The following is a 57,671-nucleotide window of genomic DNA, read 5'->3' as shown; positions in this document are numbered from 1 at the left end:
GACATAGAACTCTCTCTTAGTTTTGAATTTCTCAATTCTATTGCGTGTTCTACCAATAACTTCTCTACTAACCATTTGTCTTCTTCTTCAATTTCTCCAAGTATTAAATTCTGATTACAAGTAAATTTAAAATCGGAAACGGCTAGTTTAGATAAATTATATAAGAACTCTTTTTGATAAGTTTGTACTACACCATTCTCAACAAATAAAGTATAATACCATTTACCATCATGAGCTTGCTGCCATCCATATCTATCATTACGCTCTGTAAATTCATACGCTCTAGCTGGTTGAAGCTGTACTCCTGCTCTATGTTCTAGTTCCTTGACAAAGTTCTCTACTCCTAATCTGTCAAGAGTATATTTTAGACGAGCAAGCTTTCTGTCTGAACGATTTCCATAATCTCGTTGTATAGTCAATACTTCATAAATCAACTTCATCGTATCTTCTTCATTGTCAGAAAAGCCTATAACAGTAGCTAATCTTGAATAGGTTTGCTCATTGCCATGTGTTGTAGATAATCCACCTCCTATAGCAATGTTAAACCCAATCAATCTATCGTCTTCAACGATAGCAATAAGCCCAATATCATTAGCAAATACATCTACATCATTCGTTGGTGGAATTGCAATGGCTATTTTAAATTTCCTTGGAAGGTACTTGTCCTGATATAAAGGATCAGCTTCAATAGATCGATCATAAATCTTTTCGTTATCTATCCATACTTCATAATAAGACTGTGTCTTAGGCAAGAGCATTTTAGATATCTTATCTGCATAATGATGAATTTGCTCAAAAACAGGTGAAACTTGTGGATGAGAACTACAGATTACATTTCTATTGACATCACCACATGCAGCAATAGCATCTAGTTTAGCAAGAAGAAAACCTTGTATTGTATCACTTAATTGGTGCTTTAATAATCCATGTAACTGTATAGTTTGTCTAGTTGTTATCTTTAATACACCTGTACCATATAGTTCTGATATTTCATGTATAGCCAGCCATTGCTTCGCAGAGATTACTCCTCCTGGTATGCGAAGTCTAATCATGAAAGAATACAGCTTATCTAGTTTCTTTTCTGCTCTCTCTTGTCGTCTATCTCTATCGTCTTGGACATACATTCCATGAAACTTAATTAAAGCTTCATCATCAGGCCTTACATTCCCTGTATAATTATCTTTTAAGCTCTGTGCTAACGTACCTCGTAAGCCGTCGCTTTTTTCTTTTATCCCTTCTATAGGAGATAGTTTATCTTGATTCATTTCGTCTTTTTTTAATACACATCTTTTCTATATTGTCCACTTAAAAACATTTCTTCTAAATACTCTTCAGCCGCTTTAAAAGAAGTGTTTTGTTGCTCCATAATGATTTCAACAAGTACACGTTCAACATCTTCACTCATAGGAGACTTCTGCCCACAAACATAAATTATAGCACCTGATTCTATCCAGTCCCACACTTCAATAGCTCTTTCTCTTAGCCTATCCTGAACATATATTTTATGCTTTTGATCTCTAGAGAAAGCAGTATCTAGGTTTGTTAAAACACCACTTTCTAACCATTGTTGTATTTCTGTCTGATAGTAAAAATCACATACAAAGTGCTGTTCTCCAAAGAATAACCAATTGCGTCCTTCTGCTCCACTTGTATCTCTATGTTCAATAAAACCTCTGAATGGTGCAATACCAGTTCCTGGTCCTATCATAATAATATCCTTATTAGAATCAGGTAAATAAAACTCACTATTTCTATGAATATAGAATGAGAGTTCTTGTCCAACCTCTAATTCAGAAAAATAAGAAGAACACAACCCTTGTTTCTTTTCTGCTCCTACCAAGAACTGATCTAAAGCTACAGTTAAGTGTACTTCATCCTCATGAGCTAAATTAGAAGACGAAATAGAATAAAGCCTTGGTACAATCGGCTGTAGAATCGCTTTTATCCCATCTAGTTCTATTGACTTTCTATTAGTATAGATTTCTAAAAGGTCCAATAAGTCAATCCTATCTTCAATAATATCTACTCCTAAATAAGTTGATAACTTATTTATTACCCCTTTTGTAAGCCCTGTAATGCTCACCCCCTCTAACTCTTCATATCTACTCTCTTCGCCCAATAACTTAGCTATACTTATCATTGTACCTAGCTTATTGGGAGGGTAAACCCCTATGGCATCTCCTGGCTGATAGTCTATAGTGATATCACTGCGAATTTCTAGGTGATAGGTTTGTTTATTAGACTCTCTATCGTTCAATAATACATTGTGACTAACTACCCCTTGATACTCCTTTTTTACATTAGGTTTTTCTACTGTAATCTGTGCATTAATGTCTTTATGATTTCCTTCTTCTACAATACTCCCTCTAGATTTCTCTATAGTATCTAAGACTGTTTTAAACCACGTAGCAGTATATTCTTTATAATCTACATCTAACTTTTTTAGAGGTAAAATAGATTGCGCTCCTTGTTGAAGTAATAATTTATCTAGATCTTCTCCTGCTTTACAGAAAAGAGGATAAGAAGAATCTCCTAACGCTAATAAACAATACCTTACGTTACTCAATTCAAGTTTTACTTTAGATAAGGAATCAAAGAATTTCTGAGCAGAAAGAGGTGGTTCTCCTTCCCCTTGTGTACTACAAATAAGAATGATAAAATCTTCTTTACTCAAATCTTCAACTTTATATGTAGCTAAGTCTAAACTCTTAGCTTGTAACTTATTCTGTTTGCAAAGCTTTAGAAGTTCTAGTGCTACTTTCTTACTATTTCCTGTTTCACTTCCATAAAGAATAAGAGGCTTCACTGATACTTTTGAACTTTGATTAACAGCAATTGGATTACTTGGCTGTATCTCATTTTGGGCTAACAAGCCTGAGAGGTAACCATTAAACCAGATTAGTTCTTCTCGCGAATAGTTTTCAACCTGCTTCTGTAAACTTGTTATTTTTTGATCAAATTGCATATTGAAACTCTTTTATATGATTATCAAAATAAGAATAGTATTCTCCTTCTTTTATTTCTTCTTTCCAAGCAAATTGCTCATGTAATTCAACTACTTTACCCACAATAAATAAAGTTGGTACATACTCAAAGGCAATCAGCTCTTTTTCCATAATATCTCTAAAAGAATATACAGTTGTCTTCTGATAGATAGTACTTGCCTGTTGAATAATAGCAATTCCTTTCTCTGACGCTATCCCTTGTGATAGCAAGGCTTGTACTAAATACTTCAGCTTTTGCCCACTCATATAGAATACTAGTGTATCCTCTGTCTTTGCCCAATCTCTCCAAGTATCTTGTTCTATACTAATCGTATCAAATAAAGTCAAGAAACGAACTGCACGACTATATCCTCTACTAGTCAAAGGAATAGCACTATAAGCTGCTGCACCTAATGCTGCAGAAATGCCTGGGATAATCTCATATTTTATTCTATTTTCTTTTAATACTCGCAATTCATCAAGAATATTAGAAAATATAGAAACATCTCCTCCCTTTAATCTAAGTACAGTCATTCCTAATTTAGCATACGAAACCATTAACTCATTAATCTCTTGCTGTGGTGTATGTATCCCTTTAGAACACTGTTTACCTACGTAAATAACCTTTGTCGTCTTATTGACATACAGTTCGATAAGCTCAGGCGAGACTAAACGATCTATCAGAATTATATCTGCCGTTTTTAAATACCGAAGTGCCTTCAGACTTATTAACTCAGGATCTCCTGGACCAGCACCTGCTAGTATAACTTTTCCACTATTCATCACAATCAAGAATTAAAATAGCCCCTCTACTGATAAGTAGCGTTCTCCATTATCATAGTTAAATGTCAATATCTTAGCACCATCTTCTATAGAAGGCAATAATTTTGTAATAGCTGCCAATGATGCTCCTGTAGAGATTCCTACTAGTAAACCTTCTTTTTTAGCAACTTCTTTTACTACTTCAAATGCTTCTTCTTTTGAAATCTTTACAACCTTATCTATTAAATTAAAATCTAATATTTCTGGAATAAAGCCTGCCCCAATCCCCTGTATAGTATGTGGTCCAGAAGGTTCTCCACTTAATACAGCAGAAGTATCAGGTTCTACAGCAATCACTTTCAGATTGGGATATTTCTCTTTTAATACTTTAGATACCCCCGTAATATGCCCTCCTGTTCCGACTCCTGTCACTAAATAATCTAATCCTTCAGGAAAATCTTGAATAATTTCTAATGCAGTTGTTCTACTGTGAATATCTACGTTCACAGGGTTATTAAATTGTCTTGGTGACCATGCATTAGGAATTTCTTGAACTAATTCGGTTGCTTTTTCAATAGCTCCTTTCATTCCTTTTTCTCGTGGAGTTAATTCAAATTTAGCTCCATATATCTCCATCAATTTTCTTCGCTCTACACTCATTGACTCGGGCATAACTAAAATAACATCATATCCCTTAACAGCTCCTACCAGAGCAAGTCCTATTCCTGTATTTCCAGATGTTGGTTCTATAATAACACTTCCTGGTTTTAACAAACCTTGCTTCTCAGCATCTTCTATCATTGCCAAGGCAATACGATCTTTAATACTTCCTCCTGGATTTGTTTTTTCAAGCTTTATCCAAGTTTGTTTTGATCCTGGAAAGAATCTATTTAATCCTATAATTGGAGTATTTCCAATTGTTCCTAAAATACTTTCTACTTTCATTTTATATTCTCTTTGGTTTTTAATTTGGTTACTTTATTATTATTTCATTTATTCTTATGCGATATTGACTATCTAATTCTACATTGGAATTAGCTTCAATAGAGCTTGGTATATGAAGATTTGGTCCTATCCTTGATCCTTTACCAATCGTTATGGCTTTTCCTGTAATAGAAACTCTTTCTCGTATTACAACATTATCTTCAATCACAATAGATTCCTTTAAACACAAATCTAATATCTGTCTATGTTCTCCTAAGATTACTCCTTGGTGTATTCTTACATTATTTCCTATAACTACTGTACTCCCTATCACAACTCCTAAACCATTGATAAGTATTAATTGTTTACCTATTTTTGCAAATGGACTAATATCTATTCCCGTAAGACGGTATCCATATCGATTAGCTATCTGAGGCAAAACAGTTATCCCTAGATCAATAAATACCTGTGAGACCCTATAGAGATACATCGCTAAAAAACCTGAGTTAAAAGCTATTATTTCTGATTTAGACTGAACAGACTTATCATAACTCATATATCCCTCTAAATCAGACTCTAATAATTTATACAACGTTTCTACTTGATTAAAAAACAGTTGTGCTTTAAGACCTGCTTTATCTTTAGTAATAACTCTTTGTAATACCACTTCCAGTTCAAGACACAAAGTCTGTTCTTCAGCTAAAAAACAAGCAAACGATTCATAGTTATAATTGGTAAACAACCAATTATAGAATCGATCTAACCAAGTTTCAAATAGCTCTTTATTAGGTACTCTATTCTTTATTGTCTTGTTATATATGTAGTCCCTCATACTTGTAAAAAGTAGTTTACAAGAACATTAAAGCCCCTACAGTATTATAAGAGGTCTCGTCTACTAGAATAGCATTCCCTGTTTTAGAATTTTCTACAAAAGGATCATAGTTTAATGCTTGATTGGTTTGTAGGCTAACTTGTGCGATATCGTTTAAGCTCACCTCTTCACCTATGTTAAACTCAAGAGTATTTATATCCCACTTTCTATCTATCGATTTGATTTTAACTCGAACACTGTGAAAACGATGTTGTAAAATATACGTTTTACCTAATTGCAGATCTTCTGTATCTAACCAACTTATCCAAGAAGTAAGCTTATTCGTTGCTAAAGGTGCTTTTTGTTCTTCTAAATAAATTGTATCTCCCCTGCTAATATCCAGATCTGCATCAAAATGCATTACAACATTATCACCTGCTATAACATTAGATACATCTCTAAGATTCTTCTCTAACTTTGTGATAGTTGTAGAAATATTACTTGGAAGTATTCTTACCCTATCTCCTACTTTATATTGACCACTTAATACTAAGCCTGCATACCCTCTATAATCTAAATACTCCTTCGTCTGAGGTCTAATAATAAATTGTACTTGAAAACGAGCTTCATTTCTCAATTGGCTTTCTATATGAATGGTCTCTAAGACCTCTAACAAGGTTTTACCCGTATACCAAGGAGTTAGTGATGAAGACTTTACAATATTATCTCCTTGTAGAGCACTAATAGGGATATAAACAACTTCTGTAAAGGTTAATTGACTTCTTAATACTTCAAAGTCTGACTTAATCTCCTCATAAATACCTTCGTTATAGTCTACTAAATCAATTTTATTGATTGCTACAACGACTTTTTTAATTCCCATCAGAGAAGCGATTGAAGCATGACGTTTGGTCTGTTCTGTAATTCCTTTTCTGATATCAATTAATAGGATAATCAAATCGGATACAGATGCCGCAGTAATCATATTTTTAGTATACTGCTGATGTCCAGGAGAATCTGCTATAATAAACTTTCTATTAACTGTAGAAAAGTATTTATATGCTACATCTATTGTAATACCTTGTTCACGTTCTGCTCTTAATCCATCAGTAATTAAAGCTAGGTCAATCGTTTCTTCTCCTATATCTGATTTACTTGCTAAAACGCCTAAATGATCTGTTGAGATACTATTAGAATCATACAGTAATCTACCAATTAAAGTACTTTTCCCATCATCTACATTCCCTGCTGTTATAAATTTTAATGTTTCCATTTTACTTTATTTACTACAATTAAAAATATCCTTTCTTCTTTCTGTCTTCCATAGCTGATTCAGATAATAAATCATCTAATCTAGTCTGTCCTCTCTCGCTTATTCTTGAGTTTTTTATATCCTCAATAATATCGTCTACTGTTATAGCATTAGAAGCTATTGCTGCTGTACAAGTCATATCTCCTACAGTGCGATAACGCACAGATGATTTGACTACTTTTTCTCCTTCAACAGCTGGAGTAAAACTAGAAAGAGCTATTAATTTATCATTGTACTCAATACATTCACGTTCATGAGCAAAGTACAATCCTGGCAATTCAATATCATTTGCTTTAATATAATTCCAGATATCTAGCTCTGTCCAATTACTAATAGGAAATACTCTGGTATTATGCCCTGTCTGCATATTCCCATTGACAATATCCCAAAGCTCAGGTCTTTGGAGCTTAGGATCCCATTGACCAAAATCGTCTCTTAGAGAAAATATCCTTTCTTTTGCCCTAGCTTTTTCCTCATCTCTTCTTGCCCCACCTATGCATGCATCAAATTCATGCTCTTGAATAGTATCTAATAAAGTATAAGCTTGTAGTGAGTTTCTAGAAGGAAAACGACCTTGTGTTTCCTTTAATTTGTACTTTCTAATACTATCTTCTACACTTCCTACTATTAGTTTTTCTCCTATTTGGTCCACTAACTTATCCCTAAATGCAATAGCCTCAGGAAAATTATGTCCTGTATCAATATGGACTAATGGAAAAGGAAATTTACCTGGTCTAAATGCTTTTAGTGCCAGGTGAACCAAGACAATAGAGTCTTTTCCTCCAGAGAACAACAAGGCTGGTTTCTCAAATTGAGCAGCTGTTTCTCTCAAAATATAAATTGCCTCTTGTTCTAAAGTTTCTAAATAATTGTTTTCTATCATATCTGTTAATACTATTTATTCTATTGTTTTAAGTGTAATCCACATTCTTTTTTTGAAGCATCTTCCCACCACCATCTTCCTGCCCTAAAATCTTCTCCTTCTCTTATCGCTCTTGTACATGGGCTACAACCAATACTGATATAACCTTGCTTATGTAGTGGATTATAGGGAATCTGATTTTGCTCTATAAACGCTGTTACTTCCTCTGTAGACCAAGATAGCAGAGGATGAAACTTGATAATTTGATTGTGTTCATCCCATTCAAAAGGAGTCAAGCTTTGTCTATTAGGAGAATGTTCTGCTCTTAAACCTGTAATCCATATTTCTTGATTCTTTAAGGCTTTCTGCAGAGGTAATACCTTTCGAATAGTACAACACTCTTTTCTCAATTCTACAGATTTGTAGAAACTATCTGGTCCATTCTTATTGACAAACTCTGCTATAAGACTACTCTCTGGAAAATAGGCTGTAATATTAATTTTATACTTTGCTAAAGTGAGACTCCATGTATCGTAAGTCTGATCGAAGAGTCTCCCTGTATCTAGTGTAAAAAAAGAAACCTCTTTTTCATCTTTTAAAAGATGGGTGATAACTTGGTCTTCATAACTGAAACTTGTTGAAAACGTTATTGATTCAAAATGTTCTTTTAAATACTTCATCTGTTCTTTAAAGGACAAGGCTTCTAACCCACCCTCAAGCAGTTTTTCATATTGATTTTTTAAACTCATATTATTCTTTTTTTCAATAAACTATAATCTCTATCATTTTAGTAGTCTTTAGGTGTAAATTTTTTTAATCTCCGTCTATAAAGCGTTGAAGCGTAGCTTCTGACATGCTCTTTCTTGTCTTATCTCTAATCTCCATAAACTGTTTTCTCAGATAACAACTTACTTCATCTTCACAGTCATCACATGGTTCATAGTAGTTTATAGATACACATGGTGTCAATGCAATAGGCCCATCAAATATTCTATACAAATCAGCTACTGATACCTCCTTAGGATCTTTAATTAAATAATACCCTCCAGCTAGTCCTTTTTTACTATTTACTAACTTTACTCTCTTAAGCTCTAGTAATATTTGCTCTAGAAACTTCTTCGGTATATTTTCTTTTTCTGCTATAGTAGCTATAGTTAAGTGCCCATTTTGATATACTCTTGCTAGACACACCATTGCTTTTAAGGCATACTTACATCGTTTTGATAACATAGTATAAATGCATAAAAAAAGCCCCTTATCGTTAAATAAGGAGCTTCTATATATTGATTTAATTTAAATACAACGTACGAATAGACTACTCCTCTTTTGAAAAGCATTTACACATACACATTACCATATTTAAATTATTTATTCTCATTTTTTGATTTTTTATTCTTGTACAAATGAAAGGATTATATTTTAATGCGCAAACATTTTTTTATAATTTTTTAAATAATAGCTGAATAATATCTCTCTTTGATTTGAATAAAAACTTCAAACATAAGACCTAACAGACTAAGTACCAACATTTATAACTTAAAATAATAAAATTGTAATAATTATAAATACTAATTATGATTATTGATGATAACCTTTAATTTTCTTGTTTAGAGCAATACTAAACAAGCTACAAAATGTGAATAAATAGAAATAATCATCAAATTTATAACTTGCACTCTTTTAAATTAGATAATAAATAAAGCAAAAATCCCAATTATTACAATTGGGATTTTCTAGAAGACTAATAACTGATATCACGAAGACATCTTACTTTAATCAGGAAAAGTTAGAATAATAACATTGTTACAAAGCCTCCAAAACTATTTTCATTTACTTTTAAAGGACCATAGAAATCTATATTAGCAGCAGCTCCAAAACTAAACTCTTTATAGCTCAGACCTACTCGCCCTTGGATATAACTTCGAGAATGTCCTTTCCACTCTGTTGCATATCCATATAATCCCTGTGCTCTTGTATAAAGTTTAAAAGTATCATTAAGCTTAGGAGTATATTCTACTAAGGCCATTCCTTCATAAGCAGGCTTTGACATAATATCTACTCTTCCATTAAGAACAATAGCCCAATCCTTTTTAACCCAACTATATAATAATCCAGCTGCAGGTTTAACTCCAAACTCTGGATCATAGTGAAACCCAGCAGTTATATCTAATCCTTTCATTACGGTATAGGTTAACTGTCCTTGAATCATCCTATCCTTTACATCTGGCTCTCCCCACTCTCCTACATAATTTACGACACTAAAGAAACCTACTTTAGGTAAACTCTGAAACTTCTTGTTAAGGAGCATATTAAAGGTAACTCCTCTACTTCCTATTAATGTCTCTACATTAATAGGCGGGTTAACTACTACACTGTCTTTATTAACCACTTCATCTTGTTGTTGAGCAACAATTGAAACACTGTAAAACAAACTACTTAAGATAAGCAACATCTTACAAATAGATCGGAATCTCATGTTTTTGATTTAAAATTTAGTTGTAAACCTAAGCTCAATACTTTACTTTTGCAAGTAGTAACACTTTTGTATAGTAATACCATAAATTACTGTATTACTCATAGCCAATCACTTATGACGAAAAATAAAATAGAAAAAGTTGAACACAAATGTACCCTACACGATGTTTTAGAAATAGTTGGGGGAAAATGGTCTATTCCTATCATATTTACACTCTTTGATGGGACTAAACGATTTAGTGAATTAGAAAGAGAAATTCCCAATATTAATACACGAATGTTAGTCAAGGAACTAAAAAAATTACAACAGACAAATATCATCACTAGAGATGCTCTCCCTACTGTTCCTCCTACGGTAAATTATACCTTGACACATAAGGGACAAATGCTAGAACCTATTCTACGAGCATTCTTAAAATGGGGAGAAGAGTTTATTGATAAATAAGCACAAAATAACCTCCTTAATAACATCAATATAGAATCAATTATCTTTGTTTAAAATATACGATATATGCAAGTATCAAAAGACCCATTACACGGAAAGAAACTAGTCGATATTCTAGAAGAATTAGTAGAATACTATAACGGATTCGAGGAATTAGGCAATCAGATTAATATCAGATGCTTCACTCATGACCCTAGCATTAACTCTTCTTTAAAATTCTTACGAAAAACACCTTGGGCAAGAGATAAAGTCGAAAGCCTTTACTTATATGTTCTACGTCAAAAAGCAAAACAACAAAAATCTGAAGAATAAATCCTATTTTATTTCTGTTTTTCAATATAGTTTAATTAAATACCAAAGGTTAGCTTGTAAGAGCTAACCTTTGATATTTAAAAGTATCTAAAAACTAATTACGTAGTATTTTTTTCTCTTTTTACGCAGAAGATAATCGTATTGATATTTAACATAAGGCTTTATTTTATAACCTTCTTCTATTAATCGACTCTGAACAGTATCAGAAAGATTATCTATCAGCAATGATTTCTGACCTTTACTAGCGCTATGGTGCAATTTCTCAATAATATCATTGTATTGTTCTAATGTAACATTAAAAGCAATTTCTTTTAGTGTTTCTGGGGTAATTGGTTTATTCATATTTTAAATTGTGAGGATAAGGTGAAATGAGATAAGAGATTTTTTTATAAATCTCTTATATTATAGACTAAATGAATATCTTAACTTAATACCGATATAATAGTCTTTTAAGTTTATGTCTTTATACTTTTCTTGTGTCCATATACTGTGATATTCTAGTGGATTATCATAATTGCTTACATGGCTAATTGGTGTATCTATTCTCTTATTATCTTTAACTAAATTAGTTAATCCTAAATCTAGAAAGACACCTACATATAAGTTTTGTTTATTTCCTAGTTCTTGCTTCACTCCTGTTTCTAACAGCCACGAATACCTTGTAGAAAGGTCTAAATTTCTCTTTTGAGTCTGATTCCCAAATGCTCCAAACCCCATATAATGTGGTCCGTGAAGTTCTGCATCCCAATCTTTATAATACCCTGATGTATGCAAATCATTCATTGTTATTTTACTCTTACTATCCCCTGTTATAATACCTATACTTACTCCAGAACGTATATACCACTTCACTATCCCTTTAGTTTCATATTGTATGGTTAATGGGATTTGAAAGGTATTAAAAGACACGCTTTCTTTTCTATATTTACTATTGTATCTAAATTCATAATCATGATTTTCTATATCTATAACAGACCAATTCTCTTTAACGTTTCGCTGTATAAAATCAAGTTTACTATACTTATAGTTTATTTCTGCTCCCAAGCTCCACTGTGAATTTAAATAATAGCGATACCCTACTCCTATTTGATACCCTAATGATGTATTTGTATCATAATCGTTGTCTGTTTTTAAACTATTTGTAAAGTATCCTCCTATAGAAAAGTCTACCTCTTGTGCAAAGCTTGTTGTACAACTTAGTACAACAAGCATAAATCCATATATATTTTTTCTTTTCACTTTACTTTTAATTAAGGTTTAACCATAAATCTGAATACTTTATTCTGTCCTTCTATCTTAATAATCATAAGATAAACACCTTCTACCAAAGTATTTGGTAATATCACTTCTGAAATCTTATTTTCAAGTGATACTTTGAATAAAAACTGTCCTGTCAAACTATATACAGAACCTATAATATTTTTCAAACTTGACTCTGGATAATCTAGTGCTATTTCCATTACCCCATTTTTCACTACAGGGTTTGGATAGAGTTTAATACTATTAGTATGTGTGTATTTTATCATAGCTGGACAGCTGTGTATTATCTCTCCCTTATCAGTAGTCAACTCTAGACTGTATAAAGCATCTATATCTAATAAATCATCTCTATGATTTCCTACTGAGTACACTTGTTCTGTACCTATCAACTTGCCATTTTTAAACCATTTATACCCCATAAAACGATACCCACCATTAGTCAATGGATTGTTGTTTACTAATAAAGTATTATCGAATTTCTGTATAACTATATCCTCAAAATTAAAAGGTCTTTCTATAGATAAAATGTATCTATTCGTTATTGTTCCACTATGAGACTTTACAACTATCTCTCTGTTATAAATACCTGCTTTAGGGGTATCAATAAAGAAATGATTTCCGATATTCACTGAAGCGCCCTCACTAGTAACCAACTCTACTTCTACTTGTTTATCTATCTCGTCACAATGAAGCATAAATAATTTATTAGAAGATAATTCACCTATTTCTCTACCGTTAATAATCAAGCTATTTATCTCAGCTTTATCACTTTTAATTATTAAGATTTGGCTCACACTCTGAGCAGGTTCATAATTATTATTCCCATCTTGATGAGCAGTTATAACAACGCTACCTGGATGCAATACTTTGACTAAACCAGTGGAAGTCACTGTCGCTACTACAGTAGTTCCAACATTCATATAGGTATAATTTATTGGCAAGTCTACACTACTGTTTGCTATCAATTGAAGCTGTAATAAATTATCATATAACACAGGTGATAAAGCATTAAACTCTATATGTTGGGGAGCCTTATTGATAATTAGTTTTGTTTTTAGAAGTAATGGTATATAATTATCACCTTCTATTAAAGCAGTTACTTCGTATTCACCTGCCTCTGTTTGCTTATTATTCTTATAGGTTACTTTCGTCCCAATAGGTAGCGTACTACTAAGTAAAACTGATTTCTCTTTAGTGTCATAAACATAAGTACCTCCTTTTAATACCATTCCTATGATAGGTGCTTTTTCAATAGTCAAATTAGCTCCTATAAAATCAACTGTATAATTACCATTCGCTTTTAAATCACCTTGAGCTATAGCATAAGTACCAACATCTTCTCCTACTGCACGAGATAAACTGCCTGATAATACAGCAGTCTCTTTATCATTATTTACTAATCCTGATACGGTATAACTTAGACTAGGATCAACTGCTCCATATACCTTAGACTGAGGATTAACTGTTACTGTCAAGACAACAGGAATAATATTCAAATCAGCCCCTGTAAAACTTAAAGCATAATTACCATTCGCTTTTAAATCACCTTGAGTAATAGCATAAGTACCAACATCTTCTCCTACTGCACGAGATAAACTGCCTGATAATACAGCAGTCTCTTTATCATTATTTACTAATCCTGATACGGTATAACTTAGACTAGGATCAACTGCTCCATATACCTTAGACTGAGGATTAACTGTTACTGTCAAGACAACAGGAATAATATTCAAATCAGCCCCTGTAAAACTTAAAGAGTAATTACTATTAGCTATTAGCGTTCCTTGAGTAATAGCATAAGTACCAACATCTTCTCCTACTGCGCGAGATATACTTCCTGATAAGACATCAATCTCTTTATCGTTATTTACTAATCCTGATACTGTATAATCAAGCGCAGGATCAACATCTCCATATACTTTAGACTGAGCAGTAGCACTTACAGTTAATAGTGCTGGAGTAATAACCAAATCAGCCCCTGTAAAACTTAAAACATAATTACTATTAGCTATTAACGTTCCTTGAGTTATAGCATAAGTGCCAACATCCTCTCCTGCTATACGATTTAAGCTACCAGATAATACAGCAGTCTCTTTATCTATAAACTGTAATCCTGATACCGCATAATCAAGTTTAGGATCAACTGCTCCATATATCTTAGACTGAGCAGTAGCACTTACAATTAATACAGCTGGAGTAATAACCAAATCAGCTCCTGTAAAACTTAAAGCGTAATTACCATTCGCTTTTAAATCACCTTGAGCTATAGCATAAGTACCAACATCTTCTCCTACTGCACGAGATAAACTACCTGATAATACAGCAGTCTCTTTATCTATAAACTGTAATCCTGATACTGTATAATCAAACTTAGGATCAACTGAACCATATACTTTAGACTGAGGATTAGCTGTTACTGTTAATGGGGCTTTTCCAATTGTCAAATCAGCTCCTTTAAAGACTAATGTATAATTACCATTCGCTTTTAAGTCACCCTGAGTTATAGCATAATTACCAACGTTCTCTCCTACCTCACGAGATAAACTACCTGATAATACATCAGTCTCTTTATCATTATTTACTAATCCTGATATTGTGTAATCAAGCTTAGGATCAACTGCTCCATATACTTTAGACTGAGGAGTAGCTGTTACTGTTAAGACAGCAGGAGTAATTGTTAAAGTTGCAGTATGAAGTACACTTTGATCACATTCACTAATTGCACGTACTGTATAAATACCAGCATTGATAGCATCAGATACTACATTATTTGAAGAATCTACTATTTCATAAGTACCTCTAAAACTATGAGGTAACTCTAATTCTAGTTTATGTGCCTTCCCATCATACACTACACTTTTATCTTTTAAAATATATTCACTACCTAATTTAATATCTCCATTTATCTTCCATCCTTTTTCTTTTATTAACTTATCTCGTTCAGTATTCGCTGTACAGTATTTTAATCCAGTAGCTCCTAAAATCATATTACTATTTATTGTAGATAAATTAGCCCATCCTTTTAATGTAGCATCATAATTATATACAGACATGCCTGAATATTCCAACATACTCAACATACCATACGGACCTATAACCCTAGAAACGTTCCATTTACTCAAATCCCTATTAAAGGAACTCGCTCCTAAAAACATCGACTGCATATCTGTCACATTAGAGACATTCCATCTACTCAAATCTCTATTAAAACTCATTGCGTAAGCAAATACTTGAATCATATTAGTAGCACTAGATACATTCCACTGACTCAAATCACCATCAAAAGCAACTGCGGCATGAAACATACTCTGCATATTTTTTAAACTAGATACATTCCATTTGCTTAGATCACCATTAAAAGAACTTGCTCCGGAAAATATATACTGCATGTCAGTCACCTTCGATACATCCCATTTACTCAAATCTCCATTAAAAGAGATTGCAAAATCAAACATCCTTGACATATCTGTCACCTGAGTAAGATTAGGAATATCTTTACCTATATGAATAAGATTAGAAGCAGACTGAAAAGTTTTATGCATACTTTTCCAAAGTTGCGTCCCCCATTGCTCTACAGTAAGTAACTGCTTTGCATTTGGATCTTCGAAATCCTTAGCTACGTTAAAATATGGAAAATCACCTGTTATCATTACCCTATATTTCCCTTTAGGTAGATTAGATATGACACAATCACCTTTGAAGTTAGGTAGAGGTTTACTTTTCTTATCGGAGTCATCTATATTCTCCCAACTCACATTATAATTATACTTATACTTATTAGTATCTGTATAGAGTTTAATACTACCGTTATCATTAGGCACTTCCCAAGTAGTGATAAATGATTGAGAGTCTGTAGTAACTATATTAGAATCCTTCACCCACGTAAATGCATCAAGGCCTAGATAGTAATAATTACCTCCTAAAGTTAGTTGTAACTCATCAATGACTATATTACTATAGTTCTGACCATTCAGATTAGTCAAATCTATTAATGTATAGCCATTAGTACTTCCTAATGAAGTAACAAAATTATTGGTCTTAGTTTGAGTAAATTTAGTTGCACCACTTAACTTACCAGTGATAGTCAATGATCCTGTTGCATTTAGATTAGTAAACTTATCCGCTACATATACCCAAAAGCGATTTACTTTAAATAAATTAGATGTGGTCTTTATAGAAAAAGAAGGGCTACTAGGACCTACACTATTTGAATTGTCTATGTACTGATTATCATTAACTGTTCCACTCCAGCCTGTCGCCGGATAGTTAACTATATTAAAAGTACTAGTATGTGAAATAATATTAAAAGTTACCCCATTATCAGTAAAACTAGTGGAACCAGCTGACTCTGTTTCAAAAGCTTCGGTACTCGTCTGCGCGAAGAGCATCGGGCTAAAAATTAGAAAGAATAAGAGTAGAAATTTCTTCATAATGTGGTGTGTTAGAATTATACGATATTCCAACCACACTTAGCAATAACAAATTGAAGACAAATACAATTTATTAAGGCGACTAGAGAAATTAAAATCTCTACAATATGCTATTCGTTGAGTGTGGTGAAATTCAGAAATTAGCTTCAGTAGGTAAAAGTATTATAAGTAGGTAAATTCTAGTGTTTAAAGGGGGTGGACAATAGGGTGGACAAAAAATAACCATCCTTAAAATGAAGCCTTTAACACATAAAAAAAAAGCATTACCTATACAGATAATGCTTTTAAAAATTGTATTTTATTTACTTCGGTTAGACTACTCTTTACTAAATAAAGCAGAGTAATCATCTTCATATTTTTTCTTTAATCGCTGTTTTGCTTTTTTAACTGCATCAATAGTTACACCTAAAATATTTGCAGTTTCTTGATTAGTCAATTCCATTTTTTGCAACAACACAATGCGTAGATTAGACTCGGTCAAGTCAGGAAACTGAGTAATAATTTCATTAAAATAGACTGCTTGTTCTTCTCTAAAGGTTTCTTTAAATAAAACCCAATTCTCCTCTGTCATCAGATGAGAACGAAGTAATTCTTCTATAGCAGGACGCTTTTCCTTGAAGATCTCCTTAGAAGAGTGAGAAGCCTTATTTAACTCATGTTCTAATTTTGCTATTTGTGCGGTTTTTTCACTTAGATATACTTGATAAGATGCTAATGATGATTTCGTCTCTTTTAACTTATTCTCTGAATTTATTTTAGATAACTGAAAATCCAATAGCTTCCCTTCATAAGCATATTTTTGAAGCTTTAGAATTCGTTTAGAAAAGAAGTACACCATACACAAGATAAGCGTCAGAAGAACAGTAGTACTCAGCAAGAGTAGTCGTTGATATCTCACTCTTTCTGAGAAGCTTTTTTCCGCCTCTAGCTCCCAGTTTACTCTCTCAAGATTAGTATTCCAATTAATTTTATTAATGACCTCTTCACCTTCCCTAGCTTCTATCACACTGTCTATTTGATCTAACTCCCTTCTATAAAAGAGCTCTTCTGTGTCTATCCTACGAGCCTTAGCGATATCGAGTAAATAAGATATAATTTCTCTTTCAAAGCCTGCTAAGTAGCTTTTAGTTTTAGTAATCTCATAAGAGTTTTTTAAAACTTCTTCTGCAAGATCATATTGCTTGCGATCTATGTATAATTTCCCCAATTGTATCTGACTATACATTAGATTCCTCTCCTCACCTAATTGTTGGCTAATTGCTATATCCTCTTTCAGGTATAACTCTGCTTTCTCTATATCTCCTTGTTTTTGATAAACTGATGCTATACCTCCTAAACTTTTGGCGTATCTAAGGGTGTCCTTATACGATAAGGACGTTTCTTTTGCCAATTCATAGTAATGCATGGATTGCTCTAGACTATCTACTTTAGCATATACTGCTCCTAAGCCCCATAAAATAGCACTGTTATTTAGCTGCTCCTTTTCCCCTTCTTCCAAAGCTTTTCTGTAATAAATGATAGCGCTCTCATTCATATTCATGGTCTCAAAGAAATAAGCTGTACGCAACAAAATATTTTTTGCTTGTACATCTAATACAACACCTTTATTCTCTAAAGTTTTAGCAATCTTGATAAAATAGGGAGAAGCTTCGTAATAATAGTTATAAGAATAATAATAGAACCCAACCTCACTATACACCCATTCCTTCAATGCTACATTAGAAGACTTTTCTACCATAGATACACTTTCTAAAAAAAGTGAAGTAGTAATATCATTAATACTATCAGTTACCTCTAAATGGGATAATCCCTTAAGAATATTTCCAATCACCTTGCGCTCTGCAATATTTCCAATATCGTCTACCTCAACAGTACCTGTCTTATAGTACTCATTGATTAAAATGTCGTATTGCTGATTATCTAAATGCTTAGTGTCTGTACAAGCAACTATAAATAGAAATAGAAAGAAAGTAAATAGTTTGGTGGTCATTACATCTCATTTTGTACAAAAATAATCCTATTTATCACAATACAAATCAATTCATTAAGATATAGTGCAAACAAATACTTTATTAATTCAAATATTTTCATTTCCTTTGTATCGTAAATTCTCGATATATAGAAATGACTGAACTATTTAAAGCTTTATCAAACGAACACAGAGTACAAATCCTAAAATGGCTTAAGACTCCACACGATTTCTTTGAACTAGAAGACATCGAACCTGAAGTACACGAGTTTGGGGTATGCATGAGTGTTATCCAAAAAAAAGCAGGTCTTTCTCAATCTACCACCTCAGCTTATTTAACGAATATGGTAAATATTGGACTACTTACTTCTACTAGAAATGGACAATGGACTTACTATAAACGCAATGAAGATAAAATTGCTGAGTTAGCCAATTATATTCAAAACACTCTATAACAATACTATACAATTCAATCATTAAAGTATTATATTACAACATATCTATAATTCTAGATATCTAAATACCTATAACAATGAATAATATTTTTAAAAACCACAAGACTTTCAATAAGGTCTTCACACCAGGAAAACTATCCTTGGGTATATTTTTACCTTTACAGGTATATAATAATAATATCGCCATTTTTAATCAACACCTAAAGTATATACAGCAGATAGACACTAGCGGTTTCGCAGCTTTATGGGTTAGAGACATACCTGTGTATGACCCCAGTTTTAGAGATGTAGGACAAGTATATGATCCTCTTTCTTATCTAGCATATATAGCAGGTCAGACTACAAATATTGCCCTTGGTACAGCGAGTATAGTATTGCCCTTACACCACCCTATTTCATTGGCAAAGACGACAGCATCTATAGATCAGTTTTCTAATGGTCGCTTATTGCTAGGTGTTGGATCTGGTGATCGCTATGCTGAGTTTCCTGCTTTTAATAAATCTTTTGAAAGAAGAGGAGAATTATTCCGAGAAGTTCTTCAGGATATGCAAACCTTACATACTACAGACTCTCCTAAAATAAACTCTAGTATTACGCAAATGCAAAACCTAGACTTAGTCCCTAAACCTCTGCATAAGCATATTCCTACATTAGTAACAGGTGCTAGTCAACAGTCATTAGATTGGATTGCTACTCATGCTGATGGTTGGATTACTTATCCAGGACCTACTACTACGAATGAGGATACCTTACACTTAGAACAAAAAATAAAAGCTTTTAGAGATTTAATTCCTAATGGAACATTTAAACCGCATATGACAAATGAATGGATAGAGTTAGATGAAGATCCTCACTATCCTAGAACCCCATTAAGAGGAGGTTTTGTTCTTAAAACAGGTAGATTAGGACTTATAGAGCTTTTACATAAATGGCAAGAAATAGGTGTAAATCATGCTGCTATAGGTATACAGTTTGGAAAACGAGATATAGGAGAAACTCTTGATGAATTGGCTAAGGAAGTACTACCTTATTTTAACTACTAGTATCGTAATTAACACCATTTACCTTTTATAATGTGTACTAAGCATAGAAATTATAAAGTAGCTACCTTCTCGTAACTACTTTATAATTCGATCTATTTCATAAATAATAAGATCGTTTTATATAAATTATTTATCTTCTTCTAGCCTATTTACTATAACCATTTCTTTCAATAAATTACTTTAACGAATCGGTTTGAGTCCGTAGTGAGTCCGTTATGAGTCCGTAGTGAGTCCGTTTTTTTGCACAAAATAACGGACTGATTATGAACTTACCCTTTAGTAAACAAACATTCATCTGCAATGAGTAGTAAAGTATTTTCAAAATTTGATAGATACTAACTAATATAGCATACAAGCTTTATAAGAAGCCACACCTATATCATCATAGCAAAAAAAGAAGTACCCTTACACTCTAAAAGCACTTCACTTTTAACCCAAATTCCGCGATAGACATATAGACGAAAAGTAATTATACAAAATAGCTCTGAATTAGTGAGTAAAGCATACTACAGTATGGTTTTAGAACTAATGAAAGAGATGTGAAGTAGAATTGCTTTGTAGTATTTGGCTAATGCGGAATCTGGGTTTAACATATCAACTACTTTTTTTTATCAAATGATAAATTATTAAATTTATAGAGATGGTAATTTTGACCTGTTAAAAAACGAGATTGATTATGACACAAGACAATGTAAACAAAGGGTTATCCTTTGCGAGTATTTTTCCAACGAAAACAAGAATTCGATTAGCTGTGGTATGGTTGATTGTCATCTTATTTATGTTATTCGGAAGTTCTATTACTGGAGATAGTCTATCCCCTCTATTAGCTACTAGTATTTTCTTGATCTTACTATTTACGATAGTAGGAGCTGCTTTTGGTGTAGTAAAAGAAGCGGATGAACTCGCTCATAAATTAGGTGAACCTTTCGGAACATTGATTCTTACTCTTTCGATTGTATCAATAGAGGTAATTTTAATTTCTGCCGTAATGTTAGGCCCTGGAGAAAACCCAACTATTGGAAAGGATTCGATCTTCTCTGTAATGATGATCATTATGAATCTAGTAATAGGGCTGTGTATTCTATTAGGTGGACTAAAGTATGGTGAACAAGAATATAATGCACAGGGAACAATGTCTTACTTAGCAATGATCATTATGCTAGGAGGTATCGGGTTAATGTTACCTAACTTCATTCAAGGTGCTGGTGGAGGGATGTTTAGTGATACACAGGCTATTGTCTTGGCTGTATTTATTATTATTCTCTATGCTGTATTCTTGTTCTTTCAGATGAAAGGATATAGACATCTCTATGTACAACCTCAAAAAGGGTCAATGGAAATTCCATATAAAGATAGAGGCATTGCAGATATTCAATCTACAGATGAGCACCAAACTTCTGCAGGGAATAAAGGAGAGATATGGATACGTTCTATTATCCTAATCGGGATGATATTACCTATCGTGCTTCTTTCTCATAATATGGCTGTAGTAGTAGACTACGGGATTAAAGCCGCTAACCTCCCTACTCTATTAGGAGGTGTGTTAGTTGCCATCATCGTGTTCACCCCAGAGTCAATGACGGCAGTAAAAGCAGCATTAAACAATGAGTTTCAACGCGCTATCAACCTGTGCCATGGTGCCTTCGTTTCTACAGTAGGATTAACTGTGCCTTCTGTACTAATCATTGGGTTAATTACAGGCAAAACAGTATTGTTTGGGATGAATAGTACAGAAACTATTCTATTCGTGATCACCCTATTATTAAGCCTAATGACTTTCTTAGGCAAACGTACTACTCCTATCATGGGTATTATGCACTTAGTATTATTTGCTGTATTTACACTGCTTATTTTCTATCCATAATAACGTATTTCTTGTCAAAAATCATTGGTGGAAAGACTAATCTAGATCCTACAGTAGCTTACTCTACAAGGAGATTCTATATAATCACTTCTGCATTAGTTCACAGACAATACTCTAGTATGTTTTTATCACTAATTCAGACCTATTGTGTATACTTACTTTTTGCTGATAAGTTTACTTACAGATTCTGGACTAAATTAAGGAAGCTAAGCTAATTGGTTCGAGCAAAGTTATTACTTATTTAAGCAACCTTAATTTAATAAAAAAACACTCCTTATGCTTATAAGGAGTGTTTTTGTTTGTGACTATACTAAAGTACTTTATAAGGTAATATCACTAATCATTAAATTATGATCTGATAATGCATTCATCTGATAAGTATCTTGACGAATGATTTTTATTGTACTATTAATTGATCTAATCATAAAATCTATTTTCTTATCGCTTTTATAAGCTGGAATAGTCATCTGATTCATAAATCGGGTCTCTAAATCAAAAGTCGTTTTAAGTTGTTCTACTGATTTAGAATTTATTTCTGCATTAAGATCCCCTGTCAGAAAATCAAAAGCAGACTCTCTTTGTAATTCTGCTATGCGTTTCGTTTGTAATACACGACTTTGTTCATTAGAGCTAGACAGATGAGTTGTTCCTATATTTATCATTTGTGCCTCACCTACATCTATTTTACATACTAATAAACTTCGTTTTTCTTCCTTGTTATCCACAAAAGGTAACTTATAGAAATGTTGTTCTACAATAGGAAATTTAGACAGGATAGCAATGCCGTAATCGCCCCCTTCATAATCTATTGTCTTACCAAAAGCATAAAACATTCCTGTTTTTTCTGCTAAAACTTTTACTTGATTTAAATATTGACCTGAGCGCATAGTATGTACATCTACTTCTTGTAAAGTAACGATATCTACTTCGTCTCTTAAGATTACAGCAGCTAATGAATTAAGATCTATCTTATGATAGCTATCATAAGCTGCTGCAAAATGATGTACATTGTAATTAAGAACTCTTACTTCACTTTTTTTTTTGATGCTTTGGTAGTTGATTCTACCCATCTAAACTCTGTGAAGACTGGATAATGGTCAGAGGCAAATAAAGGTCCTCGCTGAATATCTAGCTCTCTATACTTAATAGGAGCTAAGTCAAACCCTCTCAAGAAAATATAATCAATTCTACTTGATTTAGGAGCTTCTATTTTCCAAGCATTATGCGTATAACCTAATTCTGAACGATACATTGCTGCATCTCTAGTATCGACAAACTTTGATTCTATTATCTTCTGATAAGGTAAGTCTGTTGGAGGTAAATTAAAATCACCTGTGAATACCACTGTTTCTCCTTTAGTGATTTTAGCTAATTCCTGATTAATAACTTCAACACTTCGTTGACGAGCCTCTTTACCCCTATGATCAAAATGGGTGTTTAGATGGATAAATGTTTTTCCTGACTTTTTATCTTCAAAACGAGCCCATGTAGCTATACGAGGTAAAGAAGAATCCCAAGACTTAACTCCCTTTTCATAAGGTGTTTCTGATAACCAAAATGTTCCACTTTCTAAAACTTTAAACCTATCCTTTAGGTAAAAGATAGGACTGTACTCTCCTTTCGTTTCCCCTTCTCTTCCTTCTCCTACATAGTCATATTGTGGAAGTAAATTTTCTAAATCGACTAACTGGTTATGAAGTACTTCTTGCATACCAACAATATCCACATCATTAAAAAAGACAACTTCTGCAACCCATTCTTTTCGATTGCTCCATTGATTTATACCATCATTAGGAGTATCCATCCTAATGTTAAAAGTCATTGCCTTTAAAGTCTGAGGCTCTTTCTCTTGAGCAAAAATACTAGTCCCTATAAATAGGACGCTTAGTAATATAGATCTTACCATCCTGGATTTTGTTTTAAATTCGTATTTAACTGAAGTTCTTGTATAGGTAGAGGGTATAAATAGTCTTTATTCTCATTCCATGTTCTATTCTTATTATTAGGAAATGGATCTATACTATTATTTTGATTTAAATGAATATCAGATCCTAGTTTAGCATAATAGACTCCTTGTACGTTTTCTGTTGGTCTAGAGCCTTCGTATAGGTAAATATCTGTCTTACCATTGTTGTCCAAATCATATTTACCTGGGCCATTAAAATACATTCCTTCAATATTCTGAACTAACTTTTGTCCTTCTTTCCAACGTACAATATCATCCCATCTATGATCTTCCATAAATAACTCTATACGTCTCTCTCGTCTTAATTCTAATAGTAATCCTTTATTAGCTCCGTTTACATTTACATATTGTTTAGCTAAATAAGCATCCGGTTTTGCATTTGCTTCTGCCATTACCATATCAGGCATTCCGACACGCTTTCTAAGCATATTTATAGATAGATCTAAATCACTCTGATCAATAATTCCTAATTCTGCTTTTGCTTCCGCATATACTAATAAAACCTCTGCAAATCTAAATAGTGGCAAATCAACAATAGATGCATTATTCGTATCGTACTGTGCTTCTGCGACATATTTAATTAACTGATAACCTGTAGTAGCTGCAGAAAAATCAGGTGTTAGCTGAATAGTGCTTCCAATTCTGGTATAACCAGGAGTACGTATAGTCTGACTCAATCTCAAGTCTCTATCTTTTACTTCTTCTTGGAATAACATCTTATTATAATCTGAACGATCTGTAAAACGGCTACCATCTTTCATTAAGTAACTATTAATCAAATCTTTTGGCATAGATGGTCTACCATACGAAGCTGCTACTGTATAGTAATTCACATTATGACGAACATTCAGTTCTGTAGAAAACTCTCTAGCAAGAATAATCTCATCACCAATAGCCTTATGAGAAGCAAATAAATTCTGATAATCTTTATCTGGATTTCCTGTAGAGAAAACTTTATAACCAGATTCTTTTATTAATACTTCTGCTGCTTGATAAGCTTGTTCTAAATAAGTCTCATATCCAGGTAAGCCTCTATACTTCATATAGGTTCCTTCATATAAGCCTATACGCGCTTTTAAGGCAAGAGCAGTCCATTTAGATACTCTATATACATCTTTAGTAGAACGCATATTCTCGATTGCGTAATCCAAATCTTTCAACATATTATCTACCACTAGCTTACGTGGATCACGTGGCTTTTGTAAAGCGGCCTCATCCTCTGCCGTTAATAAATAATCATACCATGGCACATCTCCAAAACGCGTCACTTTTTCGAAGTAAAAATAAGCTCTAAAGAATCTCGCTACTCCTCCATAATGTTTAATAAGAGCCTCGTCTCCTACCTTTTCAAAATTGACTAGGAAATAGTTAATATCTCTCAAATTATTCCATGACCATCCGCCTCCAGATGGAGGTACGACTCTCCCTCCTCTCATTTCATCAGATAAAATATTTTGAATAATATTATCGGTTCTATAATCACCATTATATATAGAGGTAGTTGGAAACATTCTGTAAAAAGAATTAGTAAAAAGAATTAAGTCACTTTCTTTTTTAAAGAAGTTCTCACTTGTCACAGACGATATCGGATCTCTCTCTAAGAAATCTTCACTACAAGAACCCAAAAATCCTGCTGCCAAGAGTATGGCAAGTATTTTATATCTTTTCATATTAATTGTTTAGAAATTAAGTTGTACCCCAAAAGAGATAATTTTGGAGAATGGAAAACTTTGTGCATTAGTGCGCTTACGAGCAGAGTTTGGACTATTAAAGTCAAAAGAATTACTAGCTGCTTCAGGATCGATATAATCCGTTAAATTAGTAAATGTAAACAGGTTCTCTCCACTCACATAAATTCTTACTTTATCCATCTTTACTCTCTTTACTAGATCCTGTGGAAGAGAATATCCTAATGTAATATTCTTTAGACGTAAATAAGAAATATCTTGTAAGTAACGATCATTCTGTACACCTAACTGTCTATTACTTCCTAATGATGTATATCCTACTAGACGTGGAAAATAGGCATCTGTATTCTCTGGAGTCCAAATATCATTCGCTAAATCTTGACGAATAAATGAATTATAAGGTCTGTTATAAGGTCCCCAGAACATTCTACTATCCGTATCAGGATACCAATCTTGTTTTCCTACTCCTTGGAAGAATGCAGAAAAATCAATTCCTTTCCAATCAAATGCTAAACGGAAATTATACTGATACCTAGGAGCTGTATTTCCGATCTTACGCATATCTCCATGATTTTCTAAAGTATTTGCTCCTTCACTTACTATACCATCTCCATTTAAATCCTTAAACATAACATCTCCAGGTTGTAGTCCTCCATTAGCTATGATATGAGCAGATACACGAGATTGATCTGCATGATTAGCGATTTGCTCTGGACTAGAGAACAATCCTTCTACTGAATATCCCCAAATCTCTCCTAATTCCATACCTACATAATAATCTGTCAGTAACCCTGTAGGGTTATCAAAGCGCGTAATCTTGGTCTTAGAATCAGATAAACCTGCTGATACAGAATAATTAAAATCACTACCTGCTAATTTAAACGAATCATTATATCCCAAAGAGACTTCAAATCCTTTAGTTCTTAGATCAGCGGCATTTTCGCGTGGAGATTCTGTTCCTAATACACCTGGTAGTGTTCTACCTTTGGTTAACATCCCATCTATGTCCTTTTGAAAATAATCAAAACTAACATTCAGTTTATTTTGGAAAAAACCTAGATCAAAACCGATATCTGAAGTAGCTACTGTCTCCCAAGTAATGTCTCTCGGGTTTAAAGAAGGTGCTTGCATATACTCTAACAATGCTCCATCTAATGCATACCCCTTATCAATAGCTTTATTCAATGTTGGAATATAAGCATAAGCACCTATAGCTTGGTTACCTAACTCTCCATAAGAAGCACGTATCTTAAATTGGTTCCAAAAACCGAATGTGCGTTTAAAGAAAGGTTCATTCGCAACATTCCATCCCAAAGAAACAGAGGGAAAGAATTGCCATCTCTGTTCACTAGGGAATTTAGACGTCGCATCATATCGACCATTAAGCTCTAAAAGATACTTCCCTGCATAATCATAAGAGAATCGATAAAAATACCCTCTTAAAGCCCATTCATAAGCACTACCAACTACAGTAGGATTAGAAGATCCTAAACCTAGATTATCTAAATCATCAGAGATTAGGTTCTGAATACTCATGATTCTATTATCATTTTTAAAATATTCTTGGTTATATCCTGCCATGAAATCAAAATTATGATCTCCAAAGTCTAAACGATATTGTCCATAAATATTTAGAGCATTGTAATCCTCTATGGTCTCATTTACATTCAATTTATTCTCTCCAAAGTATTGAATCTGATTCGGAAGAATAGAATATGGAATTAAAGTAGAACGTTCGTTAATATCTCTAGTATTTTTCTTGTAAGCATAACTAGCGTGAACGTCTAAGTTTTTGAGTGGTTTAAAATGAAATGCATTAATCGTCGAAAACTCATCTCTTACAGCAGTTCTATTTGATTTACCATGTAGTAAAGACGCAAAATATCCATCTCCGATAGTGTAATTATTTAACTCAGTACGCCATAGCGCTCCTCCATCAGGATTCACTGGAACATAAGAAGGTAAAGCGTGTACCAACATTTCACTTGTCCATGGATCTCTCCATCCATACTGTGTTCCACCATGTACTAAGTCAGAAGATTTAAAATACTGATTGTTCGTACTAAAACTAATCCAATCATTAATTTTAATATCAAATTTAGCTCTTAAGTTATTTTTCTTATACTTATCATCCTGTACTTTCAATAATCCATCCGCAGAATAGTTTCTATACGAAAAATAACCTTTGACCTTTTCGCTTCCTCCAGAAATACTGATATCATTGATATAAGAATATCTCGTATCCTTCCAGAAGTAATTCCACCAATCTGTACTACCATAATGTACATATTGATCACGGCCATTTCTATTTTGGATTTCAACACGAGCTAATGCAGGATTCTCTGAGACTGCTTTTAATTGTTCATAATCGTATTCGTTATACCCTGTATAACTTCGCCCACTACCTGTAATAAAAGCTTGGTCAACAATCTTAGCCGCTAAATAAGGATCAGTTACAAAGTCCGTATTTTGCGTTTGAGAAAGTATATTCATCGTAGAGTTAACACTTACCTTTATTTCTCCTACACCTGGGTTCTTTGTTTTAACAAGCACTACCCCAAAGGCACCTCTAGCACCATATACTGCAGCGGCACCAGCATCCTTTAATACACTTATGCTTTCGATATCATCTGGATTAATATTAGAAAGGCTTCCTTCTACTCCATCAATTAATACTAACGGTCCACCTCCATTAACAGAGTTAAATCCCCTAATATTAATATTCGCTTCAGCATCTTCTTTACCACTTGAATTGGTAATGTTTAAACCTGGAGTAGTTCCTTGTAAAGCAGACACAGCGTTAGAAAGAGGCCTGTTTTTTAAAGCTCTAGTATCTACTTCTGTTACAGAGGTAGTAATATTCTGCTTCTTTTTGTCTCCATAACCAATAGCCACAAGAGTGATGTCTTCTAAATGTGTGTTGAATTGGTCATTCTTTACTGTAATTACCCCATTGGCATAATTCACTGTATACCCCGTCTGCATAGCGATTACTTCTAGTATATCCTGAAGTCTAGCAGCCTTGCCTTCATAGGCGATTAAAGGAGTCTCTTTTAAAGTAGAATCCTCAATGTTCACCTTAGCAGCAACTTTGCTCGCTAATTCTGTTACTACTTTTCCTAAAGTCTCATCCTGTTCTATGACAATAGAAATAAGAGGAGAACTTACTGGTGGTTTACTTTCTTGAGCGACAAGAAAACCTGAATAAAATAGGAATGCTATGTAGCAACAGACCTTAAATTTCTTCATAATTACAAATGTTTAGTTTTTATGTTCTAAACGTACTGCCAATCATTCTTTAGCTTGCATTGTAAAGAATTAAATAAACATTAAGTAATTACTACAAAACAACAATCCCTTAATCTATTTAAAACAATAAGATAACAATAGTAAAATGCCTATAAACTTAAATAAATCAAATATCACCTTAGGATTATTTCTTTTAAACTCTTTAAAAACATAACATTCAAATAGAGCATTATACTTTAACAAATAGTTGTATTTTCACTAATTAAATCAGTGTATTTATAAAGTAAATTATTGTGTTAAAGATGGTTCTCATTTTAAGTAAATAGATAAACCTTATGTCATGAAAGAGAATTAGAACTTTACTTCTATTTTATTGAAGATGCTTTCTTAAGTAATAGTGTAGGATTTGTAAAGGAATAAAGTGGGATTCTATTTACCTATGTTTAACCTTCCTTAAATATTAACCTTATAGTAACATTAAAAAGTTTAATCAATACTGCAATTTCATTGCGCAAAATGAGAAAGTCCCTAAAAAATTATTAACTTTCAATATTTACCCCTATCATTAATAAGAGATAACTGATTTTTTGTCACATCTGTTATATTATTAATAAATAACCCTCCTTAACCCTTTGATAACATACCAGTAACCTATAGGTCACAATCACAGAGGTACTTTGTCTCAATGAAAAAACACTATTTATCTATGAGAAAAAGTCTAGTTATTTTTTCTTCTTTATTATTACTTTCCTGTGGAGACAAGGATCATTCTATCAAGATGAAAGGTTCTGACACAGAGGTAAATTTAGCAGTAAACCTAGCAGAGAAATACACTCTAATAGATTCTGACTTTAGTATTGCTATTTCTGGTGGTGGTTCTGGTATTGGTATTACCTCTTTACTAAATGGTCAAGCTGACATCGCTAATTCTTCTCGCCCTTTATCAGACAAAGAGATTGCACAGTTCGAAAACAAGAATATAAAGCTTCGTACTGTCATATTTGCTGAAGATGCTACTGCCTTTGTAGTACATAAGGATCTACCTATAGAAGAAATAGATCTTGAAACTTTAGCTAAAATAATGAAAGGAGAAATCACCAATTGGAAAGAACTTACTTCTGTAGACTTACCTATTAATATCTATGGACGTCAGAGTAGCTCAGGTACACACTCCTTTATTAAGAAGAAGCTAAAGATAGAGTTTTCTAATGCAGCTAAAGAAATGACAGGAAATGCTCAAATCTTAGAAGGTATTAAAACGGACAAATCTGGGATAGGCTATGTAGGTGCAGGTTATATCTCTCACGAGACAGCTACTAATCCTACTGTAAAGATATTGAGTATTAAAGAAACTCCTACTTCACAAGCTTATTCTCCTATAGACTCCAATGCAATCAATAACAGTCTATACTTCTTCCAGAGACCACTGTATCAGTTCATCTTAGAAGATTCGTGGGAAAAGGTAAAACCATTCATTGACTTTGAAAACGGTGAGATCGGAAAACAACTGATCAAAGAACACGGTTATTATATAATAGAACGACCATAATATGAAATATAACGTTAGAATAGGATTAGATGTTACTTTTAAATACATCTTTAAAGCGACTGGTCTTTTAGTGCTTTGTTTATTAGGAGGAATATTAGCCATGTTAATATACAATTCTATTTCCTTCTTTATGGATGTAAAGCCCCTTGATTTTATCACAGGGATGGAATGGAATCCTACAGCAAAGAACCCTGTATATGGAATGCTCCCTCTTATACTAAGTACTACCATAGTAACCTTAGGAGCGATGCTTATCGCTATTCCTCTAGGAATTGGTACAGCTGCATTTATATCTGAATACGCTGGTACACGACTAAAGAATATTTTAAAACCAGCTATAGAAATGTTAGCTGCAGTTCCTTCAGTAGTTATTGGTTTCTTAGGAATTGTAGTGGTAAGCCCTGGCTTAGCTGATATGGCAGGTTTACCTAATGGTCTTAATGCCCTAAATGGAGCTATCTTACTAGCGATAATGGCACTACCTACTATTATTACGATTGCAGAAGATGCTATACATGCAGTACCAAAAACATATAAAGAAGCAAGCTATGGTGTAGGCGCTACTAAATGGCAGACTCTTCGCAAAGTAATCCTTCCCGCAGCAGCTCCAGGTATTATCTCGGCAGTCATGTTAGGAGTAGGTAGAGCCATCGGAGAGACCATGACTGTACTAATGGCAACAGGTAATGCGGCGTTAATACCTACTGGATTCTTTGATTCTGTAAAAACAATGACGGCGACTATCGCTATCGAAATGGGAGAAGTTCCTTATCAAACTACACACTACTATGGGTTATACGCTCTAGCGACAGTCTTGTTCTTCATGACACTTATCGCAAACCTAGTAGGAGAATATTTTATAAATAGATTAAGAAAATACCATGCAGCATAATAAACTAAAACTACCCTCTATCGTAGAATGGGGAACATTAGTAGGAACTACTCTTATCGTGTGCTTTTTCCTTGTTGTAATCATCCTAGAGATTGTGACAAAGGGAATAGGAAGTTTGTCTTGGGAGTTTATCTCTACTATTCCTAAAGAAGGAATGACTAAAGGAGGTATTCTTACACCGATTATAGGTACAGTGCTTATTACCCTTATCACGGCTTTATTCAGTATTCCATTCGGTGTATTCTGTGCGATCTACTTAAATGAATATGCAGAAAACAACTGGCTGACTAGAACGATTAGAGCAGCTATACGTAATTTATCAGGTGTTCCTTCTATTATCTATGGACTATTCGGATTAGCCTTATTTGTTCAAACATTATCTCTAGGAACTTCTTTACTAGCTGCTGGATTAACATTAGGACTATTATCACTTCCATATATTATCACAACTACAGAAGAGGCATTAATGCAAATACCAAATAGTACAAGAGAAGCAGCACTAGCAGTCGGAGCTACTAAATTTGAGACTATTAAAGATGTAGTGATTCCTTCTGCAGTACCAGGTATTCTAACAGGTGTAGTATTAACCCTATCAAGAGCAGCAGGAGAGACAGCTCCCATCTTATTCACAGGAGCTGCGTTTTATATCAGTGATACGAATGGATACCTAAACCAGGAGTTTATGGCTCTGCCTTATCACTTATATATGCTATCGACGCAACATCAGTCAATAGAAGAAGTAAGACCTATCGCTTATGGAACAGCATTAGTGTTGATTATCGTAGTGTTCCTATTAAACTTAAGCGCATTTTATATCCGTTATAAATTCAGAAAAAATGAAAACTAAATTATCTGCTGAGAACTTAAATATTAGCTTTGGAAGCAAACAAGTTTTAAAAAATGTAAGTGTAGAATTCGAAGAAAATAAAATAACTGCCCTTATCGGACCTTCTGGTTGTGGTAAGAGTACTTTACTAAGAAGCTTTAACCGTATGCACGACTTAGTTCCATATGCTAAAATAAATGGAACTATCAAGTTAGAAGATATGGATATCTATTCTAAGACTATACCTGTAACAGAGATTAGAAAGCGCATCGGGATGGTATTCCAAAAAGCGAATCCCTTTCCGAAAAGCATCTATGACAATATTGCTTATGGTCTAAAGATTAATAATCTACCTCATGATAAAAGTGTAATCGAAAAAGCATTAACGGAAGCCTTCTTATGGGATGAAGTAAAAGATGATTTAAAGATGCCAGCTCATCGCTTATCAGGAGGACAACAACAACGTCTGTGTATAGCAAGAGCTGTAGCACTTCGTCCGGAAGTAATCTTAATGGATGAACCGTGTTCTGCACTTGACCCTGTAAGTACAATTAAAATAGAGGAACTTATTCTTCATTTAAAAGAGAAATATACAATCGCTATTGTAACACATAATATGCAACAAGCACAGCGTATCGCTGATCAAACTTACTTTATGTATCTAGGTGAAGTAAAAGAAAGCGGTTTGACACAAGATATCTTTGAGAATCCTAAACACGAAATGACTAAGAATTATATCAACGGTGTTTTCGGATAAAAAATAAAAATGCCAAGTAGACCACTTACCTACTTCGTCATCAATAAGTCTGACTTATTAGAGTAAAAACGGATACCTTATAAGGGTATCCGTTTTTTTTATTTACAAGACTTCTGGATTAGCAATATAAAGTGGTGTACCCTTAATATAACTGACCACATTCTCGAAAGCTGTTCCGAAATATAATTCATAACTAGACTCTTCCACATACCCTATATGAGGTGTGCATACAACATTATCAAAATGTAGTAACTCATAATTAGTATCATAGATAGGCTCTTGCTCATAGACATCTACTCCGACTAATAGCTTCTGCCTACTCTGAAGCACATTAAACAATGCTCCGCGTTCGATTAATTTTGCTCCATTAGAATATCTTAACGTTGTGTCTTATTCTACTTATTCCTATATTGTCACCTCTATTCTAACTGACTTAAGTATGCTATTTACCCCTATAACGACTTCTTTAAAGAACAATAAACAAGTAACTATTCGCCTTGCAAGCTCAAATGATGCTAGTGCATTATTAGATCTTATCAAACAATACTTAGACACCTCAGAGTATATTCCTATTACTAGTAGTGATTTTAATAAGACTGTAGCAGAAATAGAAGCTTGGATTGAGAAACTAAATAGTACTGATAATTCTATAATGTTAGTGGCAGAACACAATGGGCAACTAATAGGAAATTTAGATCTTACAGGGCAGCATAGAAAGACACTACAGCATACGGCTGTATTAGGAATGGGAATATTACTAGAATGGAGAAACACAGGATTAGGAACAGCATTATTAAGTAGTGCTGTAGAATGGGCTAAAAGAAATAATACACTTGAGATACTCACATTAGAGGTATATACGGAGAATATGGCAGGAATAGCATTATACCGAAAACAAGGGTTTAAAGAATTAAGTATTATACCTAACTTTATTAAGGACAATGATAGGTACTATGATAATATGAGTATGTGGATAGCGTTGAGGTAGATACTATAGACCTCCATTTTCAATATACTTAAGGTTATACTCTTCTTTCATTGGAGTATTACCAAGCACGTCATATAAATCCGCTAACTCTTTATAAATATAGCAAGAGGACACTCCTATCTCCTCGCTAATCTTAAAAGCTTCTATAGCTTCATGAATACATTGTTCATCTCGATAAATATATCCTAAATCTTCAGCAATAGCTCCATAATTATCAGATTGCTTAAGACCTTCTTCTAATACCTCTATTCCTATTTTTGGATTTGATCTAACATAATACAACTCATAATCTCCATAGCACTCACTAGCTACCGAAGGAAGATACTGACTACTACTCGTCTCAATACATTCTAATACTGTCAATTGACCTAATACATTATTTTTAAGGGCTATTTCACTTATTCGTTCAGGAAGTATCATTCCTACATATACTTCAGCTATACCACTATTCGAAATCTCTAATCCTTTGACAAAAAAATTCCCTTCTTCATCTGGTAATACAGCATATTGAGTAGCTTCAACCTCCCACTCAAGCACATCTTCATTGTCTTTATTAACTACAACAAATACTTTTACTTCTGAATCAATATGTAACTCTCTTACTTTCATAATAAGTAGTTTTTATTCTATTATGGTCTATAAGGAATTTCATTAGGATTATCTTTAAAGTATTCCATAATAATTAGAAACTCTTTATCCGTCAGTAACAACGTTGATAAGTCGTGTCCTCCTGATATCAAGTAAAATCTCTCTTTTATAAAGTTAAACTTTAGTATAGCATTTACTTCCTTAAAGAAATTTCTTACTGAAGTATCCCAGATCAAGTCATTATCTAAATCATACTGTGTATATAAGTTAATTCTTTTATCGTTAATAATAATATCATGAGTATATTCATAATCATCTGCTACTTTTACCTCTAGTTCAAAAGCCCTTTTTCCAAGTATTGCATTTAATTGAGGAAGAAAGAAATCAAAGTTAAACTCTGCCATTTCCTCTGCATCAATATGAGCGAACTTATAGGTCTCATCATCGTGAATATAGAATGACTCGATAATATCTAACTCCAAGGAATTGATTAACTCAGGATTTGCATATTGAAGAAAACCATTCTCTATTAACTCGATTCCAAAGGGAGAAGGTTTAATGGATGGGGCTACTACCTTATTAGAGGTCCTACTTATCGTTCTAATCACGACACTTATAACCAACCATACTACTACACCATATAAAAGATAAGTATAATTCATTTTGAACCTATTTATTGTATAATATTTTATACGATTTGTCCATTCATCGTTAATTGATCATTAGTACTATATTGTCCAAAGCTATCTATACTACTAAATAATAGACAGAAAAATAAAAAACAAACTCTCATATTAAAAAACACTATACAATTCTTTCTTTTACATTACTTTACAGAAAAAACTATCTCTATCTTAGTAAAGATAATGAAAAACACTACTAACTAAACAATTATTATGAAGATACAGAATAAACTTATCTATCCGATTCTATTATATTTTTTATTATATACTGTTATTACAGCTACCTATTTGTCTTTAAGCTTTATTGACAATACAGAGTATCAATCAGTACTAGCCTCTGTTCCTTTAATTATTCTAAGTATCCTTTTTATCAAGAAACATACATTACCTATTCGCGTTTCTTTAAAACTAAACATAGACAGCAAGTCTAAGAAAAACCTAATCAAATACACTAGTCTGTTTGCTGTTATTTTTTTAGTAGTTAATAGTCTACAGATATTCTTATCAGATTCATCAGATATACATCATGAATACTTAGATCAGATTTGGTTCTTTATCCTGATATGTTTTCCAATAAAAGCTTTAGGAGAAGAGGTTTTATACAGAGGGCTAATCCAAAACTACATTGATAAATACATCAAACCTTCTACTAAAAGTATCAGTCCAGGTAACATCATCACGGCTGTACTAATGACTATTGCACACTTAGGCTTCTTTTATATTATGCTGTTACCTAATGCCATACTAGCTTTTGTACAAGTATTCGTTGTGTCCCTTTTCTTTGGGTATATCTCTAAGATTACTAATCGTAACATCTTATATTGTACTATAATCCATATATTCTTGAACTATATCCATGTAGCTGTACAGTGCTTTTATATCTCCTTTATTCTTTAACCTTACTACCCCACTTCTCAGATGCTGAAATAACACTAAACCTAAGAGTCGTAAACTCATAATGAAAGTCCTTTCGCTCTCTTTCTTTCATCGCATCTATATGACGGTTAGGTTCATCTACTTTGCCATGTCCCTTGACCATGTCTAACATATCTTTCTGTGTATTCCATAGAGAGAAAGTAGAGACTGTATGTGGAAAACCAATAGATGCTGTAGCAAATAGTACTCCTGGGTGATCCCGTACCAACATCTCTACTGGTCTTCCCCATTTAATAAACCTTGGTATTTGTAAGAACTTCATCCTAGCCACTGTAACTGCTACAACTGAAGCAGATTGGTCTTCACTAATACTCTCTAGCTCCTCTGGTACAAACCCTGAGACATTGCCCCATTGTCTAATTAATTTTAACTTGAAATACTCTCCTTTTGCAAGTGTTCTACCAACCTTATTATGGATTAAAAAATAATCTAATACACACTCATCTTCCCATTGGGCAAATATAACTACATGCCTAAATTTTAATCTGGATAGGGAAAAAATAGGAGAACCTAACACCATGCTAGACATTACTTCTATGTGTAATAAACCCTTTTGTCTCTTTAATCTATGTGAATTAAATAGCAATTTTAGTCTCATCCATAAAGATACTTTCACTAAGTGATAACTATATATAGTCATAGATTTAAACGTTTTATTACATTATCATTTGTACCCTACTTGTAATATAACGATATATATTTAAAAAAACATATCCTACAGTAAATAATGGTTAGATAATCACAACTGTGTTAATAATAAACGTAACTTACATATTCCTAAGCTATATCTATAAAGTCTCTTTAGAGAATACTCTTCTTATTATTTTAAATAGGGATTATTGTTCTTATCATGCTCTACCCATATAAGCTTGCTAGTATCATATCCAACTTCTTTAGCAATTTCTAAATACTTTACTTTCACATCTTCAGGCAAAGTTTTTTCTCTAGATAGAATCCATAAATAATCAAGATTCTTCCCTGCTATTAAAGCATATCGATAATCTTCATCTAAAGCAATGACATTATAACCAGAATAGAAAGGCCCAAAGAAACTAACTTTTAAAGCTGCTGTTCCTTTATCTTTTCTAAACTTTGCTACTCCTTTTGCTACAGACCACTCCTTCCCTACGTAATTATATCCACTATTAAGAACCTCTACATTCCCATCTTTATCTAGACTGTACTGAGCTGAAGTATTATTCAAATCTTTTTCAAATCGAAAGTCAAAACGCGCTATCTCATACCACGTTCCCAAATAACGGTCAACATCAAAATTAGTAACTGGCATAGCTTTCTCTGGAATATCACTATTATTACACGATATTAAGAAGGTTGCACAAAAGAATAATAAACTGAAACGGATAAAGTAATTCATAATTAGTACATTTTGAGTTTTATCAAAAATAAAAAAACTACTTTTAATACAACTATATTATTTAGAATTATTTTAAACAATATTTATTATTGAATAAAAAGGTCTATCTATATTAAGTTTTCATTCCTTTTTAAAATTTAATATCCTATCTATCATTTTTTTACCGATTTTTGAATTGTCAAAAAACAACAATAATCGAATCAAAAGCTCAGATCATGAAAAAAACCACACTTTTATTAGCAATGGCATTAATCGTTATGTCTTGTAACCAAAAGAACAAAGAAGAAAATAACCCCGAAATAACAACTGAACAAACCTCAACAAATGTTGAAGAAATAGACACACCTAAAGCTGGATTTAATATTGAAGATATAGCTTATAGCAAAGCAGATATAGGTACTTTCCCATTCTTTACCTTACCTAAAGGATTAAAAGAAATGAACAAACCATTTCAGAAAAACTTTGATGTATGTTACTTCCCTATTGATGGAGTAATGATTCCTATTGAAGGAAAACTGTATAAAACTAATGTAACTGCTGTAGCAGGGGAAGAGTTTTCTCAACGCTACTTTGAAAAAAGCTTAGAGGATTATTTAAATTCTATAGGAGCAGTAAAAGTTTTTGAAGGAGAAATCACAGGGGAAGAATATGAACGTTATAATAAACAAGATCCGAATAAAGGAGATGAAGGAGATATCGGATATACTGGAGAATTAATTAAACTTTATATTATCCGTACACATAATCAAGGAAACGTTTATATCCAATACACTGCTAATAATGCAGGTGGTAAGCTTAATATCTTACAAGAAGAAGCCCTACAGCAGACAATTACTAAAATTACAGCAGACGAAATAGTAAAAGACCTAACAGAGAAAGGTAAATCTATCTTATATATCAACTTTGATATCGATAAGTCTACACTTACTCAAGATGGAGAAAAAACAGTTGATGAAATAGCAGTTGCCTTAAAGAAAGATCCTTCTTTAAAGATTTCAATTGAAGGACATACAGACAATACAGGAGAAGCATCTCACAACAAAAAACTATCTACCGATAGAGCTAATGCAGTAATGAATGCTTTAATAAAACAAGGCATCGCTAAAGAGAAACTATCCGCTAAAGGTTTGGGTGCAGAGAATCCATTAGTTGCTAATGACTCGGACAGCAATAAGGCTAAGAACAGAAGAGTCGAATTAATTCGAGTAAAATAAGACTATATCAATAGTGCCCTCCTTTAAACATGCTCCAATAAGTTAGACACTTTTGGGGCATGTCTTAATGCATATGCTGCAGGTCGTTCTATCTGAATATCGTATTAAAATCATATTATATATTTGTATCATGTGTCCTAACAGAATATAATATGTAATTACCTATTTCTAATACATTAAAATATTCCCTTAAACGTAGGAGGACTAAACTTAATTCGCTTTCCTTCCCATTCTGTTATATTACCAGAACTATCCATAAAGGCAAACTCTATTTCATAATCATTATCTCTTTTAAAACTAAAAGCCCCTGAACACATACCATGCCCTACACTAATAGTATCTTTATAAGCAACTAAATAATAAGTAGTTTCTTCTTTTGTCTTTACATTTTTCATTGTAGTCTTTACTAAGAACTCTGAATCATCTTTGGCAGGATTAGAAAATATCACATTAGAAGAAGGACCACATCCATACATAACGTTTTCTTTCTTTTCTATCTTAGGCTTAGAAGCAACCACAGGTTTATCAGTATCTACAGTAGGCAATACCTTATACTTTATGGCTTCATATTCACCCGACTCTGTATTACGTCTTTCTAATTTGTCATGTTGAGGTAGATTATCAATTACTAAGGTATATTCAAGGCCTGCCTCTAACTCGTTCTCAGGCTTTAAGATAGCTTGTGTCAAATTAAAACTACCTACGTAAGTCTCTGTCACAATTAAAGGCACTATCTTATCCCCACTTTTAAGATATATGGGATATTCCTTATTAAGCGCTTTAATGATTGATTGACTGTCAGCATAGCCCTCTATCATAAAGATAGCGTTCTGATTAATGGTCGATCCATTAGGGAAAGTACTTAAGCCAAACGATCCATATTTTGCATAAACAGACATCATGCTAAACAAAGCGATAAGTAAGGTTAAAACTTGTTTCATATTATTACTCTTTATTAATACCTTATCTAAGATAATCTATTCTTATAAAAATTATAGCTAGTAAGCATAAAAAAGCCTATATCAATAGTAATCCCTTTGATATAGGCTTTATATTTTATGTCCAAAAACTACTTCTTATTAGCCATTTGGTTCACTATTTCTTTTAGAAGTGTTTTTCGCTTAACAGCTGCTTCCTGTTCTTTCTTCTTCTTTTTGTCTATTTTATCCTTGACAGCCTTTCTATTGGCAGGTGTATTTCTTCCCATTGTTATCTGTATTACTATATACTTTAGTGCAAAGTTATCATACTCCTATCAATCAGCATTACTTCCATCAGTAATAAATATGATTTAATTAAAAATCTTTTTCTATAGGATTACTACTTAAGATCAGTTTCTGTTTCATCCCTGCTGGATATTGATCTATATTTTTTGCATTTCCAGGATTTAACTCTATCAGTAAATCTACAGCTGTTTTATTATAAAAAACCTTATCTGCTTTCTTAGCTTGTTTTTTAGACACCTCTTCATAATTAGCTAATCCATCTAAAGCATCCTTAGCTAATTTTATATTTTGGCTGTTGGTAAATTCAAAAGCGTACTCTCCTGCCGCATCCCATGCCTTAACTACAAACCCCGGTAGATTATTAAACTTATAAGGGCCATTTAAGGCAGGAATGTCTGTTGTAAATAAAGCATACCACACACGTCCACCGTAGCTTGTTGTAGCCTCTTGTACCTTATATCCCTCCCATTGAGTTACTTCAGGAGCAATTGTCCATTTGATACTATTTTTATCCTCTTTATAATAATACTTTTGTCTATTTTGTTCAAGATAAAACTTATTTTCATCAGCATTACTATATATAGACCAAGCAAAACCAGATTTAAACTGCCTTAGTTTATTCATTATATCCATTCTAGACAATGATTTATCTGTCTTCGAGATTGTCATAAACTCACTTCGCTGTAGGCTTCCATAATCAGTAAAACGAGAGTTACTTTGATTAATATCTAGAATAGCTACCCCTTCCGTTATCTGATCTGTTTTTTGAGGATCCTTTAAGATTTTTGTGCTATAAAAGAATCTACTGACAGCAATAGAATCATTAGACTCTTGTGCAAAAGTGTTACCTACCAATGCTAAGGTTAAAATAAGACAAAGTTTTTTCATGATAAATATTTAGTTTTTTTAAGTGTTTGTTACTAGACTAGTAAACATATAAAAAAACTTCTAATTACCTCCTAAATATTTAATATTGATTTTATTGCCTTGATAACAATCTAGAACTAATCTCCATCTGTCATTAAGAAATAGACTGTTAATAATCAGTAAACTCCCCCTAAAATACAAAAGAGGATAAGCTTTACTTATCCTCTTTTGAGTTATATTATTCTATCCCAAACTGTCCCTTAGAATAAACTCTTGCTTTACCAGCTACGATTACCCTTTCGGCTTTATTTTCACAGTATAACTCACCACCTCTTTCTGATATTTGCTTTGCAAAAAGTATATGCTTGCCTAATCGTGATGACCAGAATGGAATAAGAGAACAATGTGCTGATCCAGTTACGGGATCCTCAAGAATAGTAGACTGAGGTGTGAAATATCTAGAAACAAAATCACTCTCTACCCCTGTTGATGTTACCACCACACCCCCTGGGTCTAGGTTGATTAAATCTAATACAGATTGATTCACTTTAATATTCTTTATCTCTTCCTCTGACTCATAGACTAAGATATAATCTCTAGATTTAAAAACTTCTTTAGGCTGTATATTAAGTGATTTAGCAATAACATCAGGTAATGATGAAGCCTCTGGCATTCTTGAAGGAAAATCCATATAGTACATTCCGTCCTTAACCTCTACGATTAGCTCACCACTTTTGGTGTCAAATACAATTCTGTCCTTTGGATAGTTTAATATACTAGATAGACAGTGTGCTGTAGCCAATGTAGCATGACCACATAAGTCCATTTCTATCTCAGGAGTAAACCATCTCAAATGAATACTATCTCCGTTATCAATAAAGAATGCTGTCTCTGCAACCGCATTCTCTCTTGTTATTTTAAATAATACCTCGTCAGGTAACCAACTTTTTAAGGGTACAACACAAGCTGGGTTTCCATGAAAAATATGTTCTGTAAAGGCATCTATTTGATATAATTCTAATGTCATTATCTACTTTTTAAAATATTATATTGTTTCTATAAATTGTACGTAAGGAATTACACTGTTTTTGATGGTTTCTACTGAGCTATCCTGCTCTATACCATAGTATGCATAGAATCCTTGATAGTCAGCCTTAATGTAATTAAAGGTTACTTCAAAAGGGGCTAACAGTTGTTCTAGAGTATATTTATACTTTCCATCTGCACTATATTCCTGCTCATCAATCCCAGCTGTTATAGCTAATCCTATTTTCTTATTACTCATCTTATAACCACTCTGACTACCATAAGCCCAACCATAAGTCAGTACTTCATCTAACCACGTTTTAAACAAAGGAGGACAATTAAACCAGTAAAAGGGAAATTGAAATACAATATGATCATAGGATTCTATCAATTCCTGTTCTTTTTGAATATCAAGTATTCCGTCAGGATATTCACTGTGTAAATTATGAATAAAGTATCGTTCAGGAGATTGTTCTAACTCCTTTAACCATAACTTATTTACAATAGATTCTCCAAAATTAGGATGGATTAAGATCACTAATGTACGCATCATTTCTTAGCATTAATCGTTATTACTACTGCAAAAATAGGGAGTTCAAACAGCTTTTTGTACCTTAGCGCCCAATTGTTAGATACTATCAAAAAAGTAAGTATGACCAAAATTAAGGAGACTTCTACTCACTTCGAAAACAAAAAAGCCCTTGAAAATGAATGTAATGAGGTATATGCCACAAGTATAATTGGAGGGCAATGGACGATGGCTATTTGTTGTTATTTACTTGAAGGGAAGATGCGTTTTGGAGAGATTAAAAAGGTATTACCAAATATTACAGAAAGAGTGCTTACTCTTCAACTACGCAAATTAGAAGAGAATAAGGTTATTATCCGCACTATATATCCAGAAGTTCCGCCACGAGTAGAATACGAACTTACACCTATAGGTCTAAAACTAGCTCCCATTATTAAAGCTCTAGGCAAATGGGGAGCTGAGCATAAAAACCTTGAAGAAGAAACTAAATAAACATAGCAAGTTATTTCTCTTGTCTAGATTCTATCTCTTTTCTAATATTTTTAGCAGTAGTGAATAAGTTTATCACAATTGGCAAAAGTGCAAAAGGAACAGCTATTAAAGCATTGAAGCCTTTTGTCAAAGCTCTATATCCCAAGAACACCAAGAGAACAAGAAGCATCCCTACCAATAAACCAGCTAATACTTTTGACTGTTTTTCTTTTTGTTTTAATTCTTCAGTAGTGTAATTTGTGTAATCTGCCTTATTCATCTTTTTTAGTATTTAATATCTTATCTAGCTAATAAGTAGTTCAATATAATAATTTGTTACACTCTTTTTAAAGTATTCAATTAAAATAACTATCTATAAAAGAATATCCTAACTACAAACAAACACTTTACATAACAACCAATAAAACACACCATATCAATAACTAACACATTACTTACCAATAAACTTAGAATCACTTAAAGTAGACATAAAAGCAATTAAAGCTTCTTTCTCTGCTTCACTAAGTGCGATACGATTGTTTGCCTCTTTGAAAATAGGGTCTAAGTTATCTGCATCTAATACTCCTCTATCAAAGTAATCCAACACCTCTTTTAAAGAGCTAAACTGCCCAAAGCTTCCATAAGGTGCAGTATATTCAATATTTCGAAGAGAAGGTACCCTAAAGCTCATATAGTCTTTTAAATCACCCGTTACCCTAGCTCTCCCTGCTTCATTACTATCGAGATTGATAGGAAAACCAATATTTCTAAAACTTTGATCTGTAAAAAGTGCTCCACTATGGCAGCTACTGCACTTCTGAGTAAACACCTTGTACCCATAAGCCTCTTGACTAGTAAATTTCTCTTGTCCTAACTGAACACGATCGTACTTACTATCAGCAGAGATCAGCGTATACTCATACTGAGCGATACTCTTATATATTCTCTCTGGAGTCATAGACTCATCTCCATAAGCTTTTTTAAACAGCTTTTTATACTCTATATCAGTTCCTATTTTATCTAGTACTTCTACGATAGAAGAGTTCATTTCTTCATGTGTAATAATAGGCACGATAGGTTGATTCTCTAATTGAAGTTTACTACCATCCCAATTGTAATATTTCATAAAGAGTAAGTTCTGAATAGGAGGCGCATTGCGAAGCCCTACCCTTCCTTCTATACCTATCGCTTGAGCGTGATGATCTGCATAAGCAGATTCTTGTATATGACAGCTAGAACAGGAGATTGTATTATCCTTGCTCAACCTTGGATCTGTAAACAGTTTTTCTCCTAATTCAACTCCATACTTTGTAGGTTTATTTTTTAAAGCAGCGGAGTTCCACTCTGGAAAACTAGTAGGAATTCCTAACTCTATCTCTGGATTGTCAATCACAATATCTTCATACTCATCCTTATTACAAGAGATTAAGCACAGTAGAAGTAATAGTACACTTATTTTTGTTGTTGTTTTCATTTGTAATAGCAATTATATAAAACCCTTTAGAAGACAAAGAGCTGTTATGTAGATAACAGCTCTTCTATACTTGTACTTCTTATTTTACACTGATAATAGAGAACATTCCAGTAACATCACTCGTTCCATTTCCTCCTAAATTATCTACAAACTTCACCATCTGTACTGCTGTATGAATATTAGGTGTAGCATTATCATTTGGCCCTTTACCTGTACTTAATTTAATTGTATTCGATTTCCCTGTTAATAGTTTATCAAAGTCAGCTTTAATCTTAATCGTTGGCGCAGAACTTCCCACCACTGCATGCGTTGGTAAGTTTAAGACTACCTCTCTATACGCATCTACACCTTGTATTAGTTCACCATTATCTCCATCATCTAGAGTACTTCCTGTGTGTATAGACATCTGCTTTTTATCAGCATCATAGAATCCTTCTATCTTAGTAAAACGATATCCTGTTCCCCATTCCCACATCATCTCAGTATCATTAGCTCCAGCGTTAGCATAAAAAACAGGAAACTTAATTTGATCAAGAACATTTAGATCACTGCGTACACCTAGACCAAATTTGATTTGTTTATACTCTCCTCTAGGGATATTAGTTAATAAGTAATTTAATGTCTCTGTCTTCGCTTGGTTAACAACAGTTGCTCCTTTATCTAAATCATTCACATGATAAGGAATCTCTTTTCCATCATTTTTAATTAGACGAATATTACTAATCACATATTTTAATTCAGAAAATTGATGTTCTTGCCCCTCTGCAGATTTATTAACAGTAGCAGAAGAAGAACTAGCATCACCTAGAACAATTACTTTATCCTTGAATGTATTTGTAAACTCTAAAGTCACATTATTAGCAACAGCGTTACTATCATCATTAGAACAAGAAACAACAGCTAATGAAGCTGCAAATAGTAAAAAGCTCTTTGTTAAATTTTTCATTTGTCTTATTTATTAGGTTTTATTTTTAAAAGTTTATTTTTAGAGACGTGAATACATTACGTCCCATCCTAGGGATATTACCCCAATCTGCATAAGTACTATAGTACTCATTAAGTAAATTCTCTGCTCCTACTTGAAACACTGTTTTAAAGTTTTTGATATAAAAAGTGTAATCAACTGAAGCATTCCAAATCGTGTATGATGGAGTCAAACTCTCTCCGTATTCTGGACTAAAATCTCGTTGTTTCGCATCACCATTGATAGAAGTCTGTATACTAAAATCTCTGAATAGATAGTGTAAAGACGTCTGATAACTAAATGGTCTAATGAAAGGCAAGTTTCCCTTCTCGTTATCTTGACCTCTAGCATACGTCACACCACCTTTCCAATGCAAATCATCCATGATGTGATAGTCTGCATTAAGAGCGAAGTTAAATAGCGTAGCGTAGTCTAAAGAGGTATATCCTTTTACACCAACTGACTGATAATTCATCGGACTACCTAAGCTCAATATTCTTCCGATAACATAATTCTTGATATAGAAGTAATTCACCTTAGCTTGTAGTGAAAATTTATCTCCTTTATACCCAACACTTGCATTTAACTCATTAGAAATCTCATTTTTTAAATTAGGATTTCCGATGTAGTCATAGCGATCATAACTATTGTAGATATAATATCCATAAGCTTCCGACACAGAAGGCGCTCTATGCCCATATCCTACACCAACAGAGAAATTAAATCGATTAATATCCATTTCATAGCTAGTGTGTAGACTTGGTAAGAACCTTGTCTTCTCTTGTGGGCTACCTGGATGAAAAATCCAGTTAAACTCTATATACTTTGAGTAATTATAGTTTATTCCTGCTGACCCTCCGAAATTCAGTCTATGATCATCAGAGAACTCTATCGTATTATTCAATGATACCCCTGCATAAGTCGTCGTTACCCATGGCCAACTATACGCAAACATTGTTTGTTTAGAGCGATCCTGTGGGTACATACGCATTTCTGCAATCGAGAGATTATTATAAGCGTTCAATTGTAATTCAGAAGAATACTTTCCACTTTTAAAGTTTGCTTTAGACAGTAACCCGTAAGTAGTACTCCAGCCTGGCATATCCATATGCACCAAATTCTCTGGACGTGTAGTATCATCCATATAATGCTCTATCGCATTAAAATAAGCCTTGGTATCCCAAACACGTATAAATTTGTCCTCAAATAGCTGTTTATAGGATACAGAAGTAATCAATGCACGAGAAAGCCATAAGTCCATTGGTAAAGCAGGGAAACCAACATCTTTAGCAACGTCAAAAATAACATCTGCTCGCAATGAAGATAAACCACCTGTCTTATAAGCCAATCCTAAAGCTGTATTAAATTTTTTGTACTGTGAGTGCTTTACCTCATCGTTATTTCCATCTTTATAATTACTAGCTTCCCGATAAGCAATACTAGCGTCACCAGCTAGTTTTTCACTTGAGAACGAAACATTACCAAGATTAAAGAACTGTTTATTATTAAACTCGAACCCACTTTGATAGGCTCCAGTCCATACCTGCCCTATCCCAAAGGCTGTAGTTTTTCGTTTAAGATCAATACTCCCAGCCACAGTAGCTCCATGCATTCCTCCTTCTTGCCCAGATTTAATATCTATAGTAGATAGATTATTACTCTCTACATAAGAAGTAACAGGGTCCATCTTATCTGTACATGCACCAAAAATATGCATCCCATCAATAGTCAAGGTAGAGCGTTCTGTACTCATATTATTCAGCATAGGCTCCCATGCATAAGCCCCTCTTTTGATAAAACTTATTTGTTCTGAAGAAGCCAAAAACTCATCGACAGACACAGCCATTTTCATCTCTGTCTCTATTCTCTTCTTCGCTTGAACTAGCATAGAGATTTCGTCTAATACAGTTGGTATACTATCTTGTAGGCCTTTATTATCTTGTGCTACACTCGCTGTTGTAACCCCTAAGATTAATATGGTAATAAAAGGTTTCATAATAATTAAAATAAAGTATCTATATGTAGTTCACTTTTCTTTCCTTCTACACCTGGTGTAAAGTCACTAGGTACAGTAGTTCCCTTTAGAATACGACCATGTTGGTTTAGCATAATAAAATTCAATGTCCAGTTACCTGTCATTGTATAGTTCACTACACCATAATAGAACTTATCCTCACGTTGTACTAGATCTTTATTATTAGGAGAAGAGTGATTCCCCATCGAAGGTTCAGGCATTCTAGGATCTAGTAATAAGGTATAATTATCAACTACCGTATAAGCATCTTTTAAACTACTGTTTCCAGCATTAAGTTTATATATTCCGGCTACAAGTTCGTTTTCTGCTACCTTTGGTTTTATAGGTGCTACTAATGCTATAATATAATCCTCCTTGTCAATCCCTCTAAAAGAAGTCATATTAAGATTCTTATTGTTTTGCTTTTCAACGAAAACAAGCTGACTCGCTTTTATACTTTGATTTTTGTCCTTAAATGCAATCTCCACTTTCCAGTCACCTTGAGTATTCTCTTGCGTAAAAACAGAAAAACCTTTATAGACTTTCTCTCCTTTATCATACACCAGATCATATAGATTAGGGCATGACTCTATCTTCCCTTCTGCAGTAGTATAGATAGGTAAGAATGTCACTTTTGCATTCTCTACGACTTGCTTTGTAGTTGCATCAGTGATTTTTAATCTTACTTCATTATACCCTTTGTACAGATGTCCATTAAGGGCTTCTAGGCTTATTGTATAGTTGTCTTTTTGGATTGAGACTACTTCCTTAAATTCATTATGCTCAGGATTCGTAATATTACTTTCTGATTCATAATCTGTTTTATCAATAGTACAAGCTGTAGTAAACAGAAACAGTACTACTATCCACGTTAAGATTCTCATTGTTACATAAAAGTGTGTACATGACTAGGCGAATCTGTATGATTCTTTTTTATAGATCAAATCATACACCTGATCTTTTAACCCAAAATCAGTGTACAGCATTAAGGACATCATCAAGTATATTGACAATATCATCGGTTAAACTATTTTACTTATTTTACCCCAAAAGCATACAGTAGATGCTTGCCATCATAGAGATATAGACATCGTATTTCTAAGTAGATATAGAAACTCTCCTATAAAATCACTTAGCACCATGCAGTACATACTACAAAAGATACAACTGATTATACTGGCGTATACAGATCAATGTACTATACCAATATATGATCCACTATACATGAAACGGGATATGATTACTTACTATCTAGACCAACAATCACGTTAGATATAGAAACAAATAATCTACTAAAAGTCAATAGTTTATTAGACAGGAGGTCTAAAAAGGAAATCGTTGAAAGTATAAGTATATACACTATCAAGGCTAAAGAACGCCTTAAACGTATAATTCTTAAATAAATGAATAGATGTGTTATTTACAATATCTTGAAAATAAACCAGCTGTATTTCTGCTGAAGCAAAATTGCTTTTGCTTTTATCTTTACCTGTATCAGAAGCATTAGCCATCTCTTTAGATAGATGACACATTCCATTACATTCTAGCTCTGGCTTATCTCTGTTCACACAAAGTTCATCCTTGATATAATCATATAGCACCACATATTCAACAACCGGAAGTACTGGTTTGAATAACATGAATAGGGATAATATGACGATTGCAAATTTCACGAGTACAAAATTCAGACTATTTTTTCAATCTACAAAATCTAGGATTGTTTATGTAAATCAATAGCCTAAAAATGTAAATAGAAGTCCCTATTTTCGGAGGAATAAGGTATGCTTCTATTTCACCTACTGCATAGATATCCAAAATATAAATGAACTGAATACCATCTCGATTCTAATTAAAACAGAATAAAATTAGATATACCCGTTGTGCATTATGAGTAAGTAACAAAAAAAGTTGCCCATGCTTATAATAAGCAGTAAATTTAAGATCCTACCCAAAAATTTACCAATGGACAACTTGCTTGCAAATTACAAAAGAATCTTAGAAGTTTTACAGTCAATTAGTGAAAATACTTTACTTTCTTATCAAAGACGAAAACCTAAACTAAGTGATATCGAACTAATAAGTGTTTGCCTAACAGCTGAATATCTTGGTATAGATAGTGAGAATTATTTGTTTACACTTTTACCTAAAGAATTACAACACAAAATAGAACGCAGTGTTTATAATAGACGAAAACGTCGTTTGTTTTTTCATATTGAAGCTTTAAGAGCTAAAATTTCTGGATTATTAAATAATAATCAAACTCATTTTATTATTGATAGTATGCCATTAGAGGTCTGTAAACTATCAAGAAGTAATAGAGCTAAAATTTGTAAAGAGCAATACGATACTTCTCCAAATCAAGGCTATTGTGCCTCTCAATCCATGCATTTTTATGGATATAAACTACATGCGGTTTGTTCATTTGAAGGTGTTTTTCATAGTCTAGATTTAACTAAAGCTTCTGTACATGATATCAAATATTTAGAAGATGTAAAATATCAAATGAATGATTGTGTGTTAGTTGGAGATAAAGGTTATTTATCAAGCAAGGTACAATTAGATTTATTTGAGAGTGCCAATATTGAGTTAAGTACTCCTAAAAGAAAAAATCAACTTGATTATAAACCTCAATTCTTTTTATACCAAAAAGGAAGAAAAAGAATTGAGACCTTATTCTCACAACTATGTGATCAGTTTATGATTAGACGTAATTATGCTAAATCTTTTGATGGATATAAAACCAGAATATTATCTAAGATAACTGCCTTGACTACAATTCAATACATTAATAAATTCTTACTCAATAGAAATCTAAATACTTTAAAGAAACCTATTATTTAAAATGCACAACGGGTTAGATATATTTGAAGTTAAATAGATTCTTGTGATAATTTAGTCTACTATAGCTATAAGAGGTTAATAATTTATTTTCCTTGCACTTTCTAGGAGTTTACTAGCAATTTCCTTGGGGTTTCCTTGCCTAGAAGGCTGTTTTGTCGAAGAAACCTGCAAGAATACCCCTAGCAATCCTCAAGCAAAGCAATAGAAAACCTTTTAATATTAGTACTAACTTATCACTAAACTATATTATCTTATTTAATACATTATAAATATGATAGATACACCATTTAGCATAAAAGTCTCTAACCTTCATTGGTTAAACAATATAGATGATGAGTCTGATCTATGTGCACATGGAGATGTATTCCTTAAGATTGGAGATGAAGTAATATCTAACGACCTTACCCAAGGGGTTACTGTCTCTGCTACTGCTCTTTATCTATTAAGAAGTCTAACCGAAGACCTAAATGAGTCTAATCATGATAGCCAGCTGATACCATGCTGTGGTTTTTTAATGTATTTTGATGAACAGGAACGCCTTGTTATAGGGGGATGTCCTACTGGAATAGATTGGACTATAGAACATCTACCACATCATAAAGTAAGGCATATATCTGAAAATGGAACGGAAGCTATAATAGATAAAAATGAATACCAAAAGATAGTCTATACTTTCGTAGATGAAATCGAAAACTTCTATAAAAACAGTAGTCCTAAAAAGCTTCCAACTAATGATCTAGAAAGGGATACTTACTTAGCATTATGGAAAGAATGGCGAAAATTAAGAGATAATATATAAAACCACATTACACTAAACAAACACCCCTCCATTGATAGAAATCTATGGAGGGGTGTCTATAATAACTTATGGAGGTATAGTATCTATCGAGTATTGTCCCTTATTTCTTTTCTTTCTCTCCTTTATAATTATAAGTACCGTCACTTAAGCCCATCATTCTCTTACCAAAATTACTTGATGAAGAGTAACTTCTATTCACAAACTTAGATACTTTCTCATTTTTTAAATTAATTAATCCTAAAGCATCATTTAAGTATACAGGCGCTATTCCATAAGAAAAAGGTCCTTTAACATCATCATACATAAATGGAATAACAGTCTTATTATCTATATCTACAAAGCCCCACTTCTCATTCTGCTTGACAGCAAATAATAAATCACTTGGCAATAAATCAGTCATATCGTCAAAAGCATGTACATCATCATACTGAATAGGTACAACAATCTTTCCCTCTGTATTCATAAAGCCAATTTTATTATTCTTCTCTACAACAAAATATCCTTTATCTGCTGTGCTAACTTTATCTACGTTAGCGATTTTCTGTGGTGCTAGGGTGTTCTTATTTAGTAGATAATATGAAGCATTCGATTCGATTAAAGTAAAATTATACTTATTATTCATCTCATAGTTATCTACCTTCATGATCTTTTTATTCGTTGGATCTACTAATTCCCATGGAGATTCATCATCCTCTTTTATGGCTATAAAATTATTGACTAAGTTCTCCACTTTATAATAAGTAAGGGGTTGCATCTCTAATTTGTCATTCAAATAAAAGTATTGTCTGTTTGTTCTAAAATAACAATCATTAATAAAAGTATAAGTCCCTGAAAATTCTGTTACTAATTTTAGATCTTTATTATATATCAATGTTTTATCATCTTTATAGACTATAAAGCGAGCACTAGGCATATTATTATTCAATGTCATGGTTATATCTCTTTGATAAGTTTCACTCCCCTTATAAAGAACTATTTTATCTATAGGCTCTCCAAACTCATAATATAGATAAGTAACCTGCTCTGATTTTTTATAATCAGTTGATAATTGCTTCTCTAATGCGTCCATTTTAGCTCCTATATCCTTTTTGAATTGAGAATGTTCCATATTGATATTCTCTTCAGAAAGTACTAGAATCTCTCCAATTTTCTTTATACATAGCTGTAAAAAAAGATCAAACTGATCTGGATGTATACCAGATCGTTGAAATCTATAGCTCTTTACACGTCTTTTATCTTTTAAGATTGCTTGAATATCATCAAACTCTAATTGATTAGAGGAAGTCTTAAGCAGTACACTTTTATCTGATACTTCCACTACCTCTATATCTACTCCATCATATTTCACTTTTTGATGAACTGCAGCAGGAAGTACGATACTATCTAGTTTTTTCATGGTAGAAAAAGGAATCCTAATATCTATCTTATCTACAGCCTTAGTAAGTCCTAGCTCAGTAGTGAAATGTGTATTCACATCCTTCTTCACCTCCATATTCTGTGTTGTACCATCGTGATAATACACCTTTTCTACATAGACAGGAGCCTTGATATCATCTAGAGACCTATAGATCGCAGGGTCTTTTATAAGTTGTATTGTAACAACGTCTTCTGCTATAAAATCTATAAACTGAATATTAGCCTGGATTAATAGATCGATATTAGCATCATACTCCTGTTGATTAAAAGCTAGTTTTAAGGGAGCGACTACAGTAGGTTTACTTGGTTTATCATTGCTTTTGCTAAATAATCTTACAAACCGATTAAGGTCTTCTAAATCACTTTTAAGTAAATCAATATACTCTTGATTAGTAGTAGTAGCGTTATACTTTTTTATATCAACTTGTGCTGTTGTTACCTGCGTAATCAAAAAAAGTATACATATATTTAGGTATGTTTTCATCGGATAATTTTTAATTCGTCTGTATTCTGATCTATGTAGAACATAAAGGATATATTCTCTATATAACTTAGACCAACTGCTTTTAAATACGAAGTTTTATCTAGCGCTTCTAAGTAAGCTAATTTTCCATCATTACTTATGTGCAGTTTGGTTTGTTGTGCGGTTACAACCTTAAAAGGCTTTTCTACTAGATGTTCTAAATCTTCATAGTCTTGATAGGATTTTTGTTCAGTACTATTATAGTTATACGTATATTTCTCTAAGAAAGAATCATATACTAGTTGGGTAATCTGATTAAGATTCTTATCTAATATCAGGGCTGCGTACGCTGCATAGAACTGTTTTATTCGTTCTTCTAAATTCTTTTCTTTACGAAGATCTTTTCCCTTAGACCACCCTGTTAGTTTATAATCAACAGGGGCTGTGAGTTGATGATTAAATCGAATGTCTTTCTTTGTATAGTCTTCTGTACCAAGATAATGAGAATACCTTGTTCCATCATCACTCACAATCGTATCTGTAACATAAGCTTCATTATTAAACACATCAACTGTTTTTATAATATCCCCCTTAGCATTTACATATTCAAGAACCATTTTAGCATAAGATTTTTTGGGAATCTTAGTCATGATATTACCTTTATCATCTATACCAGGCGTAATAATGAAAGACAAATCAATAGATGCCTCTGGATTGAGGATATATTTATTAAGAGTAACCGTTTCATAATGTGAATACCTATCTTTCTTATTTTTAGATAATATAGGAATACCATCTGCAAAAACAGCAGGAACAACATTATAACACTCTACTTGCAATAGACAAATAAGCCCTTCTTTATTTATCATTAATTCATCTGACAAATTAGCAATAGGATTATCAAATACTTTTGAGAAATTGATTTGTATTCTTCCTTTGGTATCCTCAGTTACTTCAGCTTTCGTTTTTGCTTTTACAGTAAACTCAATAGTAAAGCCACGAGTAGCAACCTCATAAATAAGCTCATTATAGCTTTCATCCACTGTTAAGTTATTTGGGTATGTTTTTTCTAAATAGTCGATTAATTTAGTAGTTGTATTTTTAACTGAAGTATCAATAGAACACATCAGATGATCTTCATAAAAATATACATCCTCTAGAGGTATATTATTCCACTGCCCTTTATCATTAGACTTAAAATACCTATTCTTATGATCAAAAAGTATTCGTTTCATACAGTTTCTTATAACTATCCAATGTTGTAATCTTATCTAGTATAACGGGTGACTGAGCCATTATAAAAGAAGGAAAAAGGAAGATGAATAGCAATAATATTGATTTAATAGAAGTATTGAAAATATTCATTTCTTTAATTTGTTAATGAAGACACTAATTTAAGAATAACATTAACATTACTACTATAATTATTAATACTTTCGCATCGATTATAGTACCTTATAATAGGTGCTTTATTAAATTAAATACTTAATGAAACAATTTCTTCAAAGAAAAGACATACAGATTTCAAGCAAGCGATACTTTATCGATGCTATGGGGGCTATGGCCTACGGGTTATTCGCTACTCTACTAGTAGGAACTATTCTAAAGACGATAGGAGAAGAATTTGGTATTTCGTTTTTAAAGGAGGTCGTTTGGCCATTTGCGAACCAGGCGACAGGCCCTGTAATCGCACTAGCCATTGCCTATAGCTTAAGAGCGCCACAACTAGTGTTATTCTCATCTGCAGTGGTAGGTGTAGCAGCGTATCAATTAGGAGGTCCATTAGGTGTGTTTATCGCAACTATTATTGCGGTAGAAATCGGGAAAGCCGTAGCAGGTGAAACAAGGATAGATATAGTGATAACACCAATAGTCACAGTTTTAGTAGGAGTAGCTTTAGCACAATGGATTGGCCCTAGTGTTAATCAGTTGATGCAATGGATTGGACAGGTTATCATCTTTTCTACAGAGGCTAATCCTCTAATCATGGGTATAGTTATCGCTGTGGTAGTGGGTATGGTTCTAACCTTACCGATATCTTCAGCAGCTTTATGCCTGATGTTACAACTAGATGGGCTGGCAGCAGGAGCAGCGACCATAGGTTGCTGTGCTCAAATGATAGGTTTTGCGACTATCAGTTATAAAGATAATGGGCTAAAGGGAGTACTAGCACAGGGTATCGGTACTAGTATGTTACAAGTCCCTAATATTTATAAGAATTGGAAGATATGGATTCCACCAACCTTAGCCTCTGCTATTTTAGGTCCAATAGCTATTTTGTTCTTTGATATGCAAAATACGGCATTAGAATCAGGTATGGGAAGCTGTGGATTAGTCGGTCAGATAGGAACCTTTAATGCCATGAAAGAGGCCTACTCTACTTCCTACATTATATTGGCTATACTAGGTTTACAGATTATATTACCTATGATTTTGTCATACCTAATCTACTATATCATGAAAAAGAAACAGTGGATAAAAGATGGTGATATGAAAATATTTTAATCTTTAACTCGTGTTTAAATGCAATTCTCTTCTTAATTAATTAGACTAGTCTGTTCTAAAGTGTTTAAAGGGATTCATTATAGTCCATCATGATTAATCAAATTATTCAACAAAAAGCACTTCAAAAAGTCTCCTTTTATGCTTTTTTTGTATATTCGACGAATGCAAAAGAATTGTCAAAAAGATTTTTCACCACTATACTCTAAGGATAATGTACTACTTACTTGGATCTTCAATATTTCTGGAGGTGCGCTGCTAGTGAGCTTATTTATCTTACTGGCTTTGTTGCCCTTATTGGTATCAACGCAGATCAAGACATTGGTCATTATAGGTCTATTCTACTACCCTATATGGGCTATAGTATTATATCGCTTTTATCGTTATATAAAAAGTAAAATGGCTGTAGCCATAAGAAATATAAAAATAGATGATCAAGGTATCCACTTTTCTAAAAAAGATGGAAGTACTGCTGAAATTCTTTATGATCAATTAGGGCATTCTTACCGTTCAGAGTACTATGACGTATACTTAGTACCTGTAAATAAGACATGGAGGCTAGCTGTAGGAATAGACGGCGTTCAAACTGAAGTTGTATTTGACGGCGCAGATGTTGGGAGCGTATATCAAATCAAAAATGCAAGAGCGTTAAGAGCAAAGTTTATAGAAGGTATTGTTCGCTTTAGACCTGATTTAAAAATAGACCCTTCTATATTTAAAGAGTTTAGTATTCATCCTCAAGACTTCACCTTTGATGGAAAAAGATATATGAAGCATATAGGACAAGGAGTACTTATCATAAGTGGTATCCTAGTAGTCAGTGTATTGCTTGGGCTGCTTATTATTAAATTGTCTTAGTTATTCGAAATAAAACAGATAAAAACTACAAATTTAATCTTAGAAAGCCTGAACTCTAGCGGATATACCCAATGAAGAAAATAGTTTAGTTTATATCATAACACTTAATAACAAAGCCTAATTACGCATTTCTCGTAATTAGGCTTTATTGTTTTACTCTATTTTTTTATACCATAGAGCAATATTCGCTTAAATGCATATAAAGCAGGTAACTGTTGAAAAGCATCAGCTATTTTTTCTTTAAATGCTTTGATAAATAAAACTTTCTCTTCTTCATCTAATCTTTCTAGATACGGAATCAAGGCTGAGCCAGCGATAAATTCATATAAAGTATCGTGATCTTCTGCTATAATAGGATAAACACGTTGAGAGATATGAAGCTCACTTAATCCTCCATCAAACATAATCTGTGCATACTGATCTAAAGTTAAAACAGGAGGTCTTCTGTTCCATCCTTTTAATTGCGCTTTATAGGGCTGTTGATCTGCCAAATCATATAGCAGTTTATTTAGTATGTTTTCAGCCTGACAAGGCATTTGTACAGCAAACTGTCCTCCTGCATTTACCTTAGAAATAAGATGAGGAAATAACTCTTCATGATTATCTGACCACTGTAAAGCAGCATTGCTAAAAATCAAGTCCCAAGACTCATCTGCTGAGGTAAATTCTTCTATCATCTGATGTTTAAATACTAATCTATCTGACTCTAATGGATGGGCTTTCTCTAGCATTTCTAAAGAGGAGTCAATCCCTGTAAACGTAGCATGTTTAAACTTGTCTACTAATAAGGCTGTCTGCTCTCCTGTACCACATCCTAAATCAACTGCTTTCATCGATTTAGTTTCTTGAATCATAGTACTCAAATCAAAAAATGGTAAAAAACGAACGTTTTTAAACTTGTTGTATACTGTTGGATCCCAAGGCATATTCTATGTTTTTAAATTGAATATAAAGTTATGAACTCTACACAAAAATAACGGTTACAATATGCTAAAAACTAGGAGGGCTTTTTGCGACATTTATAAAAATAACAGCTATAAATAAGAAATTAATACTAACATGAACAAGGTATTTCTTCATTCTTCTAATCTTTCAATATCAAAAGATCTCCTATAAAAACATATACTACTGATAACATTATTTTGTCAATACTGCTACATAAACACTTAGTTTTTATATTTTTTAAAACAATAGCGTCCTAAACATTTAAAAAAAGGCACAAAAAAAGAGAGTTAATTTCGGATCTCAAATTATCTTTGAGTTGCACACCTAAAAAAGACTCTCTCGATGGTAAATATAACACTGTTTTCACAAATAATAGCAAAACTTGATCGTTCAAAATTCAAAAAAATCGTAAAAGAAAAACAGACAGACAAACACAACAAAGGATTTAATAGTTGGAGTCACCTTGTCTCTATGTTATTTTGTCATTTTGCCCGTAGCAAATCTGTTCGTGATATTAGTAATGGACTTCGTTCAGCCACAGGCAACCTAAATCACCTTGGTATAGATAGAGCACCATCTAAATCCTCAGTAAGTTATCAGAACGTGAATTCAAGTTATAAATGCAACAGTTGCTATTTTGTCTAATTTATCTGCAAA

The 57,671-nt window shown here is 33.1% G+C and carries 55 protein-coding genes (1 of these 55 running past the window's edge); 18 read left to right on the top strand and 37 right to left on the bottom strand.

Annotation, left to right across the window (positions count from 1 at the left end):
- From RT228_RS14695 to RT228_RS14650, 10 genes are all read right to left on the bottom strand, one after another.
- Positions 1–1,265: the 5' portion of an NADPH-dependent assimilatory sulfite reductase hemoprotein subunit gene (locus tag RT228_RS14695; protein WP_006260380.1), read on the bottom strand. The gene continues 379 nt to the left of window position 1, outside the view; only the first 1,265 of its 1,644 coding nucleotides appear in the window; the start codon lies at positions 1,263–1,265; the stop codon falls past the left edge of the window.
- 11 nt (positions 1,266–1,276) lie between these two features.
- Positions 1,277–2,965, bottom strand: coding sequence for a sulfite reductase flavoprotein subunit alpha (locus RT228_RS14690; protein WP_006260381.1), 1,689 nt, complete (start codon positions 2,963–2,965; stop codon positions 1,277–1,279).
- Positions 2,955–3,767 carry a uroporphyrinogen-III C-methyltransferase gene (gene cobA, locus RT228_RS14685; protein ID WP_006260382.1) on the bottom strand — a complete coding sequence of 271 codons (813 nt, stop codon included), beginning with the start codon at positions 3,765–3,767 and terminating at the stop codon, positions 2,955–2,957. The genes RT228_RS14690 and cobA overlap by 11 nt, the downstream gene beginning before the upstream one ends.
- A 12-nt stretch (positions 3,768–3,779) precedes the next feature.
- Positions 3,780–4,691: a cysteine synthase A gene (cysK, locus tag RT228_RS14680; protein ID WP_006260383.1), complete on the bottom strand. Its 912-nt coding sequence runs from the start codon at positions 4,689–4,691 to the stop codon at positions 3,780–3,782.
- Positions 4,692–4,719: 28 nt separating this feature from the next.
- Positions 4,720–5,502, bottom strand: coding sequence for a serine O-acetyltransferase (locus RT228_RS14675; RefSeq protein WP_006260384.1), 783 nt, complete (start codon positions 5,500–5,502; stop codon positions 4,720–4,722).
- Positions 5,503–5,518: 16 nt separating this feature from the next.
- Positions 5,519–6,754, bottom strand: coding sequence for a sulfate adenylyltransferase subunit 1 (locus tag RT228_RS14670; protein WP_006260385.1), 1,236 nt, complete (start codon positions 6,752–6,754; stop codon positions 5,519–5,521).
- A gap of 19 nt (positions 6,755–6,773) precedes the next feature.
- Positions 6,774–7,676: a sulfate adenylyltransferase subunit CysD gene (gene cysD, locus RT228_RS14665; RefSeq protein ID WP_006260386.1), complete on the bottom strand. Its 903-nt coding sequence runs from the start codon at positions 7,674–7,676 to the stop codon at positions 6,774–6,776.
- Between the two features lie 20 nt (positions 7,677–7,696).
- Positions 7,697–8,404 (bottom strand): phosphoadenylyl-sulfate reductase, encoded by a 708-nt coding sequence (locus RT228_RS14660; protein WP_006260387.1) that lies wholly within the window; start codon positions 8,402–8,404, stop codon positions 7,697–7,699.
- A gap of 64 nt (positions 8,405–8,468) precedes the next feature.
- A complete protein-coding gene (locus tag RT228_RS14655) occupies positions 8,469–8,885 on the bottom strand; it encodes an RrF2 family transcriptional regulator (protein ID WP_073144814.1) in 417 nt (138 codons plus the stop codon).
- A 556-nt stretch (positions 8,886–9,441) separates the two neighbouring features.
- Positions 9,442–10,131, bottom strand: coding sequence for a hypothetical protein (locus tag RT228_RS14650; RefSeq protein WP_006260389.1), 690 nt, complete (start codon positions 10,129–10,131; stop codon positions 9,442–9,444).
- A 114-nt stretch (positions 10,132–10,245) separates the two neighbouring features.
- On the opposite strand from RT228_RS14650, the gene RT228_RS14645 reads away from it, so the two are divergent.
- Together RT228_RS14645 and RT228_RS14640 are read left to right on the top strand one after the other, a co-directional pair.
- Positions 10,246–10,575, top strand: a complete 330-nt coding sequence (locus RT228_RS14645; protein ID WP_006260390.1) for a winged helix-turn-helix transcriptional regulator — start codon at positions 10,246–10,248, stop codon at positions 10,573–10,575.
- Positions 10,576–10,641: 66 nt separating this feature from the next.
- On the top strand, positions 10,642–10,887 hold the full coding sequence (locus tag RT228_RS14640) for a VF530 family DNA-binding protein (protein ID WP_006260391.1): 246 nt from the start codon (positions 10,642–10,644) through the stop codon (positions 10,885–10,887).
- A gap of 87 nt (positions 10,888–10,974) precedes the next feature.
- On the opposite strand, the gene RT228_RS14635 is transcribed toward RT228_RS14640, so the two are convergent.
- From RT228_RS14635 to RT228_RS14620, 4 genes are all read right to left on the bottom strand, one after another.
- On the bottom strand, positions 10,975–11,229 hold the full coding sequence (locus RT228_RS14635; protein ID WP_006260392.1) for a hypothetical protein: 255 nt from the start codon (positions 11,227–11,229) through the stop codon (positions 10,975–10,977).
- Positions 11,230–11,289: 60 nt separating this feature from the next.
- A complete protein-coding gene (locus tag RT228_RS14630; RefSeq protein WP_006260393.1) occupies positions 11,290–12,099 on the bottom strand; it encodes a porin family protein in 810 nt (269 codons plus the stop codon).
- Between the two features lie 38 nt (positions 12,100–12,137).
- A complete protein-coding gene (locus tag RT228_RS14625) occupies positions 12,138–16,577 on the bottom strand; it encodes an MBG domain-containing protein (protein WP_115283924.1) in 4,440 nt (1,479 codons plus the stop codon).
- A 316-nt stretch (positions 16,578–16,893) separates the two neighbouring features.
- A complete protein-coding gene (locus RT228_RS14620) occupies positions 16,894–18,567 on the bottom strand; it encodes a tetratricopeptide repeat protein (protein ID WP_006260168.1) in 1,674 nt (557 codons plus the stop codon).
- Between the two features lie 134 nt (positions 18,568–18,701).
- Between RT228_RS14620 and RT228_RS14615 the strand changes: the two genes are divergently transcribed.
- The 3 genes from RT228_RS14615 (at position 18,702) to RT228_RS14605 (ending at position 21,908) form a co-directional block, all read left to right on the top strand.
- Positions 18,702–19,001 carry an ArsR/SmtB family transcription factor gene (locus RT228_RS14615; protein WP_006260167.1) on the top strand — a complete coding sequence of 100 codons (300 nt, stop codon included), beginning with the start codon at positions 18,702–18,704 and terminating at the stop codon, positions 18,999–19,001.
- A gap of 77 nt (positions 19,002–19,078) precedes the next feature.
- Positions 19,079–20,044, top strand: a complete 966-nt coding sequence (locus RT228_RS14610; RefSeq protein ID WP_006260166.1) for an LLM class oxidoreductase — start codon at positions 19,079–19,081, stop codon at positions 20,042–20,044.
- A gap of 676 nt (positions 20,045–20,720) precedes the next feature.
- Positions 20,721–21,908, top strand: a complete 1,188-nt coding sequence (locus RT228_RS14605; RefSeq protein WP_006260165.1) for a calcium:proton antiporter — start codon at positions 20,721–20,723, stop codon at positions 21,906–21,908.
- A gap of 320 nt (positions 21,909–22,228) precedes the next feature.
- Here RT228_RS14605 and RT228_RS14600 read toward each other — a convergent pair whose 3' ends face one another.
- From RT228_RS14600 to RT228_RS14585, 4 genes are read right to left on the bottom strand one after another with little or no spacing between them, the layout of a single operon-like run.
- Positions 22,229–22,978: an endonuclease/exonuclease/phosphatase family protein gene (locus tag RT228_RS14600; protein ID WP_006260164.1), complete on the bottom strand. Its 750-nt coding sequence runs from the start codon at positions 22,976–22,978 to the stop codon at positions 22,229–22,231.
- Entirely contained in the window at positions 22,933–23,814 is an 882-nt protein-coding gene (locus RT228_RS14595) for an endonuclease/exonuclease/phosphatase family protein (RefSeq protein ID WP_006260163.1), read from the bottom strand. The genes RT228_RS14600 and RT228_RS14595 overlap by 46 nt, the downstream gene beginning before the upstream one ends.
- Positions 23,808–25,544, bottom strand: coding sequence for a RagB/SusD family nutrient uptake outer membrane protein (locus tag RT228_RS14590; protein WP_006260162.1), 1,737 nt, complete (start codon positions 25,542–25,544; stop codon positions 23,808–23,810). The genes RT228_RS14595 and RT228_RS14590 overlap by 7 nt, the downstream gene beginning before the upstream one ends.
- Positions 25,545–25,553: 9 nt before the next feature.
- Positions 25,554–28,811, bottom strand: coding sequence for a SusC/RagA family TonB-linked outer membrane protein (locus tag RT228_RS14585; protein ID WP_006260161.1), 3,258 nt, complete (start codon positions 28,809–28,811; stop codon positions 25,554–25,556).
- 706 nt (positions 28,812–29,517) lie between these two features.
- On the opposite strand from RT228_RS14585, the gene RT228_RS14580 reads away from it, so the two are divergent.
- From RT228_RS14580 to pstB, 4 genes are read left to right on the top strand one after another with little or no spacing between them, the layout of a single operon-like run.
- Entirely contained in the window at positions 29,518–30,360 is an 843-nt protein-coding gene (locus tag RT228_RS14580) for a substrate-binding domain-containing protein (protein ID WP_006260160.1), read from the top strand.
- A 1-nt stretch (position 30,361) separates the two neighbouring features.
- A complete protein-coding gene (gene pstC / locus RT228_RS14575; protein WP_006260159.1) occupies positions 30,362–31,252 on the top strand; it encodes a phosphate ABC transporter permease subunit PstC in 891 nt (296 codons plus the stop codon).
- Positions 31,242–32,099: a phosphate ABC transporter permease PstA gene (gene pstA / locus RT228_RS14570; RefSeq protein WP_313138726.1), complete on the top strand. Its 858-nt coding sequence runs from the start codon at positions 31,242–31,244 to the stop codon at positions 32,097–32,099. Before pstC ends, pstA begins: the two co-directional genes overlap by 11 nt.
- Entirely contained in the window at positions 32,089–32,835 is a 747-nt protein-coding gene (pstB, locus tag RT228_RS14565) for a phosphate ABC transporter ATP-binding protein PstB (protein ID WP_006260157.1), read from the top strand. Before pstA ends, pstB begins: the two co-directional genes overlap by 11 nt.
- 102 nt (positions 32,836–32,937) lie before the next feature.
- Here pstB and RT228_RS14560 read toward each other — a convergent pair whose 3' ends face one another.
- On the bottom strand, positions 32,938–33,189 hold the full coding sequence (locus RT228_RS14560) for an NAD(P)-dependent oxidoreductase (RefSeq protein ID WP_073144796.1): 252 nt from the start codon (positions 33,187–33,189) through the stop codon (positions 32,938–32,940).
- 85 nt (positions 33,190–33,274) lie between these two features.
- Here RT228_RS14560 and RT228_RS14555 point away from each other — a divergent pair, with 85 nt between their 5' ends.
- Positions 33,275–33,823 carry a GNAT family N-acetyltransferase gene (locus tag RT228_RS14555; protein ID WP_006260155.1) on the top strand — a complete coding sequence of 183 codons (549 nt, stop codon included), beginning with the start codon at positions 33,275–33,277 and terminating at the stop codon, positions 33,821–33,823.
- A 3-nt stretch (positions 33,824–33,826) separates the two neighbouring features.
- Here the strand turns inward: RT228_RS14555 and RT228_RS14550 are convergent, their stop codons facing one another.
- Both RT228_RS14550 and RT228_RS14545 read right to left on the bottom strand, forming a co-directional pair.
- A complete protein-coding gene (locus RT228_RS14550; RefSeq protein ID WP_039329599.1) occupies positions 33,827–34,432 on the bottom strand; it encodes a hypothetical protein in 606 nt (201 codons plus the stop codon).
- A 20-nt stretch (positions 34,433–34,452) separates the two neighbouring features.
- Complete coding sequence (locus tag RT228_RS14545; protein WP_039329600.1) at positions 34,453–35,073, bottom strand: hypothetical protein; 621 nt, start codon at positions 35,071–35,073, stop codon at positions 34,453–34,455.
- A gap of 234 nt (positions 35,074–35,307) precedes the next feature.
- On the opposite strand from RT228_RS14545, the gene RT228_RS14540 reads away from it, so the two are divergent.
- Positions 35,308–35,991 carry a CPBP family intramembrane glutamic endopeptidase gene (locus RT228_RS14540; protein ID WP_039329602.1) on the top strand — a complete coding sequence of 228 codons (684 nt, stop codon included), beginning with the start codon at positions 35,308–35,310 and terminating at the stop codon, positions 35,989–35,991.
- On the opposite strand, the gene RT228_RS14535 is transcribed toward RT228_RS14540, so the two are convergent.
- Positions 35,981–36,670 (bottom strand): hypothetical protein, encoded by a 690-nt coding sequence (locus tag RT228_RS14535; RefSeq protein WP_039329604.1) that lies wholly within the window; start codon positions 36,668–36,670, stop codon positions 35,981–35,983. The genes RT228_RS14540 and RT228_RS14535 overlap by 11 nt on opposite strands.
- Positions 36,671–36,850: 180 nt before the next feature.
- The gene (locus RT228_RS14530) at positions 36,851–37,405 is read right to left on the bottom strand and encodes a lipocalin family protein (protein ID WP_039329606.1); all 555 of its coding nucleotides are present in this window, start codon (positions 37,403–37,405) and stop codon (positions 36,851–36,853) included.
- A 215-nt stretch (positions 37,406–37,620) separates the two neighbouring features.
- Here RT228_RS14530 and RT228_RS14525 point away from each other — a divergent pair, with 215 nt between their 5' ends.
- Complete coding sequence (locus RT228_RS14525) at positions 37,621–38,619, top strand: OmpA family protein (RefSeq protein WP_006265374.1); 999 nt, start codon at positions 37,621–37,623, stop codon at positions 38,617–38,619.
- Between the two features lie 176 nt (positions 38,620–38,795).
- Here the strand turns inward: RT228_RS14525 and RT228_RS14520 are convergent, their stop codons facing one another.
- The 5 genes from RT228_RS14520 to RT228_RS14500 form a co-directional block, all read right to left on the bottom strand.
- Positions 38,796–39,560, bottom strand: coding sequence for a hypothetical protein (locus RT228_RS14520; RefSeq protein ID WP_039329608.1), 765 nt, complete (start codon positions 39,558–39,560; stop codon positions 38,796–38,798).
- A gap of 128 nt (positions 39,561–39,688) precedes the next feature.
- Positions 39,689–39,826 (bottom strand): hypothetical protein, encoded by a 138-nt coding sequence (locus RT228_RS14515; protein ID WP_006263660.1) that lies wholly within the window; start codon positions 39,824–39,826, stop codon positions 39,689–39,691.
- An 88-nt stretch (positions 39,827–39,914) separates the two neighbouring features.
- Positions 39,915–40,733: a GLPGLI family protein gene (locus RT228_RS14510; RefSeq protein WP_006260145.1), complete on the bottom strand. Its 819-nt coding sequence runs from the start codon at positions 40,731–40,733 to the stop codon at positions 39,915–39,917.
- 217 nt (positions 40,734–40,950) lie between these two features.
- Positions 40,951–41,739, bottom strand: a complete 789-nt coding sequence (locus RT228_RS14505; RefSeq protein ID WP_006261303.1) for a PhzF family phenazine biosynthesis protein — start codon at positions 41,737–41,739, stop codon at positions 40,951–40,953.
- An 18-nt stretch (positions 41,740–41,757) separates the two neighbouring features.
- The gene (locus RT228_RS14500; protein WP_006265376.1) at positions 41,758–42,288 is read right to left on the bottom strand and encodes an NAD(P)H-dependent oxidoreductase; all 531 of its coding nucleotides are present in this window, start codon (positions 42,286–42,288) and stop codon (positions 41,758–41,760) included.
- 102 nt (positions 42,289–42,390) lie between these two features.
- Here RT228_RS14500 and RT228_RS14495 point away from each other — a divergent pair, with 102 nt between their 5' ends.
- Positions 42,391–42,759, top strand: a complete 369-nt coding sequence (locus RT228_RS14495; protein WP_006260142.1) for a winged helix-turn-helix transcriptional regulator — start codon at positions 42,391–42,393, stop codon at positions 42,757–42,759.
- A gap of 10 nt (positions 42,760–42,769) precedes the next feature.
- Here the strand turns inward: RT228_RS14495 and RT228_RS14490 are convergent, their stop codons facing one another.
- From RT228_RS14490 to RT228_RS14465, 6 genes are all read right to left on the bottom strand, one after another.
- Complete coding sequence (locus RT228_RS14490; RefSeq protein ID WP_006263662.1) at positions 42,770–43,018, bottom strand: hypothetical protein; 249 nt, start codon at positions 43,016–43,018, stop codon at positions 42,770–42,772.
- A gap of 171 nt (positions 43,019–43,189) precedes the next feature.
- Positions 43,190–44,212: a cytochrome-c peroxidase gene (locus RT228_RS14485; protein WP_006263663.1), complete on the bottom strand. Its 1,023-nt coding sequence runs from the start codon at positions 44,210–44,212 to the stop codon at positions 43,190–43,192.
- A gap of 79 nt (positions 44,213–44,291) precedes the next feature.
- A complete protein-coding gene (locus RT228_RS14480; RefSeq protein WP_006260139.1) occupies positions 44,292–45,158 on the bottom strand; it encodes an MbnP family protein in 867 nt (288 codons plus the stop codon).
- Between the two features lie 25 nt (positions 45,159–45,183).
- Positions 45,184–47,172, bottom strand: a complete 1,989-nt coding sequence (locus RT228_RS14475; RefSeq protein ID WP_006261307.1) for a TonB-dependent receptor domain-containing protein — start codon at positions 47,170–47,172, stop codon at positions 45,184–45,186.
- Positions 47,173–47,177: 5 nt separating this feature from the next.
- Positions 47,178–48,074, bottom strand: coding sequence for a hypothetical protein (locus tag RT228_RS14470; protein WP_006265377.1), 897 nt, complete (start codon positions 48,072–48,074; stop codon positions 47,178–47,180).
- Between the two features lie 426 nt (positions 48,075–48,500).
- Positions 48,501–48,863, bottom strand: coding sequence for a hypothetical protein (locus RT228_RS14465; protein ID WP_225581577.1), 363 nt, complete (start codon positions 48,861–48,863; stop codon positions 48,501–48,503).
- A 289-nt stretch (positions 48,864–49,152) separates the two neighbouring features.
- Between RT228_RS14465 and RT228_RS14460 the strand changes: the two genes are divergently transcribed.
- Together RT228_RS14460 and RT228_RS14455 are read left to right on the top strand one after the other, a co-directional pair.
- Entirely contained in the window at positions 49,153–50,031 is an 879-nt protein-coding gene (locus RT228_RS14460) for an IS982 family transposase (protein ID WP_225600830.1), read from the top strand.
- Between the two features lie 271 nt (positions 50,032–50,302).
- A complete protein-coding gene (locus RT228_RS14455) occupies positions 50,303–50,830 on the top strand; it encodes a hypothetical protein (RefSeq protein ID WP_006261312.1) in 528 nt (175 codons plus the stop codon).
- 100 nt (positions 50,831–50,930) lie between these two features.
- Here RT228_RS14455 and RT228_RS14450 read toward each other — a convergent pair whose 3' ends face one another.
- Positions 50,931–52,730 carry a WG repeat-containing protein gene (locus RT228_RS14450; protein ID WP_006261313.1) on the bottom strand — a complete coding sequence of 600 codons (1,800 nt, stop codon included), beginning with the start codon at positions 52,728–52,730 and terminating at the stop codon, positions 50,931–50,933.
- Complete coding sequence (locus tag RT228_RS14445; protein ID WP_006260130.1) at positions 52,727–53,944, bottom strand: hypothetical protein; 1,218 nt, start codon at positions 53,942–53,944, stop codon at positions 52,727–52,729. The genes RT228_RS14450 and RT228_RS14445 overlap by 4 nt, the downstream gene beginning before the upstream one ends.
- 253 nt (positions 53,945–54,197) lie before the next feature.
- Between RT228_RS14445 and RT228_RS14440 the strand changes: the two genes are divergently transcribed.
- Both RT228_RS14440 and RT228_RS14435 read left to right on the top strand, forming a co-directional pair.
- On the top strand, positions 54,198–55,214 hold the full coding sequence (locus tag RT228_RS14440) for a PTS transporter subunit IIC (RefSeq protein WP_006260128.1): 1,017 nt from the start codon (positions 54,198–54,200) through the stop codon (positions 55,212–55,214).
- 162 nt (positions 55,215–55,376) lie between these two features.
- Entirely contained in the window at positions 55,377–56,069 is a 693-nt protein-coding gene (locus tag RT228_RS14435) for a hypothetical protein (RefSeq protein WP_230486160.1), read from the top strand.
- A 158-nt stretch (positions 56,070–56,227) separates the two neighbouring features.
- On the opposite strand, the gene RT228_RS14430 is transcribed toward RT228_RS14435, so the two are convergent.
- A complete protein-coding gene (locus RT228_RS14430) occupies positions 56,228–56,995 on the bottom strand; it encodes a methyltransferase domain-containing protein (protein WP_006260126.1) in 768 nt (255 codons plus the stop codon).
- A gap of 361 nt (positions 56,996–57,356) precedes the next feature.
- Between RT228_RS14430 and RT228_RS14425 the strand changes: the two genes are divergently transcribed.
- Entirely contained in the window at positions 57,357–57,659 is a 303-nt protein-coding gene (locus RT228_RS14425; RefSeq protein WP_313138725.1) for a DUF4372 domain-containing protein, read from the top strand.
- Positions 57,660–57,671: the final 12 nt, after the last annotated feature.

Origin of the sequence: Myroides sp., assembly GCF_032073645.1 — a bacterium.
GTDB classification, from domain to species: Bacteria; Bacteroidota; Bacteroidia; order Flavobacteriales; family Flavobacteriaceae; genus Flavobacterium; species Flavobacterium odoratimimum.
The sequence above is the reverse complement of the archived record's forward strand: the minus strand, read 5'-3'. Positions and strand labels throughout refer to the sequence as shown.

Excerpts from the sequence above, each read along its gene's own strand:
- RT228_RS14515 (WP_006263660.1), bottom strand. The coding sequence starts at position 39,826 with ATGGGAAGAAATACACCTGCCAATAGAAAGGCTGTCAAGGATAAAATA.
- RT228_RS14525 (WP_006265374.1), top strand. The coding sequence starts at position 37,621 with ATGAAAAAAACCACACTTTTATTAGCAATGGCATTAATCGTTATGTCT.
- RT228_RS14490 (WP_006263662.1), bottom strand. The coding sequence starts at position 43,018 with ATGAATAAGGCAGATTACACAAATTACACTACTGAAGAATTAAAACAA.
- pstC (WP_006260159.1), top strand. The coding sequence starts at position 30,362 with ATGAAATATAACGTTAGAATAGGATTAGATGTTACTTTTAAATACATC.
- RT228_RS14460 (WP_225600830.1), top strand. The coding sequence starts at position 49,153 with ATGGACAACTTGCTTGCAAATTACAAAAGAATCTTAGAAGTTTTACAG.
- RT228_RS14500 (WP_006265376.1), bottom strand. The coding sequence starts at position 42,288 with ATGCGTACATTAGTGATCTTAATCCATCCTAATTTTGGAGAATCTATT.
- RT228_RS14470 (WP_006265377.1), bottom strand. The coding sequence starts at position 48,074 with ATGAGAATCTTAACGTGGATAGTAGTACTGTTTCTGTTTACTACAGCT.
- cysK (WP_006260383.1), bottom strand. The coding sequence starts at position 4,691 with ATGAAAGTAGAAAGTATTTTAGGAACAATTGGAAATACTCCAATTATA.
- RT228_RS14625 (WP_115283924.1), bottom strand. The coding sequence starts at position 16,577 with ATGAAGAAATTTCTACTCTTATTCTTTCTAATTTTTAGCCCGATGCTC.
- RT228_RS14650 (WP_006260389.1), bottom strand. The coding sequence starts at position 10,131 with ATGAGATTCCGATCTATTTGTAAGATGTTGCTTATCTTAAGTAGTTTG.
- RT228_RS14670 (WP_006260385.1), bottom strand. The coding sequence starts at position 6,754 with ATGGAAACATTAAAATTTATAACAGCAGGGAATGTAGATGATGGGAAA.
- RT228_RS14655 (WP_073144814.1), bottom strand. The coding sequence starts at position 8,885 with ATGTTATCAAAACGATGTAAGTATGCCTTAAAAGCAATGGTGTGTCTA.
- RT228_RS14610 (WP_006260166.1), top strand. The coding sequence starts at position 19,079 with ATGAATAATATTTTTAAAAACCACAAGACTTTCAATAAGGTCTTCACA.
- pstB (WP_006260157.1), top strand. The coding sequence starts at position 32,089 with ATGAAAACTAAATTATCTGCTGAGAACTTAAATATTAGCTTTGGAAGC.
- RT228_RS14645 (WP_006260390.1), top strand. The coding sequence starts at position 10,246 with ATGACGAAAAATAAAATAGAAAAAGTTGAACACAAATGTACCCTACAC.
- RT228_RS14535 (WP_039329604.1), bottom strand. The coding sequence starts at position 36,670 with ATGACTATATATAGTTATCACTTAGTGAAAGTATCTTTATGGATGAGA.
- cobA (WP_006260382.1), bottom strand. The coding sequence starts at position 3,767 with ATGAATAGTGGAAAAGTTATACTAGCAGGTGCTGGTCCAGGAGATCCT.
- RT228_RS14620 (WP_006260168.1), bottom strand. The coding sequence starts at position 18,567 with ATGACCACCAAACTATTTACTTTCTTTCTATTTCTATTTATAGTTGCT.
- RT228_RS14690 (WP_006260381.1), bottom strand. The coding sequence starts at position 2,965 with ATGCAATTTGATCAAAAAATAACAAGTTTACAGAAGCAGGTTGAAAAC.
- cysD (WP_006260386.1), bottom strand. The coding sequence starts at position 7,676 with ATGATAGAAAACAATTATTTAGAAACTTTAGAACAAGAGGCAATTTAT.
- RT228_RS14450 (WP_006261313.1), bottom strand. The coding sequence starts at position 52,730 with ATGAAAACATACCTAAATATATGTATACTTTTTTTGATTACGCAGGTA.
- RT228_RS14440 (WP_006260128.1), top strand. The coding sequence starts at position 54,198 with ATGAAACAATTTCTTCAAAGAAAAGACATACAGATTTCAAGCAAGCGA.
- RT228_RS14445 (WP_006260130.1), bottom strand. The coding sequence starts at position 53,944 with ATGAAACGAATACTTTTTGATCATAAGAATAGGTATTTTAAGTCTAAT.
- RT228_RS14545 (WP_039329600.1), bottom strand. The coding sequence starts at position 35,073 with ATGAATTATACTTATCTTTTATATGGTGTAGTAGTATGGTTGGTTATA.
- RT228_RS14630 (WP_006260393.1), bottom strand. The coding sequence starts at position 12,099 with ATGCTTGTTGTACTAAGTTGTACAACAAGCTTTGCACAAGAGGTAGAC.
- RT228_RS14530 (WP_039329606.1), bottom strand. The coding sequence starts at position 37,405 with ATGAATTACTTTATCCGTTTCAGTTTATTATTCTTTTGTGCAACCTTC.
- RT228_RS14520 (WP_039329608.1), bottom strand. The coding sequence starts at position 39,560 with ATGAAACAAGTTTTAACCTTACTTATCGCTTTGTTTAGCATGATGTCT.
- RT228_RS14600 (WP_006260164.1), bottom strand. The coding sequence starts at position 22,978 with ATGGGTAGAATCAACTACCAAAGCATCAAAAAAAAAAGTGAAGTAAGA.
- RT228_RS14590 (WP_006260162.1), bottom strand. The coding sequence starts at position 25,544 with ATGAAAAGATATAAAATACTTGCCATACTCTTGGCAGCAGGATTTTTG.
- RT228_RS14580 (WP_006260160.1), top strand. The coding sequence starts at position 29,518 with ATGAGAAAAAGTCTAGTTATTTTTTCTTCTTTATTATTACTTTCCTGT.
- RT228_RS14585 (WP_006260161.1), bottom strand. The coding sequence starts at position 28,811 with ATGAAGAAATTTAAGGTCTGTTGCTACATAGCATTCCTATTTTATTCA.
- RT228_RS14660 (WP_006260387.1), bottom strand. The coding sequence starts at position 8,404 with ATGAGTTTAAAAAATCAATATGAAAAACTGCTTGAGGGTGGGTTAGAA.
- RT228_RS14605 (WP_006260165.1), top strand. The coding sequence starts at position 20,721 with ATGACACAAGACAATGTAAACAAAGGGTTATCCTTTGCGAGTATTTTT.
- RT228_RS14675 (WP_006260384.1), bottom strand. The coding sequence starts at position 5,502 with ATGAGGGACTACATATATAACAAGACAATAAAGAATAGAGTACCTAAT.
- RT228_RS14635 (WP_006260392.1), bottom strand. The coding sequence starts at position 11,229 with ATGAATAAACCAATTACCCCAGAAACACTAAAAGAAATTGCTTTTAAT.
- RT228_RS14640 (WP_006260391.1), top strand. The coding sequence starts at position 10,642 with ATGCAAGTATCAAAAGACCCATTACACGGAAAGAAACTAGTCGATATT.
- RT228_RS14480 (WP_006260139.1), bottom strand. The coding sequence starts at position 45,158 with ATGAAAAATTTAACAAAGAGCTTTTTACTATTTGCAGCTTCATTAGCT.
- RT228_RS14430 (WP_006260126.1), bottom strand. The coding sequence starts at position 56,995 with ATGCCTTGGGATCCAACAGTATACAACAAGTTTAAAAACGTTCGTTTT.
- pstA (WP_313138726.1), top strand. The coding sequence starts at position 31,242 with ATGCAGCATAATAAACTAAAACTACCCTCTATCGTAGAATGGGGAACA.
- RT228_RS14495 (WP_006260142.1), top strand. The coding sequence starts at position 42,391 with ATGACCAAAATTAAGGAGACTTCTACTCACTTCGAAAACAAAAAAGCC.
- RT228_RS14615 (WP_006260167.1), top strand. The coding sequence starts at position 18,702 with ATGACTGAACTATTTAAAGCTTTATCAAACGAACACAGAGTACAAATC.
- RT228_RS14505 (WP_006261303.1), bottom strand. The coding sequence starts at position 41,739 with ATGACATTAGAATTATATCAAATAGATGCCTTTACAGAACATATTTTT.
- RT228_RS14595 (WP_006260163.1), bottom strand. The coding sequence starts at position 23,814 with ATGGTAAGATCTATATTACTAAGCGTCCTATTTATAGGGACTAGTATT.
- RT228_RS14540 (WP_039329602.1), top strand. The coding sequence starts at position 35,308 with ATGAAGATACAGAATAAACTTATCTATCCGATTCTATTATATTTTTTA.
- RT228_RS14555 (WP_006260155.1), top strand. The coding sequence starts at position 33,275 with ATGCTATTTACCCCTATAACGACTTCTTTAAAGAACAATAAACAAGTA.
- RT228_RS14455 (WP_006261312.1), top strand. The coding sequence starts at position 50,303 with ATGATAGATACACCATTTAGCATAAAAGTCTCTAACCTTCATTGGTTA.
- RT228_RS14510 (WP_006260145.1), bottom strand. The coding sequence starts at position 40,733 with ATGAAAAAACTTTGTCTTATTTTAACCTTAGCATTGGTAGGTAACACT.
- RT228_RS14485 (WP_006263663.1), bottom strand. The coding sequence starts at position 44,212 with ATGAAAACAACAACAAAAATAAGTGTACTATTACTTCTACTGTGCTTA.
- RT228_RS14425 (WP_313138725.1), top strand. The coding sequence starts at position 57,357 with ATGGTAAATATAACACTGTTTTCACAAATAATAGCAAAACTTGATCGT.
- RT228_RS14435 (WP_230486160.1), top strand. The coding sequence starts at position 55,377 with ATGCAAAAGAATTGTCAAAAAGATTTTTCACCACTATACTCTAAGGAT.
- RT228_RS14550 (WP_039329599.1), bottom strand. The coding sequence starts at position 34,432 with ATGAAAGTAAGAGAGTTACATATTGATTCAGAAGTAAAAGTATTTGTT.
- RT228_RS14475 (WP_006261307.1), bottom strand. The coding sequence starts at position 47,172 with ATGAAACCTTTTATTACCATATTAATCTTAGGGGTTACAACAGCGAGT.